General features: G+C 70.9%; 46 protein-coding genes and 1 pseudogene (2 of these 47 running past the window's edge). 29 read left to right on the plus strand and 18 right to left on the minus strand.

What is annotated here, in order from left to right; all coding sequences use genetic code 11:
• On the plus strand, positions 1-559 hold the 3' end of the coding sequence (locus AAH991_RS04985; RefSeq protein ID WP_346224552.1) for a cysteine desulfurase family protein. It extends 596 nt beyond the left edge of the window; only the last 559 of its 1,155 coding nucleotides appear in the window; its start codon lies beyond the left edge, outside the window; the stop codon is at positions 557-559.
• Between the two features lie 8 nt (positions 560-567).
• Here the strand turns inward: AAH991_RS04985 and AAH991_RS04990 are convergent, their stop codons facing one another.
• The 3 genes from AAH991_RS04990 to AAH991_RS05000 form a co-directional block, all read right to left on the minus strand.
• Positions 568-1,122: a hemerythrin domain-containing protein gene (locus tag AAH991_RS04990; protein ID WP_346224553.1), complete on the minus strand. Its 555-nt coding sequence runs from the start codon at positions 1,120-1,122 to the stop codon at positions 568-570.
• A 14-nt stretch (positions 1,123-1,136) separates the two neighbouring features.
• Positions 1,137-2,057 carry a Rieske (2Fe-2S) protein gene (locus tag AAH991_RS04995; protein WP_346224554.1) on the minus strand — a complete coding sequence of 307 codons (921 nt, stop codon included), beginning with the start codon at positions 2,055-2,057 and terminating at the stop codon, positions 1,137-1,139.
• 118 nt (positions 2,058-2,175) lie between these two features.
• Positions 2,176-3,219, minus strand: a complete 1,044-nt coding sequence (locus AAH991_RS05000) for a DUF695 domain-containing protein (protein WP_346224555.1) — start codon at positions 3,217-3,219, stop codon at positions 2,176-2,178.
• Positions 3,220-3,295: 76 nt separating this feature from the next.
• On the opposite strand from AAH991_RS05000, the gene mnmA reads away from it, so the two are divergent.
• Positions 3,296-4,381, plus strand: coding sequence for a tRNA 2-thiouridine(34) synthase MnmA (mnmA, locus tag AAH991_RS05005; RefSeq protein WP_346224556.1), 1,086 nt, complete (start codon positions 3,296-3,298; stop codon positions 4,379-4,381).
• A gap of 2 nt (positions 4,382-4,383) precedes the next feature.
• On the opposite strand, the gene AAH991_RS05010 is transcribed toward mnmA, so the two are convergent.
• Positions 4,384-5,016: an MBL fold metallo-hydrolase gene (locus AAH991_RS05010; protein WP_346224557.1), complete on the minus strand. Its 633-nt coding sequence runs from the start codon at positions 5,014-5,016 to the stop codon at positions 4,384-4,386.
• A gap of 19 nt (positions 5,017-5,035) precedes the next feature.
• Here AAH991_RS05010 and AAH991_RS05015 point away from each other — a divergent pair, with 19 nt between their 5' ends.
• The 4 genes from AAH991_RS05015 (at position 5,036) to AAH991_RS05030 (ending at position 10,244) form a co-directional block, all read left to right on the plus strand.
• Positions 5,036-6,040 (plus strand): methionine synthase, encoded by a 1,005-nt coding sequence (locus AAH991_RS05015; protein WP_346224558.1) that lies wholly within the window; start codon positions 5,036-5,038, stop codon positions 6,038-6,040.
• 178 nt (positions 6,041-6,218) lie between these two features.
• Entirely contained in the window at positions 6,219-6,650 is a 432-nt protein-coding gene (locus tag AAH991_RS05020) for a hypothetical protein (protein WP_346224559.1), read from the plus strand.
• A gap of 362 nt (positions 6,651-7,012) precedes the next feature.
• The gene (gene ligA, locus AAH991_RS05025; protein ID WP_346224782.1) at positions 7,013-9,214 is read left to right on the plus strand and encodes an NAD-dependent DNA ligase LigA; all 2,202 of its coding nucleotides are present in this window, start codon (positions 7,013-7,015) and stop codon (positions 9,212-9,214) included.
• A gap of 139 nt (positions 9,215-9,353) precedes the next feature.
• Positions 9,354-10,244 carry a PhzF family phenazine biosynthesis protein gene (locus AAH991_RS05030; RefSeq protein WP_346224560.1) on the plus strand — a complete coding sequence of 297 codons (891 nt, stop codon included), beginning with the start codon at positions 9,354-9,356 and terminating at the stop codon, positions 10,242-10,244.
• 9 nt (positions 10,245-10,253) lie between these two features.
• Here AAH991_RS05030 and AAH991_RS05035 read toward each other — a convergent pair whose 3' ends face one another.
• The 3 genes and pseudogenes from AAH991_RS05035 to AAH991_RS05045 form a co-directional block, all read right to left on the minus strand.
• Positions 10,254-11,363: a hypothetical protein gene (locus AAH991_RS05035; protein WP_346224561.1), complete on the minus strand. Its 1,110-nt coding sequence runs from the start codon at positions 11,361-11,363 to the stop codon at positions 10,254-10,256.
• Positions 11,360-11,608, minus strand: a pseudogene (locus AAH991_RS05040) (DUF397 domain-containing protein); the annotation flags it as partial. The pseudogene AAH991_RS05040 and the gene AAH991_RS05035, both read right to left, overlap by 4 nt.
• 255 nt (positions 11,609-11,863) lie before the next feature.
• Positions 11,864-12,208 carry a hypothetical protein gene (locus AAH991_RS05045; RefSeq protein ID WP_346224562.1) on the minus strand — a complete coding sequence of 115 codons (345 nt, stop codon included), beginning with the start codon at positions 12,206-12,208 and terminating at the stop codon, positions 11,864-11,866.
• Positions 12,209-12,762: 554 nt separating this feature from the next.
• On the opposite strand from AAH991_RS05045, the gene AAH991_RS05050 reads away from it, so the two are divergent.
• From AAH991_RS05050 to AAH991_RS05060, 3 genes are read left to right on the plus strand one after another with little or no spacing between them, the layout of a single operon-like run.
• Positions 12,763-13,530 carry an NUDIX hydrolase gene (locus AAH991_RS05050; protein ID WP_346224563.1) on the plus strand — a complete coding sequence of 256 codons (768 nt, stop codon included), beginning with the start codon at positions 12,763-12,765 and terminating at the stop codon, positions 13,528-13,530.
• Positions 13,527-14,684 (plus strand): 5'-methylthioadenosine/S-adenosylhomocysteine nucleosidase family protein, encoded by a 1,158-nt coding sequence (locus AAH991_RS05055; protein WP_346224564.1) that lies wholly within the window; start codon positions 13,527-13,529, stop codon positions 14,682-14,684. The genes AAH991_RS05050 and AAH991_RS05055 overlap by 4 nt, the downstream gene beginning before the upstream one ends.
• Positions 14,681-16,681, plus strand: coding sequence for a hypothetical protein (locus tag AAH991_RS05060; RefSeq protein ID WP_346224565.1), 2,001 nt, complete (start codon positions 14,681-14,683; stop codon positions 16,679-16,681). Before AAH991_RS05055 ends, AAH991_RS05060 begins: the two co-directional genes overlap by 4 nt.
• 182 nt (positions 16,682-16,863) lie before the next feature.
• Here AAH991_RS05060 and AAH991_RS05065 read toward each other — a convergent pair whose 3' ends face one another.
• Positions 16,864-18,255, minus strand: coding sequence for a glycoside hydrolase family 6 protein (locus AAH991_RS05065; protein WP_346224566.1), 1,392 nt, complete (start codon positions 18,253-18,255; stop codon positions 16,864-16,866).
• A gap of 287 nt (positions 18,256-18,542) precedes the next feature.
• Between AAH991_RS05065 and AAH991_RS05070 the strand changes: the two genes are divergently transcribed.
• The 7 genes from AAH991_RS05070 to AAH991_RS05100 all read left to right on the plus strand — a co-directional run bounded on the left by AAH991_RS05070 (position 18,543) and on the right by AAH991_RS05100 (position 28,234).
• Complete coding sequence (locus AAH991_RS05070) at positions 18,543-20,699, plus strand: putative bifunctional diguanylate cyclase/phosphodiesterase (protein ID WP_346224567.1); 2,157 nt, start codon at positions 18,543-18,545, stop codon at positions 20,697-20,699.
• 113 nt (positions 20,700-20,812) lie between these two features.
• A complete protein-coding gene (gatC, locus tag AAH991_RS05075) occupies positions 20,813-21,112 on the plus strand; it encodes an Asp-tRNA(Asn)/Glu-tRNA(Gln) amidotransferase subunit GatC (protein ID WP_030506108.1) in 300 nt (99 codons plus the stop codon).
• Positions 21,109-22,599, plus strand: a complete 1,491-nt coding sequence (gatA, locus tag AAH991_RS05080; protein ID WP_346224568.1) for an Asp-tRNA(Asn)/Glu-tRNA(Gln) amidotransferase subunit GatA — start codon at positions 21,109-21,111, stop codon at positions 22,597-22,599. Before gatC ends, gatA begins: the two co-directional genes overlap by 4 nt.
• A gap of 24 nt (positions 22,600-22,623) precedes the next feature.
• Complete coding sequence (locus AAH991_RS05085) at positions 22,624-23,835, plus strand: AAA family ATPase (protein WP_346224569.1); 1,212 nt, start codon at positions 22,624-22,626, stop codon at positions 23,833-23,835.
• A complete protein-coding gene (locus AAH991_RS05090) occupies positions 23,835-24,473 on the plus strand; it encodes a DUF4276 family protein (RefSeq protein WP_346224570.1) in 639 nt (212 codons plus the stop codon). The genes AAH991_RS05085 and AAH991_RS05090 overlap by 1 nt, the downstream gene beginning before the upstream one ends.
• A complete protein-coding gene (gene gatB / locus AAH991_RS05095) occupies positions 24,466-25,974 on the plus strand; it encodes an Asp-tRNA(Asn)/Glu-tRNA(Gln) amidotransferase subunit GatB (RefSeq protein ID WP_346224571.1) in 1,509 nt (502 codons plus the stop codon). The genes AAH991_RS05090 and gatB overlap by 8 nt, the downstream gene beginning before the upstream one ends.
• A gap of 286 nt (positions 25,975-26,260) precedes the next feature.
• A complete protein-coding gene (locus tag AAH991_RS05100; protein ID WP_346224572.1) occupies positions 26,261-28,234 on the plus strand; it encodes a VanW family protein in 1,974 nt (657 codons plus the stop codon).
• Here the strand turns inward: AAH991_RS05100 and AAH991_RS05105 are convergent, their stop codons facing one another.
• Positions 28,235-29,404 carry a PQQ-dependent sugar dehydrogenase gene (locus AAH991_RS05105; RefSeq protein ID WP_346224573.1) on the minus strand — a complete coding sequence of 390 codons (1,170 nt, stop codon included), beginning with the start codon at positions 29,402-29,404 and terminating at the stop codon, positions 28,235-28,237.
• Positions 29,405-29,469: 65 nt separating this feature from the next.
• Between AAH991_RS05105 and AAH991_RS05110 the strand changes: the two genes are divergently transcribed.
• From AAH991_RS05110 to ilvC, 5 genes are all read left to right on the plus strand, one after another.
• Positions 29,470-30,390: a 2-hydroxyacid dehydrogenase gene (locus tag AAH991_RS05110; RefSeq protein WP_346224574.1), complete on the plus strand. Its 921-nt coding sequence runs from the start codon at positions 29,470-29,472 to the stop codon at positions 30,388-30,390.
• 300 nt (positions 30,391-30,690) lie between these two features.
• Complete coding sequence (locus tag AAH991_RS05115) at positions 30,691-33,327, plus strand: putative bifunctional diguanylate cyclase/phosphodiesterase (protein ID WP_346224575.1); 2,637 nt, start codon at positions 30,691-30,693, stop codon at positions 33,325-33,327.
• Positions 33,328-33,836: 509 nt separating this feature from the next.
• Entirely contained in the window at positions 33,837-35,642 is a 1,806-nt protein-coding gene (locus AAH991_RS05120; protein ID WP_346224576.1) for an acetolactate synthase large subunit, read from the plus strand.
• A gap of 43 nt (positions 35,643-35,685) precedes the next feature.
• The gene (gene ilvN / locus AAH991_RS05125; protein WP_030506098.1) at positions 35,686-36,210 is read left to right on the plus strand and encodes an acetolactate synthase small subunit; all 525 of its coding nucleotides are present in this window, start codon (positions 35,686-35,688) and stop codon (positions 36,208-36,210) included.
• 116 nt (positions 36,211-36,326) lie between these two features.
• Positions 36,327-37,319 (plus strand): ketol-acid reductoisomerase, encoded by a 993-nt coding sequence (gene ilvC, locus AAH991_RS05130; protein WP_346224783.1) that lies wholly within the window; start codon positions 36,327-36,329, stop codon positions 37,317-37,319.
• Positions 37,320-37,415: 96 nt separating this feature from the next.
• On the opposite strand, the gene dacB is transcribed toward ilvC, so the two are convergent.
• The 5 genes from dacB to AAH991_RS05155 form a co-directional block, all read right to left on the minus strand.
• Positions 37,416-39,017 (minus strand): D-alanyl-D-alanine carboxypeptidase/D-alanyl-D-alanine endopeptidase, encoded by a 1,602-nt coding sequence (gene dacB, locus AAH991_RS05135; RefSeq protein ID WP_346224577.1) that lies wholly within the window; start codon positions 39,015-39,017, stop codon positions 37,416-37,418.
• Between the two features lie 112 nt (positions 39,018-39,129).
• Positions 39,130-39,666: an FHA domain-containing protein gene (locus AAH991_RS05140; RefSeq protein ID WP_169984222.1), complete on the minus strand. Its 537-nt coding sequence runs from the start codon at positions 39,664-39,666 to the stop codon at positions 39,130-39,132.
• A 125-nt stretch (positions 39,667-39,791) separates the two neighbouring features.
• Positions 39,792-40,700, minus strand: a complete 909-nt coding sequence (locus AAH991_RS05145) for a CAP domain-containing protein (RefSeq protein ID WP_346224578.1) — start codon at positions 40,698-40,700, stop codon at positions 39,792-39,794.
• 245 nt (positions 40,701-40,945) lie between these two features.
• The gene (locus AAH991_RS05150) at positions 40,946-42,370 is read right to left on the minus strand and encodes an MFS transporter (protein ID WP_346224579.1); all 1,425 of its coding nucleotides are present in this window, start codon (positions 42,368-42,370) and stop codon (positions 40,946-40,948) included.
• A gap of 124 nt (positions 42,371-42,494) precedes the next feature.
• Positions 42,495-43,385 carry a hypothetical protein gene (locus tag AAH991_RS05155; protein WP_346224580.1) on the minus strand — a complete coding sequence of 297 codons (891 nt, stop codon included), beginning with the start codon at positions 43,383-43,385 and terminating at the stop codon, positions 42,495-42,497.
• Positions 43,386-43,759: 374 nt separating this feature from the next.
• On the opposite strand from AAH991_RS05155, the gene serA reads away from it, so the two are divergent.
• The 4 genes from serA to AAH991_RS05175 all read left to right on the plus strand — a co-directional run bounded on the left by serA (position 43,760) and on the right by AAH991_RS05175 (position 49,393).
• Entirely contained in the window at positions 43,760-45,349 is a 1,590-nt protein-coding gene (gene serA / locus AAH991_RS05160) for a phosphoglycerate dehydrogenase (protein WP_346224581.1), read from the plus strand.
• A gap of 488 nt (positions 45,350-45,837) precedes the next feature.
• A complete protein-coding gene (locus tag AAH991_RS05165) occupies positions 45,838-47,034 on the plus strand; it encodes an ROK family transcriptional regulator (protein ID WP_346224582.1) in 1,197 nt (398 codons plus the stop codon).
• A gap of 76 nt (positions 47,035-47,110) precedes the next feature.
• On the plus strand, positions 47,111-48,157 hold the full coding sequence (locus AAH991_RS05170; protein ID WP_346224583.1) for a 3-isopropylmalate dehydrogenase: 1,047 nt from the start codon (positions 47,111-47,113) through the stop codon (positions 48,155-48,157).
• A 144-nt stretch (positions 48,158-48,301) separates the two neighbouring features.
• Positions 48,302-49,393: a branched-chain amino acid aminotransferase gene (locus tag AAH991_RS05175; protein WP_346224584.1), complete on the plus strand. Its 1,092-nt coding sequence runs from the start codon at positions 48,302-48,304 to the stop codon at positions 49,391-49,393.
• A 124-nt stretch (positions 49,394-49,517) separates the two neighbouring features.
• Here AAH991_RS05175 and AAH991_RS05180 read toward each other — a convergent pair whose 3' ends face one another.
• Positions 49,518-50,108 carry a hypothetical protein gene (locus AAH991_RS05180; RefSeq protein ID WP_346224585.1) on the minus strand — a complete coding sequence of 197 codons (591 nt, stop codon included), beginning with the start codon at positions 50,106-50,108 and terminating at the stop codon, positions 49,518-49,520.
• 536 nt (positions 50,109-50,644) lie between these two features.
• Here AAH991_RS05180 and cimA point away from each other — a divergent pair.
• The 4 genes from cimA (at position 50,645) to AAH991_RS05200 (ending at position 54,764) form a co-directional block, all read left to right on the plus strand.
• On the plus strand, positions 50,645-52,219 hold the full coding sequence (gene cimA, locus AAH991_RS05185) for a citramalate synthase (protein ID WP_346224586.1): 1,575 nt from the start codon (positions 50,645-50,647) through the stop codon (positions 52,217-52,219).
• A 392-nt stretch (positions 52,220-52,611) separates the two neighbouring features.
• Positions 52,612-52,992 carry a group I truncated hemoglobin gene (locus tag AAH991_RS05190; protein ID WP_346224587.1) on the plus strand — a complete coding sequence of 127 codons (381 nt, stop codon included), beginning with the start codon at positions 52,612-52,614 and terminating at the stop codon, positions 52,990-52,992.
• On the plus strand, positions 52,993-54,114 hold the full coding sequence (locus AAH991_RS05195) for a globin domain-containing protein (protein ID WP_346224588.1): 1,122 nt from the start codon (positions 52,993-52,995) through the stop codon (positions 54,112-54,114).
• Complete coding sequence (locus AAH991_RS05200) at positions 54,111-54,764, plus strand: DivIVA domain-containing protein (RefSeq protein ID WP_346224589.1); 654 nt, start codon at positions 54,111-54,113, stop codon at positions 54,762-54,764. Before AAH991_RS05195 ends, AAH991_RS05200 begins: the two co-directional genes overlap by 4 nt.
• A gap of 43 nt (positions 54,765-54,807) precedes the next feature.
• On the opposite strand, the gene AAH991_RS05205 is transcribed toward AAH991_RS05200, so the two are convergent.
• From AAH991_RS05205 to AAH991_RS05215, 3 genes are all read right to left on the minus strand, one after another.
• Positions 54,808-56,487: a heparinase II/III family protein gene (locus AAH991_RS05205; RefSeq protein WP_346224590.1), complete on the minus strand. Its 1,680-nt coding sequence runs from the start codon at positions 56,485-56,487 to the stop codon at positions 54,808-54,810.
• Positions 56,488-56,603: 116 nt separating this feature from the next.
• On the minus strand, positions 56,604-57,206 hold the full coding sequence (locus AAH991_RS05210; protein ID WP_346224591.1) for a cysteine hydrolase family protein: 603 nt from the start codon (positions 57,204-57,206) through the stop codon (positions 56,604-56,606).
• Positions 57,207-57,251: 45 nt separating this feature from the next.
• On the minus strand, positions 57,252-57,671 hold the end of the coding sequence (locus AAH991_RS05215) for a GlxA family transcriptional regulator (RefSeq protein ID WP_346224592.1). Its footprint extends 552 nt past the window's final position; only the last 420 of its 972 coding nucleotides appear in the window; its start codon lies off the right edge, out of view; the stop codon is at positions 57,252-57,254.

Consider the following 57,671-nt stretch of genomic DNA (forward strand, 5'->3'; position numbering starts at 1 on the left):
CTCCGGCCACAAGGTCGGCGGTCCGGTGGGCGTGGGGGCGCTGCTGCTGGCCCGCGGCGTCGATCCGGTTCCGGTCCTGCACGGAGGCGGGCAGGAACGTGACATCCGCTCCGGCACTCTCGACGCGCCGGCCATCGCCGGGTTCGCGGCGGCGGTCGAGACGGCCGTCGCGCGGCAGCCCGCCACGGCCGAGCGGCTGTCGGCGCTCCGCGACGACCTGATCGAGCGCGTACGGCGGGCCGTGCCCGACGTGGTGCTGAACGGCGACCCGGTGAACCGGCTGCCGGGCAACGCCCACTTCTCGTTCCCCGGCTGTGAGGGGGACGCCCTGCTCATGCTCCTCGACGCCAAGGGCGTGGAGTGCTCCACCGGATCGGCCTGCTCCGCCGGGGTGGCCCAGCCGTCCCACGTGCTGCTGGCCATGGGCCAGGACGGCGTGCGGGCTCGTGGCTCGCTGCGCTTCTCCCTCGGGCACACGTCCGTGGAGGAGGACGTCGACCGGGTCGCGGACGTCATCGGGCACGTCGTCGAGCGCGCCCGGCGTGCCGGCCTGTCCTGACCCGCCCACTACGCCGCAGGCCTACCGGGCCGGGCCGTACGGCGCAGCAGCGCCCGCTGCAGGCGCAGGACCGCCCGGACACGCCGCGACGAGCGCAGCCGCCCCAGGCGGGCTTGGAGCCGGTCGCCCAGCTCGGCGAGCAGTTCCTCGTCGGCGAAGCGCTCGATCTCCGGGAACATCTGCCGCTCCTCGTCCAGATGGGCGTGCGACTCCAGCACGTCGTGCAGCACGTCCAGTTCCCGGTCGAACCGCCCGGTCCGCGGGTCGGCGCGCACCAGCGCCGCGAGCTGGTCGCTGAGCTGGCGGTGCTCGGACCAGGCCGCGGCGAGGGCCGGGGTGACGTCGCGCAGGGCGGGATAGAAGATTCCCTCCTCGATCCGTTCGTGCATCCACAGCTCGTCGAACAGTTCGCCGGTGAGCGCGCGCCGCCGTCCCGGCTGGGAACGCGGCGTCTCCCGCAGGTGCCGTATGAGCGCCCGCAACACCTCGTGGTGCTCCACGAGCACCCGCGTCGCCGTCTTCCGTCCCTGTCCGGCCGGCGCTCTCGGGGCTTCCGTGAGCACCTGCGACCTCCTCCTCACGGCTGCACCTCCTGCTGGTGGACCAGTGCGCTCCCGGGAGGCGCGGTGGCGACGGCAGGCGCCCTGCGCACCTCGATCCACCCGTCGCGCACGCGGGTCTGGAAGCACGGCGCGGGCGCGGTGGCGGGGCCGTTCAGGCTCTGCCCGCCGGAGAGGTCGAACCGGGAGCCGTGCCAGGGGCAGGTGAGGGAGCCGTCCCTGAGCCAGCCCTGGGACAGCGGGCCGCCCAGATGCGGGCAGGCGTTCTCCAGTGCGTGGATGCGGCCCTCCGCGCGGACCAGGACGACCTCCACGGCCCCGGCCCGCGCCCGGTGCGGGCTCCTGTCGGGCAGGTCGCGCTCGGCCATCACCCGGGTGAAGTGGCGGGGTTCGAGCCTCTCGTCCGTATGGTCGACCCCGATCCGATGGCGGTAGACCAGCGTGCCGCCCAGGAAGGCGCTCGTCATGATCACGGGGTAGCCGAGCAGGGCGGCGAGCAGCCCGCGCAGATGGTGTCCCCGGCCCCGCTGCCACCACGACACCCCGTACAGGCCGAGGGCGAGCGTGTTGAGCGTGCCGTGGACCAGACCGACGCGCCGCGCGTCGTCATGCGTGTGCTGCCAGTCGTGCAGGCCGGTCACCGCGGCGGCCAGCGCTCCGGCGATGCCGACTCCCACGGCCGTGCGCGCCGCCCGCTTCTGCCCGGTGAGGTCGAGGACCAGCGCCGTCGTCCAGCAGCCGATGGGGAGGTCGGTGAACACCGGATGGAGGGGGTGCCCCAGCCAGACGCCGTGCAGGACGCCGCGGGCGCGCCCCCCGGTGACCCCGAGGAGGTTCTCCGTGAACGCGAGGCCCTGTTCGAGCCGGTGACCCGGCCGGTCGAGGCGGCCGTCACCCTCGATCGCGTTCGGCAGCCGGTCCAGTGCGCGCTGAGCCATGTCCGAACCCCAATCCGGCCCGCGGCCTGCGGGAACGGGTGGAACGCGGGCGCACGCCCGCACGGTGCTCTTGCGACGTGCCCGCTCCGTATGCGGTGAAACGCGCCGAATATCCGGTTCAGGTCAGGAAGGGGGCCACCGCGCTCCAGGAGGGGTCCTCGGCCACGTCGACGCGGGCGGGCCCCTCCTTCCACTCGGCGGCGATCTCCTCGACCATGGGCGCGACGGCCGCCGCGGGATCGGCGTACACGTGCAGCACCCGGCTCCGGTCGGCGCTCATGTGGGCGGCCAGCACGGCCGAGCCGCCGGCCTCGGCCAGCCTGAGGGTCAGCCGGTCCTCGAACTCACGCAGCGCGTCCAGGGAGGCCCCCACGGGCAGTCCGTCGCCCTCGGCCTCCCGGTATGGCAGCGTGACCGCGATGTGCTGGTCGAACAGGGGGAAGTCCACGGGCCTGAGGGGGTACCGGGCGGTGGCGGTCAGCCGGCCGCCGGTCGCGGTGTGGCCTTCGAGGATCGCCCACCGCTCCTCCTTGAAACCCTCCGCCACGTCGGCGACGACGGCGGGCAGGTGGATCGCGGGAAGGGCGTCGATCGGCTCGAACTCCGCGGCCACGATCTCGCCGACCCACCGGGCCACCTCGTCCTCGCCCAGCAGCCAGTCGAGCGCGAGGAAGGTCGCCTCCATGCGGGTGTCGTCGTCGACGTCCGGGAAGATCGGGTGGAAGGCGGTGACGTCGACACGGGGGGTGCCGGGCGGCACGCGCAGCGCCACCACCAGCCGGTCGAGCCCGAACTCCCGCCCGCCGACGTCGACCGTCAGGTCCGCGGCCTGCGGATTCGCCTGCCGCGACGGATAGAACTCCCACATCGCGTCCGACGGCGGCGCGGCCAGGGCCCACCGGTGGGCGAGCGGCCGCAGCTCGGGGTCGTTCGACGCGCTGACCACCAGGGCGTGCACGGCCATGCGGCCGGGAGCGATCTCCCAGACGAGGGACGGATGGAGTGCGGTGACGGCGGGGCCGATCAGCTCGGCCAGGGCCTGCGGGTCCTCCGCCTCGACGTGCGCGTCGATCTGGGGACGGGCCTGGTCCCACCAGGTCCAGAACGCCGCGATGGCCTCGGCGGGGTCGGTGGACTCGCTCTTGCGCCCGAACAGTCGCATGACCCCGCATCCTCCCAGCCCGCCCGCCCCGATGCCAACGCGGGCGCGCTCCCGCGGGGGGTAACCTCGATGTGTTATGGGTCCCACAGGAAAGCTCCGCGTCCTCGCCGCCATGTCGGGCGGGGTCGACTCCGCGGTGGCCGCCGCCCGGATCGCCGAGGCGGGGCACGACGTGACCGGCGTCCATCTGGCGCTGTCGTCCAACCCGCAGTCCTACCGCACCGGCGCGCGCGGGTGCTGCACGCTGGAGGACGCCCGCGACGCCCGCCGGGCCGCCGACGTCATCGGCATCCCCTTCTACGTGTGGGACATGGCCGAACGGTTCCACCGCGACGTGGTCGAGGACTTCGTCAGCGAGTACGCCGCCGGGCGCACGCCCAACCCCTGCCTGCGGTGCAACGAGAAGATCAAGTTCGAGGCGGTGCTCGACAAGGCGCTCGCGCTCGGCTTCGACGCCGTCGCCACCGGCCATCACGCGCGGCTGGTTGACGGTGTGCTCCGGCGCAGCGTCGACGAGGCCAAGGACCAGTCGTACGTGCTGGGGGTGCTCACCCGCGAGCAGCTCGCGCACGCGATCTTCCCGCTCGGCGACTCGACCAAGGCGCAGGTGCGCGAGGAGGCCGCGCGGCGCGGGCTGACCGTCGCCGACAAGCCCGACAGCCACGACATCTGCTTCATCGCCGACGGCGACACCCGGGCGTTCCTCGCCGAGCGCCTCGGCGCGTCGGAGGGGCCGATCGTCGACGCGCTCACCGGCCGGGTGGTCGGCAGCCACCAGGGGGCGTACGGCTTCACGGTCGGGCAGCGCAAGGGCCTGCACATCGACCGGCCGGCCGCCGACGGCAGGCCGCGCTACGTGCTGTCGATCGAGCCGGTGTCCAACACGGTCACGGTCGGGCCGCGCTCCTCCCTGGAGGTGACCTCCATCGCGGCGGAGCGGCCGGTGTGGAACGGGCCGCTGCCGGAGCCGTACGAGCCGATCACCTGCACCGTGCAGCTGCGGGCGCACGGCGAGGTGTACGGCTGCCGCGCCCAGGTGTCCGGCGGTGAGCTGCACATCCAGCTCGACCGCCCGGCGACCGGCGTCGCGGCGGGCCAGGGCGCCGTCCTGTACGACGGTGACGTCGTCATCGGCTCCGCCACGATCGCCTCGGCCGTCTGAGCTCAGGAGATCTCGACGGACTCCCCGACCGGGACGCGGCGGAAGTCGGCCTTCTGCTTGTCCGCCTCCATGCCGAGCCAGTTGTCGATCAGCTTCGAGCCGATCTCGTTCACGAGCCCGTCGTGGGTGGAGTACGCCCGCGCGGGCCGGACGTAGCGCAGGTAGAGGATGGTGTCGGCCGCCCTCAGCCACGGCGCGTTGGTCGGCACGAGCAGCGTGGGGACCTCGGCGCCCGGCGGCGTGAGGGCGTCACCGGGATAGAACACCTCGTCGTCCACGAAGAAGCCGACGTTCTGCACCGGCAGGACGTCGGGGAGGTTGTGCGCGTGCCACTCGCCGACCGCGCGCACGTGGAACCCCGCCGTGTCGAAGGCGTCCCCCTGGGTGACGACCCGCACCTTCGCCGGGACCTGGCCGAGCTGGTCGGCGACGGCCTGGCAGGTGTACACCTCCAGGTCCGGGCTCGCGTCCTTGAACAGATTCACGTCCACGTGGTCGAAGTGCTCATGCGTGATCAGCACGGCGTCCGCGCCGTCGAGAAGCCCCTCGCCGCTGAACGCGCCGGGATCGATGACGAGGGTCCGCCCGTCCTTCTCCAGCCGCCAGCAGGCGTGACCGAGTTTGGTGAGTTTCATAATCCCTAAGCTAGTGACCGTGAGCGAGTATCCGTGGATCCAGGCCACGGCCACCGGTGTGGGGTCCTATCCGGGCGAGGACCATCTGGAGGCGGTCAGGACGGCCTTCGGCGAGCTTCCCATGCCTTACCTGCCCGAGCTGCCCGCCCGGGGCGTCGGCGCCGACATGATCGGCCGTACGGCGTCACTGCTGGTCGAGCTGCCCGTGGAGGTGCAGCCGTCCGGCTGGCGGCTCAGCGATCGGCCGGGACGGGATTTCAAGCGGGCCAGGGACCACCTCACCCGCGACCTCGACGGCCTGGAGGAGGTCTCCCAGGGCTACGAGGGGCCGTTCAAGATCCAGGCGTGCGGGCCGTGGACGCTGGCCGGGGCGATCGAGCTCCGGCACGGCGACAAGGTGCTCGCCGACGCGGGAGCCGTACGCGACCTGACCGAGTCGCTGGCCGAGGGACTGGCGCAGCACGTGGCGGAGGTCCGGCGCCGCATTCCGGGAGTCGAGCTCGTCGTCCAGATCGACGAGCCGGGACTGCCCGGGGTGCTCGCGGGCACGGTGCCGACCGCGTCCGGCTTCGGGCGGCTGGCCGCCGTCGAGCCGCCGATCGCGTCCGAACGGCTGAAGACCGTGCTCTCCGCGCTCGCGCCCGCCTTCCCGGTCGTCCACTGCTGCGCGCCGGGCGTGCCGTACGACGTCATCCGTACGGCGGGGGCGCGGGGCGTGTCCGTGGACGCCGCGCTGCTGCGCCGCCGCGACGAGGACGCCATCGGGGAGACGATCGAGAAGGGGCTCGCGCTGTTCCTCGGCGTCGTGCCCGGGACCGACTCCCGGCTCGCCGACGTCGGTGTGGTGGCCAAGCCGGCGGTGGAGCTGTGGCGGCGGCTCGGCTTCGCACCGGCGAGGCTCGCCGAGCAGGTCGTGCTCACTCCCGCGTGCGGCCTGGCCGGGGCCTCTCCGGCGTACGCCAGGGCGGCGCTGGCCCGGTGCCGGGAGGCGGCCCTGGTGCTGCGCGAGGACCCCGGCGAGTGAGGCCGGTGCGGGCGCGCGGCGAGTGAGGGCGCGGGGAGTGCGAGCGTGGGGAGTGGGGGCGGGAGCGGGGCCGCGGCGAGTGATCCAAGCGGCCTCCCAGCTCATCCCCAAGTGATTCACAAGCCCTGTCACGTATCTCTTGACGTGCTGGAAGTTCAGACGTTCAGGAGAAGACCCCATGCGAAGCGCCGCGCGCCTTCTGCTCCCTCTCGCCACCGCCGCTCTGGCCGCCGGTCTCGTCGCGGCGCCCGCGTGGGCCTCGGCCTCGTCCGCGGCGGAGACCTGGAAGTGGGGACCGACGGCGTCCTCGGACACCAAGGGCTGGGCGAACGGGTCCGTCCGGTCGGGCTCGTCGGGCCTGCGCATCGTCGGCGACCTTTACGACGCGGGCGGGGCGAAGACCTGCTCGTGGGTGAAGATCAAGTGGCTGACCGACCGCGGGAAGTACCGCACGGCGACCTACCGGAACTGCTCCCAGTCCACCCCGCGGAGGTTCACGGTGAACGCCGGGTACATGCTGCTCGCCAAGGCCATGGTCTGCCGGGGCAGTGCGACCCGCGTCACCGGCAAGTGCTCTCGCTGGGAGCGGGTCTGGACCCAGGGAGGATGACCCTCGGGCCGGTCCCCTTCCCATCCACGGTGACCGGCCCGAGTACACCCGGACAAAAAGGAATGAAAGTGGGCTGCAAGCGGTCTACCGTAATTCTCGATCGCTCCATGGGGCGAGGGGCCGCGCGGTCTGGAGCGGCCCTCTCGCCGAGCGGTCCGGCGGGAGTCGCCCACGTCCTCGGCGCGGCTCCCGCCCCCGTCCTTCGCGAACTGTCGGTCGCCGGAGATACGGTTGCCCTGGGTGTCTGACGAGGGGAGACGGGCGACGTGACCGACAGGGCTGACGAGGCTGACGGGCTCGGCGGCGCCACGCCCGGGGACGCGGCGGACGGGCACGCGGAGGCCACGAGCGAGGTCGAAGGCGTGACGGGCGCCGCCGGGATCACGGGGAGTGCCGAAGGCGCGCCGGCCGAGGCACGGGAGCGGCACGCCGAGCTCACGGAGCTGCTCCAGGACGCCAACTGGCGCTACTACGTGCTCGACTCGCCCACGGTGAGCGACGCCGAGTACGACGGCTGGATGCGGGAGATCCTGGCGCTGGAGGAGGCGCATCCCGATCTGCGCACGCCCGACTCGCCCACCCAGAAGGTGGGGGCGCCGATCTCCACCGAGTTCGCCCCCGTCACCCATCTCCAGCGTATGGAGAGCCTCGACAACGCCTTCAACGACGCCGACCTCGCCGGCTGGCAGGCCAGGGCGGAGCGGCTGATCGAGGCCGACCCGGGCCCCTACCTGTGCGAGCTGAAGATCGACGGCCTGGCCGTCGCGCTCGTGTACGAGAAGGGCCGCCTGGTGCGCGGCGCGACCCGGGGCGACGGGCGCACCGGCGACGACATCACGCCCAACATCCGCACGCTCGGCGACGTGCCGCACCGGCTCACCGGGGACGGCGTCCCCGACCTGCTGGAGGTGCGCGGCGAGGTCTTCCTGCCGGTCGAGGGCTTCAAGAAGCTCAACGAGCAGCTCATGGACGCGGGCAAGCCGCCGTTCGCGAATCCGCGCAACTCCGCCGCCGGCTCGCTGCGGCAGAAGGATCCGCGGATCACCGCGCAGCGCCCGCTGCGGATGATCGTGCACGGCGTCGGCAAGTGGGAGGGCGGCGGTCCGCCGCCCGCCACCCAGTCGGCCGTCTACGAGCGGCTGCGCGACTTCGGGCTGCCGGTCAGCGACCGCTACCGGGTGGTCGAGGGCCTCGACGAGATCCGCGAGTTCGTCGCCTTCTACAACGAGCACCGCCACGACCCGGAGTACGAGATCGACGGCGTGGTGGTGAAGATCGACCGCATCCCGGTGCAGCGGCAGCTCGGCTCGACCAGCCGGGCTCCGCGCTGGGCGATCGCGTTCAAGTACCCGCCTGAGGAGGTCACCACCAAGCTCCTCGACATCCAGGTCGGCGTGGGCAGGACGGGCCGGGTCACGCCGTTCGGCGTGATGAAGCCGGTGGTGGTGGCCGGGTCCACAGTCGAGCGCGCGACGCTGCACAACGGCTCGGAGGTGGCGCGCAAGGGGGTGCTGATCGGCGACACCGTGGTGCTGCGCAAGGCGGGCGACGTCATCCCCGAGATCGTCGGGCCGGTCGTGGACCTGCGGCAGGGCGGCGAGCGGGAGTTCGTGATGCCCACGCACTGCCCCGAGTGCGGCACCCAACTGGCCTACGAGCGTGAGGGCGACGCCGACCTGCGCTGCCCGAACGCCCGATCCTGCCCCGCGCAACTGCGTGAGCGGATCTACTTCGCGGCCGGGCGCAACGCGTTCGACATCGACGGTCTGGGCTACGTCGCGGCGACCGCGCTGACCCAGCCGCTGCCGCCGCAGGAGCCGCCGGTCCGCACGGAGGCCGACCTGTTCGACCTGACCATCGAGAAGCTGCTGCCGATCAGGTCGGTGGTCCGCGACCCCGACTCCGGGCTGCCGAAGACCGATCCGGAGACCGGCGAGCCGAAGGTGGTCTCCTTCTTCGCCAACATCTCCGGGGAGCCGAGCAAGAACGCCGAGCTGATCCTCGAGCAGCTGGAGAAGAAGAAGGACCAGCCGCTGTGGCGGGTGCTCGTGGCGCTGACGATCCGGCACATCGGGCCGCCCACGGCCCGCGCGCTCGCCGCGGAGTTCCGCTCGATCGACGCCATCGCCAAGGCGTCGGAAGAGGAGCTCGCGGCCGTGGAGGGCATCGGCCCGCGGGTCGCCGCGACCATCAAGGAGTGGTTCGCGGTCGACTGGCACCGGGAGATCGTCGAGAAGTGGCGGGCCGCCGGTGTCCGGATGGCCGACGAGTCGTCCGAGGACGAGGGGCCGCGTCCGCTGGAGGGGCTGACGTTCGTCGTCACCGGGACACTGTCGGACTTCAGCCGTGACGAGGCGAGCGAGGCCATCACCGTCAGGGGCGGCAAGGTCACCGGCTCGGTCTCCAAGAAGACCAGCTTCCTGGTCGTGGGGGACAACCCCGGCTCGAAGTACGACAAGGCGGTCAAGGCCGGCGTCCCTATCCTCAACGAGGAGGGCTTCCACACCCTGTTGGGCGAGGGCCCCGACGCCGCCCGCGCCGTCGCCGTCACCCCCGAGGAGTGAGCACGCACCCGGGGAGCAAGTCGCCTCGCGCAACAGTAGAACCGATCTGACGTAGATTCGATCTCACATTGGCAGGGCGTGAGTCGGCGTCACGTGCCGGGCTCGGAACAGGGCCATCTCCTGATCCGTTTCACCGAGCATGCCGACTTCTGCCGCTGCGACCCCCGAAGTTCTGGAGTACGCCGCTTTCACCACCGATCCCGCCGGCGGCAACCTGGCTGGAGTGGTGCTCGACGCCTCCGGGCTCGGTGAGGCGGCCATGCTCGCCATCGCCGCCGAGGTGGGCCACCCGGAGACGGCCTTCCTGAACAAGACCCCGTCACGGGCCGACCGGACTTTCACCGTCCGGTACTTCAGTCCGAAGACGGAGGTGCCGTTCTGCGGGCACGCCACCGTGGCATCGGCGGTCGCGCTCGCCGAACGGATCGGCCCGGGGCGCCTGGTCTTCGAGACGCAGGCCGGAACGGTGCCGGTCGAGGTGGTGGCGGACGAAGGCGGTGTGCTGTGGGCGACCCTCACCAGCGTGGAGCCGTACGTCGAGCCGATCGGCGATCTCGACGTGGCGCAAGCGCTCGACGCCTTGAGGTGGCGGATCGACGAGCTCGACCCGGCGCTACCCCCGCGGATCGCCTACGCGGGATCGCGCCACCTGGTGCTGGCCGCCGCCACCCGCGATCGCCTCGCCGATCTCGACTACGACTTCTCGCGGCTGGCGCGGTACATGACCGATCGGGACCTCGTCACTGTGCACCTGGTGTGGCGGGAGTCGGCGGACACCTTCCAAGTGCGTGACCCGTTCCCCGTCGGCGGGATCGTGGAGGACGCGGCCACCGGGGCCGCCGCGGCCGCTTTCGGGGCGTATCTACGGGACCTCGGCGAGGTCGGTCCCGCGGCCGTGCTGCACCTGCACCAGGGCGTCGACATGGGGTGGCCAGGTCTGCTGCGGGTGGAACTGAGAGACGGGGATGCCAGGATCCGGGTCTCCGGCGCAGCGGTACCTGTTCCGGTGAGGGCCGGTCAGGTGCCATGAGCGGAGGCGTCAGCTGCTCAGCCAGGAATCGAGCCGGGTCAGCAGAGCGGGTCCGGGCCTCAGCCCGGCGGCGGTGCCACTGAACACGGCCTGGCAGGGGGCACGCCAGATCCGCATTTCGGCGACGGCCCCGGTCATGTCGGCCGCCCAGACGACGTCGAGACGGCTGACCGGCACCGCGGCCCGGGTCGGCTGTGGCATACCGCAGTCGACGCCGTTGACGACGTCGGTGGTGCCCTGGCTGTCGGTCACGCTCTCTATGGTGGCCGCGGTGTTGAGGAGTCCCCGGACGAATTCGAGATCCTCTCGCAGGACCCGGTGAGCGCGCAGCCGAAGATCGGCACCGTCGGCCCGGTAGCGGCAGACGGTGACCGCGGCGAGCGGGCCGGGCAGGAACACGTCCCCGCCGCCCCGGTTGCGAGCCATGCCGTCCTGGGGGAACTCCAGGTCCGGCCGGTTGTCCACTTCCGTCACCGCGACCTTGGCCGGGCAGGTTGGCGCCGGGATCGCGTCCGGGTCCCTCGCGATCTGATCTCGATAGAACGAGAGGAAGCGGTCGACCGGCTGCCCGTCCAGAAATCGGGTCCGGCCCGCGTGGTGCACGACTCCGCAGTTGCGGTCGAGCAGGAGCAGCGCGGGTGGCCGGTCGCGGTAGCGCACCGCGAACGACAACTGCTCGCCGTACCCGATGGCGGTGCAGACCTGGCCCATGTGCAGGTCATCGGGCGGCGTCTGGCCCCGAGCGGTCAGGAGAGCCCGTGCCGCCGCTTCCGCCTCATCTCGCGTGGGCAACGCGTTGAGCACGGCGATCATCTCGGCGACGTGGGTGCTGAGGACGCGGTCCCGTCCGGGTCGTGACGACGGCATCGGCCCGGGACCGCCCCTCGGCGGTGTGACCAGCTCGCACAGTGTCACCGAGACGGCGTCCTCGGCGGGCACCAGCGGCCCCGGCCTGTCGGCGGTTCCCCGCACGTCCATCACCGCGACGGGGCAGCCGTTCGCGTTCATGAACCGCGCGTCCAGCGTGTCGACGGGATACGAGGCGGACGCGGCGAGAAGCAACGCGGCCACGACCCCACCGGCCAGGCCGCGTCCGATCCGACCCCGCAACGAGATCACGAAACGAATCTACGCCGGTTCTGCCCGGCGGGCACCGCATCCGAGCGCCATATGCCGGTACCCGCGTGGCCTTCGAGAATCGGATCCCGCACTCGCCCGCTACTCACCCCGGCGATGAAAACCGTCCACTCGCTCGGCGCGAAGGCCAGCACCGGACCCGAGCGGTCCTTGCTGTCCCTCACGGCCACAAGTCCCGGCAGGTTCGTCGCCACTCCGAGGCGGTTGTCGTTGCGGGCAGCAGAACGCGGTGATCGGCGCCTACGTCCGCTGGCGCAACGCCCGGGCCCAGCCCAAGACGAACTTCGCCGCCAGTTCGCCCATCAGAAGCTGGACCAGTTATCAGGCCAAAGTTGCGTGACGGGCCACCAGCTCCGAGGCTGACGGTGCGTACCTGGGGGTTACGGCCCTCTCTCGCAGGGATGGCTTCGGCTGCAGGGGTTTGCGCATCGGACTCGCGGGCGTCACGGTATCCGCAGTCGATGCCACCGGATTCAATCCGATCAGGCGGAGCGCGGGAGGGGTTGCGCGAGTGCGCCAGGAGTGCCCAGCGAAGCTGCGCTGTCCTCCTCTGAGAGGCCGGTTTCCCGCAACTGCCTGCTCAGATGGCTGATCGTCTCCCGGTAAGTGGTCAGCTCCTTGGCGGAGACTCCGGGGAGTTCGAAGACGCATTCCACGGCCACGGGTACGTCAGTGGGTAGATCGAGGATGAAGTGCTTGATCGCCTCGACTTCTTCTCGGAGCTCCGCCAGAGTCTCTCCAGAGACACCCCCGGCAACGGGCGCGTCGATCGGATCCGCGCCCCAGACGATGGCTCCCGTGTCCAGGGCCCTCTCACGGATGACCATGAACCGCAGGCGATGCGTGGTCACTGAAGCCAGTCCTTCCCGAACACGTGCTCAAGGGCGTGTTCCAAGTCGTTGAGCTGCGTAGGTCGGATGGTCCGGACGGGACGACCGCACGGGCAACGACGATCTGAGTTTGGTCGTACAGCAAGACTAGACGAACGGTTCGCGTTGTCTCGGTCCAGTCGACTCGCAGTCCACAGTCCCGGGCGAGTTCATAGATCCTGTCCCGGATCTCAAGGTAGCTGCTCAACACACGGAAACCGTAACGACGATGTTGGCTCCGAGCTGGCCATATGCAAACGGATCTTTTTGCGGCCAGCGGCTCAGGCCGTACACGCCCTGACGTTTCACCGGCCTGGAGGGTGCGGGCCGCCTTCCGCGCACAGGTTTCCGCATCGCGCGGACGCAGGGGAAGTCTGCCCCGTCAATGACATCTCGCCTGCCGTACGACCCCAGCGGCAACGGCGGGGCCGCGCCGTGAGCCGCCTGACCAAGCGGGTAGTGAATGCTTCCCTGCACTTTCTGTCAGGTTGACAATAATCTAGCGTGTGCTCATGGACGACGACCGATGGGTGCCGCCGTGCGTTCTGCTCGCGGTCGACCTTGTGATCCTGACTCTGCGCGGCTCCCGCCTGCATGTGCTGCTCATCGAACGTGGTGTCGAGCCCTTTCGCGGTGCCCTGGCCCTGCCGGGAGGTTTTCTCCGTGATCAGGAGGAGGACATCGTCGCGGCGGCGCGCAGAGAGTTGTTCGAGGAGGCGGGACTCGCCGATGTGCCGCATTTGGAGGCGCTGGGGGTGTACGGCGAACCGGGCCGCGATCCTCGGGGGCGCGTGGTGTCGGTTGCTTATCTGGCGATCGCGCCGCGTCTGCCGCAACCCGTCGCTGGCACCGACGCGGCGGGCGCCTGCTGGAGGCCAGTGGAATATGCGCTGACCGCGAGTGCGGAGTTGGCGTTCGACCATAGCCGGATTCTCAAGGACGGTGTCGAACGGGCCCGCGTGAAGCTGGAGCATTCGGCACTCGCGACGGCCTTCTGCGGCGAGACGTTCACCATCTCGGAACTCCAGCAGGTCTACGAGGCGGTGTGGGGGGTCCAACTGGACCCCCGGAACTTCTACCGCAAGGTCCAGAGCGCACGAGGTTTCATCGTCGCGGCCGGTCCCATGCGGCGGACGGAGGGTGGCCGGCCCGCCCGGCTGTTCAAGGCAGGCCCGGTTCAGGCGCTCTACCCCCCGATGGTCCGTTCGGCACAAGCCGTCACTGAGGGACCGGACGGCCATAAGGCCCAAGTCACGCCCGAAGGAGGCACAGCCCCATGAACAAGAGGCGTCCCATCGTGTTCCTCACGGCGCTGGACCTTGAATACCAGGCCATCAGGGAGCACCTGACCGATGTGCGGCCGCATCGTCACCGTGCCGGTACACGTTTCGAGGTCGGCCGGCTCGCCAACGGCTGTCCGGCTGTCCTTGGGCTTGTGGGCAAGGGAAACCACCCGGCGGCGGTGCTCGCCGAGCGGGCCATCGCGGAGTTCGACCCGTTCGCCCTGCTATTCGTGGGGGTCGCCGGCGCCCTGTGGCCCCAGGTCGCTCTGGGCGACGTGGTGGTGGCGACTCACGTCTACGCCTATCACGGAGGCACCAGCGAGGATGACGGATTCAAGGCGCGTCCCCGTGTCTGGGAGATCTCGCACGAGTCGGATCAGATAGCTCGTCATCTCTACCGCGACGGCACCTGGATACGCCGCCTTCCCGACGACGTACCCGCTCCGAATGTGCGCTTCGGGCCGATCGCGGCCGGCGAGGTCGTGCAGGATTCCGCGATCTCCGCACACGCGCGGTGGGTTCGGCGCACCTACAACGATGCGCTCGCGATCGAAATGGAGGCGGCCGGGGCAGCGCAGGCCGCTCACCTGAACAGGTCGCTGCCGGTGGTCATCGTACGCGGCGTGAGCGACCGGGCGGACGGCACCAAGGCGACCACTGATGGCGCGGACTGGCAGCAGAAGGCGGTGGTGAACGCGGCGGCGTTCGCCACGGTACTGGCGGAGGAACTCGCTCGGGGATCACAGCATGGTCAGCCTGCCGGCATCGGAAACGCGGAGGATAAGCCGATGAGTGGAGAGATCAGGAATGTCGCCGGTGGCAACGCCTGGGTGGGCGTACAGGCCGGACACATCTACGGCGACGTTTCGCTCGGACGATCTCCGGAGTCCGGCCTCGATCCGGTGGCGCAACTCGCGGACCTTCACGCCCGGCTCAGAAGGGCCCGGACGGCGGGAGAAGTGGACGAGGACACCTTCGCCGCGGCGCAGGAGGAGCTCACGGTCGTCTCCGAAGCCCTGGAGGCGAGCACCGAGCAGGGCAAGAGCCGGGCGATGATCGCCCTCAAGAAGGTACGCGGTCTTCTGATGGACGTGGCGGACCTGGCGGCGAAGGTCACGGCCGTCATCGCCGCAATCAGGGGCGTCTTATGAACACTCCGGGTGGAACCACGACGAACATCGCGGACGGCGCGGCCACCGTCGGCGTCCAGGCGCAGACGGTGCACGCTGTCAACTTCTACGAAATCTTCTCCGGCGACTCGCCGCAGCGGAAGTTCGAGGTGGGCCTCCGTTATCTGCGCGGAGGGGTGCCCCCCAAGGCGAGGGAGCTCATCGGCGAAGCGGTCGCCGACGGCTATGTGACGAGCCAATCCTGTTTCTATCTGCTGCTCGCCCTGTTGAGCGGCCGGACGTTACAGCAGGTGCCGAAGGAAGACCTGGCCACGTTGTGTCTCGCCCAGGGGTGGAAGGTCGGGGGCGCCGACGAGTGGACCAGGGCGATCAGAGTGATCAGCCGTCTCCTGACGTCTCTGCAGAAAGGCGACCTCGATCCCCAGGCCGTCGAAGAAGAGCTCAACCGCCTGGGCCAGGTCCAAAGGGACGAGATCCAGCAGAATCTCGAGATGTTCCTGAACGGTTCCATTCAGGACGGTCTGTGGACGCGAGCGTTCGAGTCGGCGAGAAAAGACCGATGTGACCGGCGACGCCTCGACCGAATCTGGATGTTCTTCCAACCGGCTCCGGCTCATGCGCGGGTACGGATGCCGAGTCCAGTCGCGACCACGATCGGCGATTGGGGCCGCTCGATCGGGACCACGGCCCTGTCGCTGGCGGCCGTCTGCTTCGTCGGGGTCCTGGCGTGGCAGCGCGCCTGGCTGTCGACGCTCCCCGCCCTGGTGCTCTTCGGTGCCGGCTGCCATATGTGCTACCGGTACGGCGTTGCATGGCGATTCCTGATCGAACGTCGCCGAGCCAAGGACCGGGATCAAACGGCCACGAGGCCGGAGCCCGTCGTCTCGCCAGGTGGCTTCGCCGCCGGGATCGACCGACAGTTCGACGATTACTTCGCGAGGTACGTCCCGCGGAACACCGACAGGGCACAGTGGCTAACTCACACGGCCGGGATTCGGCAGACGCTGCGCGATGAGGTGGTCGAGATCTACCGCGAGGAAAGAGTCGATGCCAAACAGGTTGCCTGGCTCATCAGGCACCTCGTCGGTGACGTGAAACAGCGGTGGGAGAAAGGCACGCTGTGGGACTATCGCGACAGGCTCAGGGCCTCCCCGTCCACGAAAGGCCTGTTCATGCTCGGGGCCGCCGCTACGGCTACGGGCGGGGCGATGATGATCTGGGCCGGTCTGCACGTCCGGCCTCTGCACGCCGCGGCGGCCACGGTCGTCGCCGTGGCGGCCGGCCGGGTCTCCGTCCTGGGGTGGTTGCGCATCGTTCTGGAGCGCAGGAGACACGCCGCGGAGTCGGAAGATGCCCGGCGATCCCTGGCCCGTCGCACGGCCGCATACGAACGGTGGACCGCGAAGCTCGCGGACAAGCCGTCCGATCTGGAGATGGCTCACTGGCTGGACTGCGACCGCAAGGCGCTGATGGAGGAGGCGATGAGGCACTACAACCTCAAGCCGAGCGATGTCGTCGCCCATGCCTTCATCGAGGCGCCCGGCAGATACTACAAGCGGGCTCGGGTCAGAAAAGGACCCTGGCGGTATTCGAGATACCGGCTCCTGATCTTCCTGCTCACCGCGGACGGCGTACGGCAGATGACCGCCGACCTCGATCTCCTGAAGGTGAGCTTTCATGACAAAGGAAGGATTAACTACCGTTATGACGCCGTCGCCTCGGTCCACGTCACCGAAGCCGACAACGGTGGCAGGACGTTCGAGCTCACCCTCGTCAACGGCGATCCGATCAAGGTCGAGATGATCGATGCTCTCCAGGCCGTCATCGAACCGGGGGAGGACCCGCGATCCGTGTCGCAGGTGACGCTCGACGCCGCCGGGCTCGGAAACACCCTGCACGTTCTCGAGGGCGTCGCCGCCGAGGGAAAGGAATGGATCGGTCACGAGCGTAAGCGAGAGGAGGACGGCCTGGCCGCTCTCGCCGACGCCGTTCAAGGGGTACTCCCGCGGTACGAGTAGGACATACCGGCTCGCGTCCAGCGCCGCCCTGAAGAGCCGGGGCATGGGGAAAGTGCACGCCCTACTTTCAGGATGACGGGCCGCGACAGGCGGATCCTCCCGGGTCTTCAGGGCCGCTGCCTGGCCATAAGGACGTGCCGTACGGCTGGGGAGCCGTACGGCACGCCTGGACTACGCGGGGGTCAGGAGGTGGTGCAGACCAGGGGGGACGGAGTGGAGGGGGTCCCGCTGGAGCTGCCGAGGAAGCCGAACGTGGTGCTCGCGCCGGGGGCGAGGTTGCCGTTCCAGTTCAGGTTCGTGGCCGTGACGCTGCTGCTGCCGGTGAGGTTGGCGTTCCACGCCTGGGTGATGGACTGCCCGCCGGGCATCGTCCACTTCACGGTCCAGTTGTTGATCGCCGAGGAGCCCGCGCTGGTCACGGTGACCTCACCCTGGAAGCCGCCGCCCCACGAGTTGACGACCTTGTAGACCGCCGTACAGCCGCGGTTCCCCGTGAACGTCGGCGAGACCGACGGGGACGGCGAGGGCGACTGGGGCGCCGACGGCGAAGCCGAGGGGGACGGCGACGGCGAGGGCGACGGGGACTGGGGCGCCGACGGGGACACCGGCGGGGGGGTGTACGGGGCGGCGATCGCCAGGTCGTAGGCCCGCTGTGGCACGAACTGGCCCGCGGGCGCGATGCAGCCGTCGGACTCGCCCGGAGGCTTGACCCACAGGTACGCGGCGATCGCCGAGTCTCCGGTGTTCGTCGTGCTCCAGGCGCCGGTGGCGCGGCCGGCCGGGTCGCACCACTCGGTGCCGACCGGGCCGTTGCCGTTGCGGCTGGTGTCGATCACGGCCTTCAGCCAGGACAGTCCGGTGGCCGCGATCACGTTCTTGGCGTAGGAGACCGCGCCGGAGGTGAACCGGTAGTTGGAGACGTTGAGCGCGATGCCGTCCGCGCTGTTGGCGATGTCGGCGCCCCGCAGCCGGTTGGCCATGTCGGAGGCGCCCACCCACGCGTCGTTGCCCGCGTCGAAGAAGACCTTGACGTTCGGGGAGGTGGCCTTGAACTTCTTCCCGGCGTACGCCATCGAGGCCTGGACCTCGGCCTGCTGGGAGGAGTTCATGCAGTTCGGCATGATCGCCAGGGCGTCGGGCTCCAGGACGATGTAGGCCGGCCGCCCGCCCAGACCCGCGGCGACCTGGTCGATCCAGGCGCGGTACGACGCGTGGTCGGGCGCCCCGCCCGCGCTCGCGCCGCCGCAGTCGCGGTTCGGCATCTCGTACACGACCATGATCGGAATCTTGCCGGCCGCCGCTGCGGCGCCCACGTACGCGTCGACCTGGCTGCGCACTGCGGAGGGGTTGTAGCTGGCGAACCACCGGCCCTGCGGGACGGCCGCGATGCGGTCCCTGATCACGGCGGCTTTGCTGTCGTTGGGGTTGGCGGCCACCCATTTGGCCGCGCTGGTGTTCGGGTCCACGTAGAAGGCGGAGTCGGCGGCCTGCGCGGCGGAGGAGGCGAGCACGGACGCTCCCACCGCGGCCGTGGCGACCGCTGTGAGCACAGCCGCCGTCAATCTGCGAGACATGGAAATACTCCGTCCGGTAATGTGGGAGCGCTCCCACAGTTCTCTCGGATGGTAGGGAGCCGACAGCGGGTCCAAGAAGGGCCGCTCGTAATTCGTACGGACGGCCAACCAAATAGGCGCAGGCGGGCGGGGGAGTGGACCTGTGGAGCACTTGAAACTTTCACCACAAGTCCGGTCAGGCCGTGATATCTCCAGAAATCATGGTGACGCAGTGTGCCCAAGCGGTTTCGCGAAGTGGCCCAGAGGCCGTACCCTCCCATAGTGACCTCTTGGGGGGTTTCTTACCGATGACGCTTTCACGCGGTCTCATGCCGCTCGCCGGGGTGCCACGCGTCCTCCTGCCCGCCGTCGACCTGGGCGACCTGTCCACGCCCGTCGACACCCGGGACACCGGACCGCGCCCGGGCTCGCCCCTGTGGGCCTATCTCACCGCGGTCACCGCCGTCGGCGTCACCGCACTGGTGATCGCGCAGGTGCGGCTCGGCTTCGGCGAGCTGGGCGAGGTGGCCCGCGCTCCGCTGTTCTGGATGCTGACCGTCCTGGTGGTGCTGGGCGAGCTGCGCCCGGTCATGTTCAGCTCCTCGACGCTCGTCGGGGGCACGCCGGCCTCCACGATGTTCACCTTCGCCGTGCTGATGCACCAGGGCCTGCCGACGGCGGCGCTGATGCAGGCGATCGCCGTCGTGGTCAGCGGCCTGGTGCACCGCAGGGCCTGGCACCGGGTGTCGTTCAACCTCGCCCAGGTGACCCTGGCCTGCGTGGCCGCGGCCGCGGCCTTCGCCGCGTTCGGCGCGCATCCCGCTCCCGGCACGCCCTGGACGCCCGACGGCGGCGACATCCCCGCCATCGCCGTGGCCGCCGGGGCGTACTTCGCGGTCCGCGCGATCCTGGTCTGCCAGGCGGTGGCCCTGCACGAGCGCCGGCCGCTGGCCCGGGTGATGAAGGCGTCCATCGGCCCGCAGGCCCTCGTCTACGGCGCGCTGCTCGGCCTCGCGCCGCTGGTGGTCGTCGTGATGGCGCACTCCACGGCCCTGGTCCCCCTGTTCGTCGCGCCGCTGGCCGCCGTTTACTTCACCGCGACGCTCTCGCTGCGCCGCGACCACCAGGCGACCCACGACGGGCTCACCGGCCTGCCGAACCGCAAGATGCTCATCCTGCGTACCGAGGAGGCCCTGGCCGAGGCGCGCGAGCACGAGCGGGTGGGACTGCTGCTGCTCGACCTCGACCGCTTCAAGGAGGTCAACGACACGCTCGGCCACCCGGTCGGCGACCGGCTGCTGCAGATCGTGGCCCACCGGCTCACCCACAGCGTGCGGCCCGGAGACGTGGTGGCCCGCCTCGGCGGGGACGAGTTCGCGGTGCTGCTCCCGTCGATCAGGGACGCGCACGCGGCCAAGGAGGTCGCCTCGCGGCTGCGGGTCGCGCTGACCGAGCCGGTACGTCTCGAGGGCATGACCTTCGATCTCGACGCGTCGATCGGCATCGCGCTATACCCCGACCACGCGCCCGACTTCGAGCTGCTGATGCAGCGTTCCGACGTGGCGATGTACCTGGCCAAGGAGGGCCGCACCGGCGTCGAGTTCTACCTGCCGGGCAAGGACCGCAACTCGCCGGAACGGCTGAGCCTGCTCGGCGATCTGCGGCGCGCGATCGACGCCGACGAGCTGGAACTCCACTATCAGCCCAAGGTGAGCCTCGAGGACGGCAGGGTCGAGAGCGTCGAGGCGCTGCTGCGCTGGTGGCATCCGGTGCGCGGGCCGATCTCACCCGCCGAGTTCATCCCGCTGGCCGAGCAGTCGTACCTGATGCGCGAGCTCACCCAGCACGTCATCGGCCACGCGCTGCGGCAGGCGGCCCGGTGGTGGCACGCGGGCGTCGACGTGCCGGTCTCGGTCAACGTGTCGGCCCGCGACCTGCTGGACTCGAGCCTGCCCGAGCAGCTGGAGTCCGGGCTGGAGAAGCTGGAACTGCCGCCCCAGGCCATCCGGCTGGAGGTCACCGAGCGCATCCTCATGACCGACCAGGCCTACAGCGCCGACACGATCCGCACCCTGGCCGGCCTCGGCATCCAGCTGGCCCTGGACGACTTCGGCACCGGCTACTCCTCGCTCGTCCGTCTCCAGCGGCTCCCGGTCTCCGAAGTGAAGATCGACGCGTCGTTCGTCCGGCGGCTCGGGGAGTCCCCGGACGACGAGCGCATCGTCCGCTCGATCATCGACCTCGTACGGTCCCTCGGGCTGAGGTCGGTCGCCGAGGGGGTCGAGTCGCCGGAGATCGCGACGCTGCTGCGGGACATGGGCTGCCAGGCGGGCCAGGGGTGGTGGCTGGCCAAGCCCATGCCGGCCAGTGAGGCGACCACCTGGCTGCGCGGCCGGCTCAGCGCGGCCTTCCGGGACCGTGGGAGCGACGGCGCCCCGTCCCGCGCCGCACTGACCCCTCCGTGATCCGGTCGCCGCATTAAGACCATGTGACGCGGCGTCGTCGGGTCGGCCGCGCTCGGCGACGAGCCCTAGGATGGGTAGGTCCAATCTCCATCATGAAACGGGTTCGACGACTCATGTCCGCCATAACCCGCGATGAGGTCGCTCACCTCGCCCGGCTGTCCCGGCTGGCACTGGCCGACGACGAGCTCGACCACTTCGCCGCCCAGCTCGACCAGATCGTCGGCGCCGTCGCCCGCGTCGCTGAGGTGGCGGCCGACGACATCCCGCCGTCCTCGCACGCGCTTCCGCTGACCAACGTGTTCCGGCCCGACGACGTACGGCCCGGCCTCACGCCCGAGGGCGCCCTGTCCGGCGCGCCCGCGGTGGAGGACGACCGCTTCCGCGTGCCGCGGATCCTCGGGGAGGAAGAATGAGCCTGATTCGCAAGACCGCCGCCGAGCTCGGCGCGCTGGTCGCCTCCCGGGAGGTCACCGCCGTCGAGGTCGCCCAGGCCCACCTCGACCGGATCGCCGAGGTCGACGGCCGGGTCAACGCCTTCCTGCACGTCGACGCCGAGTCCGCGCTGGCACAGGCCCGCACGGTCGACGAGCGCATCGCCGCGGGCGAGACGCTCGGCCCGCTCGCCGGGGTCCCGGTCGCGCACAAGGACGTGTTCACCACGACCGGCATGCCGACGACCGCCGGCTCGAAGATCCTCGAAGGCTGGCGCCCGCCGTACGACGCGACCGTGACCCGCCGCCTGCGCGAGGCGGGCCTGGTGATCCTCGGCAAGACCAACCTGGACGAGTTCGCCATGGGGTCTTCCACGGAGAACTCGGCGTACGGCCCGACCCGCAACCCCTGGGACCTGGACAGGATCCCGGGCGGCTCGTCGGGCGGCTCGTCGGCCGCGGTGTCCGCCTACGAGGCGCCGTTGTCCACCGGCACCGACACCGGCGGCTCGATCCGCCAGCCCGCCGCGGTCACCGGCATCGTCGGCATGAAGCCGACGTACGGCGGCTCGTCCCGCTACGGGCTGATCGCGTTCGCGTCCTCGCTGGACACGCCCGGTCCGTTCGCCCGCAACGTGCTCGACGCGGCGCTGCTGCACGAGGCGTTCTCCGGCCACGACCCGCTCGACTCGACCTCGATCGACGCGCCGGTCCCGCCGGTCGTCGAGGCCGCGCGCCAGGCCGACGTGGCGGGCATGCGGGTCGGCGTGGTCAAGGAGTTCGGCGGGGAGGGCTACCAGCCCGGCGTCCTCGCCCGGTTCCAGGAGGCCGTCGACCTGCTGGAGTCGCTCGGCGCCAAGGTCGTCGAGGTCTCCTGCCCGACCTTCTCCTACGCGCTGCCCGCGTACTACCTGATCGCGCCGTCGGAGTGCTCGTCCAACCTGGCCCGCTTCGACGCCATGCGGTACGGCCTGCGCGTCGGCGACGACGGCACCCGCAGCGCCGAGGAGGTCATGGCGCTCACCCGGGCGGCCGGTTTCGGGCCCGAGGTCAAGCGGCGCATCATGCTCGGCACGTACGCCCTCTCGTCGGGCTACTACGACGCCTACTACGGGCAGGCCCAGAAGGTCCGCACGCTGATCATGCGGGACTTCGAGGCGGCCTTCCAGCAGGTGGACGTGCTGGTCTCGCCGACCACGCCGACCACGGCGTTCCCGATCGGGGAGCGGGCCGACGACCCGATGGCGATGTACCTCGCCGACCTGTGCACGATCCCGACCAACCTGGCCGGCAACGCGGCGATCTCGGTGCCCTGCGGCCTCGCCGACGAGGACGGCCTTCCGGTCGGACTGCAGGTCATGGCCCCGGTCCTGGCCGACGACCGCTGCTACCGGGTCGGCGCGGCCGTGGAGAAGGCCTACGAGAGCCGGTGGGGCGGCTCGCTGCTGTCCCGCGCGCCCGCGCTCTAGTCGCGAGGGGAGGGGAACGGCGGCATGATCACCCGCATCGAGATCGACGGCTTCAAGTCGTTCGAGAACTTCGCGCTGGATCTGCCTCCGTTCCTCGTGCTCATCGGCGCCGACGCCAGCGGCAAGTCGAACCTCCTCGATGCGCTGACGTTCGTCGCGACCGCGGGGACCCGCGGAGTGGACGCGGCGGTGTCGGAGGTGCGCGGCGACGCGCGAGGACTCTTCCGCAAGCGTGGCGACGGCACCCGCGTCGACCGGATGCGTTTCGCTCTGGAACTCCTTCTCCCGGCGCGGCGCTCTTCGCCGAGCAGTCGCTGGCGTTGGGAGGTGCGATTCGCATGGGCGGTGCCCGAAGGCGAGCTCGAAGGGATCACGATCGAGACGCAGCGGCTCGTCTCGTTGTCGCCGCCGGACCGTGTCATTCCCCTCATGGAGGGCGAGTGGGTCGTGCCGGAGGGAAGGTCCGCGCTGGAGTACTTCTCCGGTTCTCACAAGCCGGACGGGGAGATCGTACGGCGGATCGAGCACGAACTCGCCGAGGTCAGGTCCCTGCATCTGGAAGCGGGCTCCCTGAGTGGGGCGAGTGAGCTCGGCGGACCCCGTCGTCTGGACTCCACCGGTCGAAATCTTCCGAACTACCTGAGATTTCTGGCGCGTGAGACGGCGTCGGAGAACAGGCCGCTCGGCGTGGTCGGCGAAATCAAGATGCACCTCGTCGGACCGGTCAGGGAGATCAGCGACTTCGAGATCGTCGAGGACGAGCGCCGCAGGGACGTCAGGCTCGAGTTCGCCTCGCCCTACGATCGGGGGCTGGACGCTGAGTTCGCCTCTGACGGCACGCTGCGCATGCTGGCCATCCTGGCCGCGTTGCACGACGGTGGAACCGCCGTCATCGAGGAGCCGGAGAACGGCGTCTTCCCGGAGAGACTCCGTCAGCTGCTCGGTCTGGCCCGGGAGTTGGTGACGGACGAAGGCGAAGCAGTGACGTCCCGCCTGGACCGGCCTCTGCAGCGGCAGGCCCTGTTCACCGGTCACTCCCCGGTGGTGCTCGACGCGGTACCGCGGGAGAACATCGCGTTCCTCGACATGACCACCGTCCTGGAGGGCGGGGTCGCCAGCCGGGTGCGGCGGCTGAGGGAGAATGCCGGGCCGGTACGCGTGGACGGCGAGCGATGGCCGCGCGTCACGGACTCGGAGCTCGACAGATTCCGTGCCGGGGTGGAGGAACCGGTCTGATGCGGAGCCTGAGCTGCGTTCTCGTCAGGGAGGGACCGTCGGATGACTGGTTTCTGCCGATCCTGCTGCGCCGAGCCCTGGAGGAACTCGTCATCGAGAACTTCCCGGCCTGCCGGGAGGTGCAGGAGGTGCGCCCCCTTCCTGAGGCGGGCAACCAGCACCCGGAGACCGTGATCAAGACGTCGGAGCTGGAGCGGGGCACGTTCGACGTGCTTCTTCACCACCACGACGGCGCTTCGCCGGCGCAGTCGGAACTCGTCGTCGGGCGGATGCGGCAGGCGTGGAACGCGAGCGTGTTCCGGGAGCCTCTGGTGGCCGTCGTGCCGATGCGGGAGACGGAGACCTGGCTGCTCGCCGGCCGGACGGCCCTGGTCAGGGCGCTCAACCTGCGTAGGCTCGACCGGGAGCCCGTCTCGGGCTCGGGGGTCGAGGCCTGCCCCGATCCCAAGGCGACGATCGCGACGTTGCCGAGGGACGAGGCCGGGATGAACCCGAAGAAGAAAGGCGTTCTCCGGAACTTCTATCTGTCGGTGGCGGAGACCGCCGGCATCGCTGAACTGCGGAAGGTGCCCGCCTTCCAGCAATGGTGGAATGACATGATCGAAGCATTGGAAGGACTGGGTTACCAGCATGGCTGATACCGCGACGCTCATGCCGTACGACGAGGCGCTGGAGCGCTTCGAGCCGGTGCTGGGGCTGGAGACGCACGTCGAACTGGGCACCGACTCGAAGATGTTCTGCGGCTGCCCGACGACCTTCGGCGCGCCGCCGAACACGCACGTCTGCCCGGTGTGCCTGGCGCTGCCCGGCTCGCTGCCGACGGCCAACGAGAAGGCGATCGAGTCGACGATCCGGATCGGCCTCGCGCTGAACTGCACCATCGCGAAGTGGTGCCGATTCGCCCGGAAGAACTACTTCTATCCGGACATGCCGAAGAACTACCAGATCAGCCAGTACGACGAGCCGCTGTGCACGGACGGCTATCTGGACGTCGAGGTGAACGGCCAGATCGTCCGCGTGGAGATCGAGCGGGTGCACCTGGAGGAGGACACCGGCAAGTCCACCCACGTCGGCGGTGCGACCGGGCGGATCCACGGCGCCGACTACTCGATCGTCGACTACAACCGGGCCGGCATCCCGCTCGTCGAGATCGTGACCAAGCCGATCGCGGGCACCGACCGGCTCGCCCCCGAGGTCGCCCGCGCGTACGTCACCGAGCTGCGCGAGGTGATGCGCTCGCTCGGCGTGTCCGACGTGCGGATGGAGCAGGGGTCGCTGCGCTGCGACGTGAACGTCTCGCTCATGCCGCGAGGCTCGGCCGAGTGGGGCACCCGTACGGAGACCAAGAACGTCAACTCGCTGCGCAGCGTCGAGCGGGCGGTGCGGGGCGAGATCGAGCGCCAGGCGGCCATCCTCGCCGGGGGCGGCCGGATCGTGCAGGAGACCCGCCACTTCCACGAGGACACCGGGCAGACGACCTCCGGGCGGTCGAAGGAGGAGGCGCAGGACTACCGCTACTTCCCCGAGCCCGACCTGCTGCCGATCGCGCCCGACCCGGCCTGGGTCGAGTCGCTGAAGGCCGCGCTGCCCGAGCTGCCGTCGGCGCGGCGCAAGCGGCTCCAGCAGGAGTGGGGCGTGTCCGACCTCGACATGGCCGCCATGCACAACGCCGACGCGATCGACCTGGTCGAGGCGACGGTGGCCGCGGGCGCTCCCGCCGCCGACGCGCGCAAGTGGTGGATGGGCGAGCTGGCCCGGCGGGCCAACGAGTCGGCCACGGCGCTCGCCGACCTGCCGATCACCCCGGCACAGGTCGCCCGGGTGACCGAGCTGGTCGCCTCCGGCGCCCTGAACGACAAGCTGGCCCGCCAGGTGCTGGAGGGCGTGCTCGCCGGCGAGGGCGGCCCGGACGAGGTCGTGGACAAGCGCGGGCTCCAGGTCGTCAGCGACGAGGGTGAGCTGTCGGCGATCATCGACCAGGTGCTGGCGGACAACGCCGACGCCGCCGAGAAGGTGCGCGGCGGGAAGATCGCCGCCGTGGGCGCGCTGGTCGGCGGCGTGATGAAGGCCAGCCGGGGCAAGGCGGACGCGGGCCGGGCCCGTGAGCTGATCCTGGAGAAGCTCGGCGTCCAGGGCTAGGGACACGACCTGGGAGATCGCCCGGCGAGCGCAGGCCCTTCCGCGAGGCGCCGCCGGGGTCACCCGCGGGAGAACGGCCGGCCACGGTTCCGCGTGGCCGGCCGCCGGGCTGAGCCGGCCCTGCCTGCGCCGGCTGGTCTGGGCTCCGGCCGGTCTGGCCGGTCTGGCCGGTCTGGCCGGATGCAGCCAGGCAAGGCCCGGAAGGTGTCGCTTCGGGACATATCCAGCGGAGGGTGTTTTAGGGTTAACTGATCGAAGTTGACCTTGAGCTGGAGGAGACCGAGGCGTGCGCAACGCCGGAGCGTCCGTCGACCCGCCCACGGATCCATCCGGGGCGGCGTCCGCTCCTCCGCACAAACATCCGGTGCGCCGCGTCACCTCGCTGCCCCGCGGGGTCTCGGCCCTTCCCCGGGGTGTGTCGGCCGACATCTTCGCGGAACCCTCCGCCCCCGCCGTCCCGGTCGCGGCCAAGCCGTCCGGTGGCGGGAGCATCCCGCCGCCGGCTCCGCCGGTCGAGCCGTGGCGGGTGCCGGAGCGCCCGGTGCGCGAGGAGCCCGTCGTCGTCCCCCCGGCGGACCTCGGAGACCTGCTCGACCCCGTTCCGCGCAGTCGTACGCTCCGCCGTGCGCTGATCGGCCTGGCGGCGCTGCTCCTGGCGCTCTATCTCGTGCCGGCCGTCTCCATGGCGGGGAAGGTCCTGCCCGGCACCACGGTGCTCGGCGTCGACATCGGCGGGCAGAGCGCGACCGAGGCCGTCGCCACGCTGCGCGAACGCTTGTACGCCCAGACGAGGACTCCGCTGATCGTGCGGCAGGGCACCCGCCGCCTGACCGTCGACCCGGTGCAGGCCGGTCTCACGCTCGACGCCGAGGCCACGGTCCGCGCCGCGCGGGCGGGCTTCCCCAGCCCGCCGCAGGTGTGGAGCGCGCTGACCGGCAGCCGTGAGGTGCGGCCCGTGGTGTCGGTGGACCAGCGCAAACTCGACGAGACGGTGGCCAGGACCATCGTCGCGCCGCTGGAGAACCCAAGGCGTGAGGGCGACGTCTCGTTCGACGGGGTCACCCCGGTCCCGACCTATCCGCGACCCGGCAGGGTCGTCGACAGGAGGGCGACGGCCGACCAGATCGTCAGGGGCTACCTCGACCCGGACGTCGTGGTCGTGGTGCCCACGATGCGGGATCTGCCGCACATCACCCGTGCCGAGGTGCGGCGCGCCCTGCGCTGGGCGGGCCGGGCGGTGGCCGCGCCCCTGACCCTGACCAACGGGACCGCCTCCGTCAGCCTGTCGCCGGCCACACTGGCGCGGCACCTGACGTTCGAGCCCGAAGGCGTGCTCCTGCGGCCGCGCTTCGACGCCGAGGCGGCGATCGCCGGTGTCGAGCCCGCGCTGGTCGGTCCCACGCGGGTCGCCCGCGACGCCACCTTCACGATCAAGGGCGGTCGCCCGGCCCTGGTCCCCGGCAGGCCGGGCGACCGGGTGGACACCGGCCGCCTCGCCGCCGACGTGCTCACCGCCCTCGACCGCGGCGGCCGTACGGTGGCCGTGCAGGTCGTGCACGGGCCGCCGCGGGTCACCGACGAGGACGCGCGGCGGATGGGGATCCAGGAGAAGGTCGGCGGCTTCACCACCTCCTACGCCTGCTGCGCCCGGAGCGCGGGCAACATCCGCGCCGCCGCGGCGCTCCTCGACGGCCGCGTGGTGGAACCGGGGGAGACGTTCTCGTTCAACGAGGTCGTCGGCCCGCGCACCGCGGAGGCGGGATTCGACGGCATCGGCCCCACGATGATCCGCGGCAGGGCCGGCACCGACGCGACGGGGATGACACAGGTCGCGACCACCATGATGAACGCGGTGGTCCGCGCCGGGCTGCGGGTCGTCGAGCACACCCCGCCCGAGGTCCACGCCTCTCACCTGCCGGTCGGCACCGAGGCCGCGGTGTCCTTCCCCGGCCCCGACCTGCGGTGGAAGAACGACTCGCCGTACGGCGTGCTCGTCCGGGCGTCCGCCGACGGCACGTCGCTGACCGTGACGCTGTGGAGCACCAGGCGATACGAGGTGGACCTGCAGGAGCCGGTCGTCGCCCAGCGGGTGGCGCTGCCTCCGCTGATCCGTCAGGGGCCCGGATGCGTGGCGGCGCAGGGGCAGCCCGGCTTCACCGCCACGGTGACGCGGGTGCTGCGGCAGGACGGCGAGGTGGTCTCCCGGCAGACCTTCCGCACCTCCTACCGCGCCCAGGCCGGGGTCGTCTGCTCCGGCTGATCAGGACGAGGGCCGCACCACCAGGATGCGGTCGTCGCCGTCCTTCGGAGAACCCCGCCCGTCCCGGTTGCTGGTGCTCACCCACAGAGTGCCGTCGGGCGCGGCGGCCACCGCGCGCAGCCTGCCGTACTCGCCGGAGTACAGCGCGGCCGGGCGGCCGGCGCGGCCCGACGCGTCCACCGGGACCCGCCACAGCCGCTCGCCGCGCAGCGCGGCGGCCCACAGGGCCCCCCGGGCGTACGCGAGGCCGGACGGCGACGCCTCGGAGGTCGGCCAGGTGAGCAGGGGATCGGTGTACCCGGACCGGCCGCCCACCCCCTCGACCTCCGGCCACCCGTAGTTGCGGCCCTTCTCGATGAGGTTGATCTCGTCGTAGGTGTTCTGGCCGAACTCGGTGGCGTACATGTGCCCCCGGTCGTCCCACGCGAGGCCTTGCACGTTGCGGTGGCCGTAGGACCACACCAGCGTGCCGAAGGGGTTGCCCGGGGCGGGCCGGCCGTCCGTCGTCATCCGCAGGATCTTGCCGCCCAGTGAGTTCCTGTCCTGTGCCATCCCGCGCTCGCCGGTCTCCCCGGTCGAGGCGTACAGGTAGCCGTCGGGGCCGAAGGCGAGGCGGCCCCCGTTGTGGATGCCCCCCTTGGGGATCCCGCTGACGATCACCTCGCGGTCGGCGAGCCGCCCGTCGTAGCGGTAGCGGACGATCCGGTTGTCGTCCCCCGCCGTGAAGTAGACGAAGACGGAGCGGTCGGTGGCGTAACGGGGCGAGACGGCCACGCCCAGCAGGCCGCCCTCGCCGCTCGCCGACACGCCCTCGATCACGCCGATCTCGCGGACCTCGCCGCGCGGCGTGACCCGCAGCAGCCGCGCCGAGTCGCGCTCGGTCACCAGCGCGTCGCCTCCGGGCAGGAACGCGATCGCCCAGGGCACCGCCAGGCCGGTGACCAGCGTGCGCGGCCGGGCCGGGGTGACGTCCGTCTCATCGCCACCGGTGGTAGCGCCCGTTGTGATGCTCGCGGTGGTGCTCGTTGTGGTGCTCGTGGCGGGGAGCGGCGGGGGAGTCCTGCCCCCGCCCGCGCCGCCCGGCGCGCACGCCGTGGCCGTGGTCAGAAGCGCCGCCGACGAAAGGGCCGCCGCCAGGAGCGTGCTCGCCGTGCCATGCCTGTCCGCCATCCCCGTTGACCTCCTCATGGACCCATACTCGCGGGCGGGGGCGCAGGTTCCCTAGGTTGTTGCTCGTGAAGATCTGGGTCGCATCACAGGACATCGCCGACGCCCTCTCCGACCTCCCCGAGGGGCTCCCTGCCCTCGACTGCGCCGTGTACGACGGAAGGACGCCGCCGCCCGGCCCGCCGGAGGAGGTGGAGATCTGGGTGCCTCCGCTGGTCCCGGTGCCGGACACCGCCGGTCTGCTGGGCCGTATGACCGGCCTCCGCCTGCTGCAGACCGTGACGGCGGGGGTCGAGCCCTACCTGCCGCACGTGCCGCCGAAGGCGGTCCTGTGCAACGCCCGCGGCGTCCACGACGCGGGCACGGCCGAGTGGGCGGTGGGCGCGATGATCGCGGTGCTGCGGGAGTTCCCCGGCTTCGCGGCCGCGCAGGCCAGACGCGAGTGGGACTACCGCCACACCGGCGTCCTCGCCGACTCCACCGTGCTGATCGTCGGCTACGGTTCGATCGGCGAGGCGCTCGAACGGCGTCTGGCCGGGTTCGAGGTGGAGATCGTGCGGGTGGCGCGCACGGCCCGGGAGGGCGTCCACGGCCAGGACGAACTGCCGGCGCTGCTGCCCGCCGCCGACGTGGTCGTGCTGCTGGTGCCCGCCACGGCCGGGACGGCCGGCCTGGTCGACGCCCGGTTCCTCGCCCGGATGAAGGACGGCGCGCTGCTGGTGAACGCCGCCCGCGGATCGGTCGTGGACACCGGCGCGCTGCTGGCCGAGCTGCGGTCGGGCAGGCTGCTGGCGGCGCTCGACGTCGCCCCCGTCGAGCCGCTGCCCCCCGATCACCCGCTCTGGACCGCACCGGGGGTCTTCATCACCCCGCACATCGCCGGCAGCACGCCCGCGTCCGTACGGCGTACGCGGAGGCTGGTGCGGGAACAGGTCGTGCGTCATCTGACGGGCCGGCCACTCGCTAACATGATCACTGGGCATTACTGACCGCTCCATTAAGGATTCCGGAACGTGGCTGCCTCGTGACCTGGGGTGCGTACGCTGAAGCTCAGCGTGCGCGGCTGGTTATCAGATCGGTGACGACTCGCCCGTTGTCCCCCTCTCGATCAGCGGCTGTGCGCACACTGGCAATGTGACAGGGAGAGTAAAGCCGAGTCGAGAACGGGAGGGGCAGTGACGGCACACCCCACCGGATCCGGCGACGCTGAGACGACTCCGGCCTCCGCCGAAACCCCGGAGGACACGACGGCCGATGGTGAAGCGGCGACAGGTGTAGAGGCGACGCACGTGAACGTCAGGCGTGACCCCCGGGTCCCAGTCACCACCGCTGCCGGGCTCGGCGCGGTGGCGGTCGTCGTGGCCCTGCTCACCGGAGGCTCGGCGCCGGTCGTGACCGCGGTCGCGGGGGTCGTCACCGGCCTGCTCGCGGCGACCTCGCTGATCATGGCCGCCACCCGCGTCGTCCCCGCCCACCGGCGCCAGCCAGGCGCCTGGCGCTGGATGGCCGCCGGGTCGCTGACCTGGCTCCTCGGCGTCGGCCTGCGGCCCGTGGCGGACGGCACGCCGTTCGTGCTCACGTTCGCCGACCTGCTCATGCTCGTCGGCTCCGTGCTGCTCGCGATCGGCTGCGGGCTGTCGGTGAAACCACCCGCGTTCACGCGCGGGGTGATACGCCAGGCGGCCGACGCCTACCTCGGCGCGGCGTCGGTCTTCGCCGTGGCCTGGGTCGCCGTGCTCGGCCCGGCCTTCAGGAAGGCGGAGGACACCGGCGCGTTCTTCGTCGCGCTCGCGCTGCCCGTGGTCTGCCTGCTCGCGACCTGTGCGGTGACACCGGCCGTGGTGGCGTCACGGTCGGGCAACCGGGTGGTCGGGCTCACCGGCGTCGGCGTGCTCACCGCGATAACGGTCGCGGAGATGGCGACGGCCCTGTCCCGTCTCGGCGGCGACGCCCCGCCGCTCGCGGCCGGGCTCGTCGTCCCGGCGATGCTGCTCGTCCTCGCGGTCACCCCATGGGTGCAGGAGGTCCGGCCGGCCAGGCCGCTGCCCGCCGCGCTGACGGCCGCCACCCCGCTGGTGCTCGTCGCCGCCGCCACGGTGATCGCCACCCTGTACGTGATCGGCGGCAGCCGCGACGCCGCCCTGGCGGTCGTGGCCGCCTCGGTCGTCCTCGTCCTGCTCGGCCGGCTGTTCGTGCTCCTGGTCGAGACCGCGGGCATGCGCCGCCTCGTCGACGTCGGCGAGCAGCAACTGCGCAGGCTCGCCGAGAACACCGGAGACGTCGTGCTCGTGTGCGACCCCGGCGGAGTCGTCCAGGAGGTCGGTCCCGGCCTCGAGACGACGTACGGCTACTGCCCCGAGGACCTCGTCTTCCGGCCGATCTTCGACTACATCCACCCCGAGGACCTGCCGGCCGTACAGGCCCTGCTCGACCGCATGACGGACGAGGACGACGGTCCCGAGCAGGAGGGCGGCACCCGGATCTCCTGCCGGTTCCGGGCCTCCGACGGCACCTGGCGGCCCACGGAGACCGTCGCCGCCCGCCACGTACGCGACGACGACCTCGTCCTGGTCACGATCCGAGACCTCAGCGACCAGGTGGCCCTGCGCAACCAGGTCACCCACCTGACCTTCCACGACGGGGTCACCGGGCTGCCCAACCGGGCCTACTTCGAGGAGCGCGCCCGCGACGTGCTCACCCGCCGCGGCGCCGGCGGGACCGCGGTCATCTTCCTGGACCTCGACGGCTTCACCTCCGTCAACGACTCCGTCGGCCACGCCAGCGGCGATCACCTGCTCGGCCAGGCCGCCCGCCGCCTGCGCTCGGCCGTACGGGCCGACGACACCCTCGCCCGGTGGGGCGGGGACGAGTTCGCGGTCCTGCTGGAGGGCGGCGCGTCCGGCGGCACCGACGCGCAGACCGCCATCGACCTGGCCGAACGGCTGGTCCGCGCGGTCTCCAACGAGCCGTTCCGGGTGGCGGACCGGGACGTCGCGCTGACGGCCAGCGTCGGCGTGGCGTTCGCCGAGGAGGATCTGCCCCCCGGAGACCTGCTGCGCAACGCCGACGTGGCGATGTCGCGGGCCAAGGAGCTGGGCGGGCGCCGGGTGGAGGTGTTCGCCACCCACATGCACGCGGACGTCCTGCGCCGCCTGGAGATCGCCTCCGACCTGCAGCGGGCGCTGCTGGAGAACCAGTTCGCGATCGAGTACCAGCCCGTGGTCGACCTGGCCACGTCACAGGTGACCGCCGTCGAGGCACTGGTGCGCTGGTGGCGGGGCGGCACGTTCGTGCCGCCGGAGCAGTTCCTCGGGGCCGCCGAGGACACCGGGATCATCGTGCCGCTCGGCGAGTGGATCCTGCGCGAGGCGTGTCGCGAGGTCGCCGCCTGGCGCGCGTCGTCCTGGGACATCGGGCTGGCGCTCAACCTGTCCGCGCGGCAGATCATGGCCCCGCGCTTCGTGGAGACCGTGGCCGAGGCGCTGAGCGAGAGCGGGCTGCCCGCTAGCGTGCTGACGCTCGAGGTCATCGAGGAGATGCTGGTCGACGACGCCGGGGACATGATCAGCAGGCTGTCGGAGCTGAGGGCCCTCGGCGTACGGCTGGCCATCGACGACTTCGGCACCGGTTACGCGTCGCTCGCGTTCCTGCGCCAGCTGCCGGTCGACATGATCAAGATCGACCCGTCGTTCGTCTCCGGGCTCGGCCGCGACGACACGCTGACCCTGCTGACGAAGACGATCGTGCAACTCGGCAACGACCTCGGCCTGATCGTCGTCGCCGAGGGCATCGAGCGTCCCGAGCAGCTCGACCTGCTGCGCAAGATGGGCTGCACGCGCGGCCAGGGTTACCTGGTGGCCCGTCCCATGGCCGCACGCGGCGTCGACTCCCTGATGCCCACCACCACCCTCCAGAACACCGCCTAGCCCCCACCCATATCGTGATCTTGTAGTTTGTCGCACGTGGGGTTGCTCGCCAGGGTGTTCGCCTTTGGTGATCATGCAGTTCTCCCGCGTACACTCATTCTGACCTGCGGGTTCTCTGTTTGCGATCTTGCACTTCGGTAGACGTCTTTCGTGTGCAAGATCACGAACGGTGAGCGCCCTGGTCATCCCACGCTCTGGGGAATCTGTGCATGATCACGGGGTGAAGATGTGCAGGTCGGCTCCGGTTCCTGCGACAAACCGCATGATCACGAGGGGAGCTTGCCCGGCTCGCCGACCCTCTCTGCGACAAACTACAAGATCGCGGTCGTGGGGGGTGTCTTGGATGGCGAGACGGGCGTCCCAGATGATTTGACGCGGAGGCGGTCCATCGGACATCGTGTAGCCATGCATAGCGGTGGGATTCTCGTAGTACTTCGCAGGCGCGCAGCCTGACGAAGCACTCGGTCCTGCGCGCGCCCCAGCTCCGCACAGCGGATGGGGCATTTTTTATGCCAGAAGCCACGCCAAGCAGCCCAGCCACAGCAAGCTCAGCCACAAGGAACGAGCCGATGACCGAGAAAATGACAGGTGCCCAGGCCCTCGTGCGGGCGCTGGAGCAGGTCGGGGTCGACACGGTGTTCGGGATCCCGGGCGGCGCCATCCTCCCCGCCTACGATCCCCTCTACGACTCGACCAAGGTTCGGCACGTGCTTGTACGGCACGAGCAGGGCGCCGGCCACGCGGCCGAGGGCTACGCGCAGGCGACCGGCAGGGTCGGCGTGTGCATGGCCACCAGCGGCCCGGGGGCGACCAACCTGGTCACCCCGATCGCGGACGCCTACATGGACTCGGTGCCGATCGTCGCGATCACCGGCCAGGTCGCCACGCCGCTGATCGGGACCGACGCGTTCCAGGAAGCCGACATCTCCGGCATCACGATGCCGATCACCAAGCACAACTTCCTGGTCACCAAGGCCGAGGACATCCCGCGGACCATCGCCGAGGCGTTCCACGTCGCCTCCACCGGCCGCCCCGGGCCGGTCCTCGTGGACATCGCCAAGGACGCCCTGCAGGCCACGACCACCTTCTCCTGGCCGCCGGTCATGCAGCTGCCCGGCTACCGCCCGGTGACCCGGCCGCACTCCAAGCAGATCCGCGAGGCCGCCCGGCTGATGAGCGAGGCGAAGCGGCCGGTGTTCTACGTCGGCGGCGGCGTGCACAAGGCCCGGGCCGCGGCCGAGCTGCTGGAGCTGGCCGAGCTGACCGGCATCCCGGTCGTCACCACGCTCATGGCACGGGGCACCTTCCCCGACAGCCACCCCCAGCACATGGGCATGCCCGGCATGCACGGCAGCGTGTCCGCGGTCGGCGCCCTGCAGCGCTCGGACCTGCTGATCGCGCTCGGCACCCGCTTCGACGACCGGGTGACCGGGCAACTGTCCAGCTTCGCGCCGCACGCCAAGGTGATCCACGCCGACATCGACCCGGCGGAGATCTCCAAGAACCGGCACGCGGACGTGCCGATCGTGGGCGACTGCCGCGAGGTGATCGGCGACCTGATCACGGCGGTGCGGGCCGAGCAGGCCGAGGGCCGCAAGGGCGACTACGCCGACTGGTGGCGGATCCTGAACGGCTACAAGGAGACCTACCCGCTGGGCTACGAGGAGTTCGCCGACGGGTCGCTGGCCCCGCAGTACGTGATCGAGCGGCTCAGCGCGCTGGTGGGCCCCGACGCGATCTACACCGCGGGCGTGGGCCAGCACCAGATGTGGGCCGCGCAGTTCATCCGGTACGAGAACCCCGGGACGTTCATCAACTCCGGCGGGGCCGGCACGATGGGCTTCTCGGTTCCGGCCGCGATGGGCGCCAAGATGGGCTGCCCGGACAAGGTCGTGTGGGCGATCGACGGCGACGGCTGTTTCCAGATGACCAACCAGGAGCTGGCCACCTGCGCCATCGAGGGTGTGCCGATCAAGGTGGCCGTCATCAACAACGGTAACCTCGGCATGGTCCGCCAGTGGCAGACGCTGTTCTACGACGAGCGTTACTCCAACACCGACCTGCAGCGCGTCAAGCGGATTCCGGACTTCGTGAAGCTCGCCGAGGCGTACGGTTGTGTCGGCCTGCGGTGCGAGCGTCCGGAGGACGTGGACGAGACCATCCGCAAGGCCATGGAGATCAACGACGTGCCGGTCGTGGTGGACTTCGTCGTGCACCAGGACGCCATGGTCTGGCCGATGGTCGCCGCCGGCACCAGCAACGACGACATCAAGTACGCCCGCGACATGGCGCCGAACTGGGAGGGCGGAGAATGAGCCCCGCCCGGAGCGACAACGACCAGCAGTGCGAGGAGAAGGCATGAGTCGCCACACGCTGTCCGTTCTGGTGGAGAACAAGCCGGGCGTGCTGGCCCGGGTCGCCGCCCTCTTCAGCCGGCGCGGCTTCAACATCGACTCGCTGGCCGTCGGCCCCACCGAGCACGACGACATCTCGCGGATGACCATCGTCGTGAACGTGGAGGACCTCCCGCTGGAGCAGGTCACCAAGCAGCTCAACAAGCTGGTCAACGTCATCAAGATCGTCGAGCTCGACAACAGCCAGTCGGTGCAGCGCGAGCTGATGTTGATCAAGGTGCGGACCGACTCCGAGAGCCGGTCCCACGTCCTCGAACTCGTGAACCTCTTCCGGGCGCGCTGCGTGGACGTTGCCCCGGACGCGGTCACGATCGAGGTCACCGGGACGACCGACAAGCTGGAGGCGTTCGTCCGGGTCCTTGAGCCGTACGGCATCAAGGAGCTCGTGCAGTCGGGCATGGTGGCCATCGGCCGCGGTGCCCGTTCCATCACCGACCGCTCGCTTCGCGCCCTCGACCGCAGCGCATAGGAGTGCGGACGAATGCCGCCCGGCGCGCAGCTGGGCGGCATTCGACCGACACGACCTAGCTCCTACGGCAGGCACGTCGCGACGGACAACCCGTGAAAGGCAAGCAAGTGACTGAGATCTTCTACGACGACGACGCCGACCTGTCGATCATCCAGGGTCGCCATGTCGCGGTGCTGGGGTACGGCAGCCAGGGCCACGCGCACGCGCTGAGCCTGCGCGACTCGGGCGTGGACGTCCGGGTCGGCCTGCCCGAGGGCTCCAAGAGCCGGGAGAAGGCCGAGGCGGACGGGCTGCGCGTGCTGTCGCCGGGCGAGGCCGTCGAAGAGGCCGACCTCACGATGATCCTCGCGCCGGACCACATCCAGCGGCACCTGTACGCCGAGCACGTCGCGCCGAACCTCGTCGAGGGCGACGCGCTGTTCTTCGGCCACGGTCTCAACATCCGTTACGGCCTCATCGAGGCTCCGGCGGGCGTCGACGTCGCGATGGTGGCGCCGAAGGGCCCGGGTCACCTGGTCCGCCGTCAGTACGCCGCCGGCCGTGGCGTGCCCTGTCTGGTCGCCGTCGAGCGTGACGCCACCGGCAACGCCTGGCCGCTCGTGCTGTCGTACGCCAAGGGCATCGGCGGCACCCGCGCCGGCGCGCTGAAGACCACCTTCACCGAGGAGACCGAGACCGACCTGTTCGGCGAGCAGGCCGTGCTGTGCGGCGGCGTCTCCGAGCTGATCAAGGCCGGGTTCGAGACCCTGATCGAGGCCGGCTACCAGCCGGAGGTCGCCTACTTCGAGTGCCTCCACGAGATGAAGCTGATCGTGGACCTGATGTACGAGGGCGGCGTCTCCAAGATGTACTGGTCGGTGTCCGACACCGCGGAGTACGGCGGCTACACCCGCGGCCCGCGCGTGGTCAACGAGGAGACCAAGAAGGAGATGCGCCGCATCCTGGACGAGATCCAGGACGGCCGCTTCGCGCGCGAGCTGGTCGAGGAGTTCGACTCCGGCCAGACCAACTTCAAGCGCCACCGCGAGGAGCTGGCGGTCCACCCGATCGAGCAGACCGGTGCCAAGCTCCGCCCGATGATGAGCTGGCTCAAGGGCGAGCAGGCCTGACGGTCGCGAACGCGTCCGTGACCGCGGCGCCGCGCCCCGCCCACGAGGCGGGGAGCGGCGCCGCGTCGCGTTCGCCGGCTACCGGGGCCGGACGCGTCAGCACCGCGCGGGCTTGAGCCAGGAGCATTCGAGGTCACCGGCGCGCGCCCGTGGGGACGACGGAGCGGCCTCCCGCGGCGAGGACCCGGAGGTCGTGCCGCGCGCGTCCGCCGTCTCGTCCACCGTTTCGTCGACAGGGGCCTTCCTGGTGAACTGGGCCAGCCTGACGGCGATCCGGTCCTCCAGATCCCTCGGCGGACCGGACAGGTAGCCGTTGCTGATGACCGAGAAGACCAGCTGCTCCCCGTCCGCGCTGGTCACGTAGCCCGACAGTGCGGTCACGCCGGTCAGCGAGCCGGTCTTGGCGTGGACGTTCCCCGCCGCCGCCGTGCCGCGCATCCTGCTGCGCAGCGTCCCGCCGACCATGCGGTCGGCCTCTCCGGCGATCGGCAGGGCGGCGTACCAGGTGGGGAACCAGGGCTTGCCGCGCACCGCCGCGAGCAGGGCCGTGATGCCGCCGGGCGTCAGGGCGTCGACCCGGGACAGGCCGGAGCCGTCCCGCAGCCGCAGCGTCCGCACGCCGTTCGCCTGCGCGAACGCGCTCGTCACGGCGAGGCCCGCCGCCCACGTCCCCGCGCCGGACACCTTGCGGCCCATCGCCTTGGTGAGGATCTCCGCGTGCATGTTGTTGCTCAGCTTCATGAACGGCACGAACAGCTCGCCGAGGGTCATCGACCGGCGTGAGGCGATCGTGGCCGCCTTCGCCGGGGCCGTCCCGCGCACGGTCGGCCCGAGCACCTTCACGCCGTGCCGGGCCAGCCCCTCCCGGAACAGCGTCGCCGCGTAGAACGTGGGGTCCCACACCGCGACCCACTCGTCGTACGGCTCGGAGACCGTGCCGCTGACCACGACGGTGTTGGTGCCGTGCCGCCGCTCGACGAGCACGTCCGTCTCGTCGCCGGTGACGGCCCTGTTCACGATCTTCACGTAGCCGGTCGCCGGTGTGGTCGACACCGTGGCGGCCTTGCCGGGGCCGGCTCCGGGCGCGACCGAGACGATCACCGAGCCCGCGTCGTAGTCGGTGTCGGGCGCCGCGGTCAGCGCGGAGATCTGCCCCGCGTAGTAGTACGGCTCGTCGTCCCAGGCCCAGTCGGTGCCGAGCCGCACGTCGTCGAACCAGGTGTCGTCGGCGACCAGCCGTCCCGTGACGAGCTTCACGCCCGCCGCCGCGACCTCGGCGGCGAGCGCGTCGTAGTCGGCGGCGAGCAGGGTGGGGTCGCCCGTGCCCCGCAGCGTGAGATCCCCGGCGACCGTACGGCCCACGCGGGACGCGGCGAGCACGTCGGTCGTGAAGCGGAAGTCCGTGCCGAGCGTGTCGAGGGCGGCGGCCGAGGTGAGCAGCTTGGTGTTGGAGGCGGGGGCGAACAGCTTGTCCGCGTCGAGCGAGTAGAGGTCCTCGCCGGTGGCGGCGGCGCGTACGGCGACGCCCGCCCGCGCGGGGGCCAGCCGGGAGTCGGCGAGGATCCGGTCGAGGTCGCGGGTCAGGTCCGCGACGCCGGGGGCCGGATCCCGGGCGCCGGCGGAGGCGCCGGAGCCGGCGATCCCGATGGCCAGGACCGCTCCGGCCAGCATGGTCGTGATTCGTCGTGACAACCGCACAGTCCGCTCCCGGGTGAGTGGCTTTCCGCGATCGTCGGTGAGCCGCGCCGGGGCATCAATACGGAAATGTACGTATTAGGTCGTGTCCCGAGGCGGCGTCCCGGGCCGGTGGTCAGGCCGGGAGCGAGACCAGGAACACGCAGTCGCCGAAGGCCACCTCGTCGCCGGCCCGTACGTGTGCGGGGCCGACCAGGCGCCAGCCGTTCAGCCGGGTGCCGTTCATCGAGCCGAGGTCGACCAGCAGCCACGAGTCGTCGTGCTCCCGCCGCAGCTCGGCGTGGACCCGCGAGACGGTCAGGTCGGCGAGGACGAGGTCGCAGGAGGAGCCGCGGCCGACCAGGTAGCGGGCCCGGCCGTCGGCGGGCAGGGCGAGCCGGGGCAGCCGGGGACGCCGCCAGGCGGACTCGATCCGGTTGCTCAGCTCCGACACGGAGGCGACGGCGTCGGTGATCCTTCTACGCCAGCGCCCGCGGTGCGGGAGGTCTGCGACCAGCTCGTCCAGCTCGTTGCGGTTGCGAGCACGAAGCGCCAGGTCCACCCGGCCGACGAAGGTCTCCATGGACAGGCGTCCTTCGGCGGCCCGGTCGCGGAGCTCGCTGAGCGCGCGCTCGCGGTCCCCGTCCGAGGCGCGAACCGGGGGAGAGCTCATGATTGGAAGTATCCGCCGCAGTGGTCCGAGGTGTCCAGAAGACCGCCGTAATCCCCTTCGATCCCGGCCCGGGAGCGGGGTCGCCGGGCGTGGCGTCCCCGCTCCCGGCCGAGCCGGTGGCGTCTCTACTGCCGGCCGAAGTCCTGGGTCCAGTACGCGCCGGAGGCCACGTACCCGACCCCGATGTCGGTGTAGGTGCAGTTGAGGATGTTCTGCCGGTGCCCGGGGCTGTTCATCCAGCCCTGCACCACCGCCTGGGCCGTGCCGTAGCCCTTGGCGATGTTCTCGGCCGCGGCCCGCCAGGTGTAACCGGCGGCCGTGATGCGGTCGGCGAAGGAGCGGCCGTCCTTGGAGGTGTGGTCGAAGTAGTTCTTCGCGGACATGTCAGCCGAGTGGGCGTACGCGGCGGCGCGGAGCCGCGCGTCGTGCTTCAGCGGGCCGCAGCCCGCCTTGGCCCGCTCGGCGTTGGTGAGGCGCACGACCTCGTTCTCGACGGCGGTGCCCACGCCCGAGCCGCTCGTGGGAGAGGCGCTGGGAGCGGTGGAGGCGGGGGCGCTCGCGGTGGGGACGGTGGAGGGACTCGCGGTGGGGGCCGCGGAGGGGCTCGCCGTGGGGACGGCGGAGGGTGCCGGGGAGGCGGTGGCCGAGGGAACGGGAGCGGGGACGTCACAGTCGAGACGCACCGGCCTCGACCGCGACACGTGGCCGCGGTAGTCCGTGACCACGCTGTAGTACGCACCGTCCACACAGGTCAGGGCGACGACGACACGCGCGTTCCTGACCACCTTGGAGCCGCTCTTGACGACGCGGTCGGGGCCGGGCCTGCTGCTCACGATCCGGACCCGGAAACGGGCGTCGTCGAAGCAACCGGCACGTGAGCCGGCCGCGCGAATCTTGCCGTCCAGGGCGACGTAGGGCTTCGCGGCGGCGACCCGGCAGCCCCTGTGCTGGGCCTCGGCCTGAGCGGGCGCGGCCGCCATGCCGACGGCCGCGACGCTTCCGAGGCACAGGACCGCTCCGAGCGCTCTGTTCACGATCATTCCTCCAGTGGGGGTTAGACGCTGGGGAGGTCGTCATTATGGTGCGCAACAGACCGACATGTGGGGATAAATCGGTCCAAAGGTGAAAGAATCTACCTTCTCTTAAAGATGGCTTATGCCAGATTCGACCTTCGATAACGCATAATTCGCAGGTCAGCGGCGTGATCGGCGGAGGGCGCGCCTTGAGGGCCGCTTAAGGTCGTCCTGGAACCGCCCCCGGGGCTCGGAGCGGGCTCGGCTCAGTCCTCGGTCCCGACCGCTTCGGTGTCCGCGGGCTGCCCGTCGTGCCGCCCGGCGGCCGCCGGGTCCGGGGTCCCGCCCGCACCGACGGCGGCGGCGAGGCGCTCGGCGGTCAGGTTGTATCTGAGGGTCATCAGCACGCCCGCGAACGTGATCAGAGCGGGCACCGCGGTCACGCCGATCACCACCGCGACGAGGGCGGTGTCCGGCTGGGTCACCGGGTGCTCGGGATCGGAGGAGATGAAGCCTCCCGCGGTCAGCACCCAGCCGTACGTGGTCGCCCCGAGCGCCGACACCGCGTTCTCCACCGCGGTCCACAGGCCCGTGAAGACCCCGCCCCTGCGCTCGCCGCTCACCACGCCGTCGTGGGCGATGACGTCGGCGAGCATGGAGAACTGCAGCAGTTGCAGGCCCGCGTAGCCGATGCCCACGATCATCACGCACAGGTGGGCGTACAGCGAGCCGAGCGCGGGCGTCGCGAGGATCAGCAGCGCGCCCGCGGTGAACAGCGACCCGGACAGGAGCATCGCGCCGCGCTTGTCGAGCTTGCGGGCCAGCCACACCCACAGCGGCATCGTGACCAGCATCGGCCCCACGAGAGCCGCGAAGAGCGTGGTGGTGGCGGAGGTGTCGTCCAGCGCGTAGGCGGCGAAGTAGGGCGCCCCGGCCAGCATCACGCCCGCCCCCAGCGTCTGCGCGGAGCTGAGCCCGAGCAGCCACATGAACGGCTTGCTCGTGCGGGCGGCGGCGAGCTGCTCGCGCAGCGTGCCCTCGGACCTCTGCTGGCCGGTGAAGGGGGCGCGGGCGGTGCCGAAGAACGACCCCAGCATCGAGACGAGCAGGATCACGCCGAAGACGACGCCCATGGTGCGGTACCCGTCGGACGTCTCGCCGGCGATCGTCGGCGCGAGGATGCCGCTCATCGCGATCGCGATGGCGATGAGCACCATGCGCCACTGCAGCAGCGACGTCCGCTCGTGGTAGTCGGTGGTCATCTCCGCGGGCATCGCCTTGTACGGCACCTCGTACAGGGCGTAGCCGGTCGCGGCGGCGAGGAAGGTGACGCCCACGTACAGGCCGGCGGTCGTGCCGGTGAGCGGCGGTCCCGCGAACATCAGGGCGAACGACACCGGCAGCACCAGTGCGCCCGCGAGCAGCCAGGGCCGGCGCGGTCCCCAGCGCGAGACCGTGCGGTCCGACCACCGGCCGACCAGGGTGTTGGCGACCAGGTCCCAGGCCTTGGGCAGGAAGAGCACGACGCCCGCGAACGCCGCCGGCACCGCGAGCACGTTCGTCATGTAGAAGAGCAGCAGCAGCCCGGGGATCGTGGAGAAGTTGGCCGTGCAGAACGAGCCGACGGCGTACCCGAGGCGAACCCCGAGGGAGACCTTCGACGGGGAGGGCGTCGCCGCCGTGGAGACCATGGCGCCATTCAAGCCGAGCAAGCGCCCGTTCGGAAGGACCGTCCCGCAACGGTTCGGCCGCTGCGTGATCTCCCCTCGGTCTCCGCCGGAACGCGCCGGCGGAGACCGCGGAGGAGCCGGGCGATCAGTCGCGCGCGTCGGGACAGACGACGTGGGCGCCGATCTCGATCAGCCGGCGTTCCGTGTGGGCGTCGGCGACGCGGGCCATGAGCACCGGCGCCTCGCTCGCCGCCAGTTGCGGCAGCCGGGCGCGCACCCGCCGGTGCAGGTCCTTGACGATGTCGTCGGCTCCGAGGGTGTGCACCTTGACGTGCAGCATGATCCCCCACAACCCCGCCGCCGTCCGCGACTCGGAGATCCAGACGTGGTGGATGTAGGGGTATTCGTGCAGCAGCTCGGCGACCGCCACCCGAAGCGCGGGCAGGATCGGATGGCGCGTCCTGCGGTAGCCGGGGTCCACCACCTGCATCGCCCCCGACAGGTGCTGGCGGGGGGCGGGGACCCACTGCGCGGGCAGCGCCGCGGGCGCGGCCGGGACCGGGGCGGGCGCGGGTGGCGGGGGAGGGGCCTGCCTGCCGACCTGCGCGCGGGTCACCGTCGCCATCGCCCCGGTGGCGTACGCCGTGGGGGCGGCCGTGCGCATGACCGACAGCGCGGGAGCGGGACCGGTGCGGGTCTCCTCCAGATAGCGCCGCAGGTCGTCGATCGGCACGGCGGCGGCCGCGGGACCGGCCGCGTCGATCACGATCTCGCGCACGCCGGTGACGCGCTGGATGTCGAGGATGGTGTCGGCGTCGCACGCCGACAACGAGTGGCTGCCACGGTGCCGGGCGTAGGTCGCCGGTCCCGTGTAGCCCAGCAGAACACGCTCGCCGTTCTGCGTCGTGCCGAGCACCACGGAGCGGTCGGGACGGACCGCCACCAGGATGCCCCACTCCGCGAGGGCCGCCAGGAGTTGCCGGGGGCTGCCATGCCGCGCGAGAACGTCGCCCAGGGAGGGGTTCCCGATGCTCATAGCCTGAACGATAGGGACTGGACCATGGCGAATCAGGCTAATCCCGAAGATTAGGTGCGATCAATACCAAGTTGGCGACAGTCCGTATGGATCACGGGTTGCCGGGGTACACCGACCGACTGTGCCCGGGCACGAGCCGGTCCCACGCACCCCCCACGTCCCGGCAATCTCCCGGTGCGCCGGCCGCGCGGGCCGTACACACCGAGGAGAAGGCCGCCGAGGAGCCGCGCGCGATCTGAGACCGGGTCGTCGCGTCGCCGCGACGCCGCCGTGACCTTGGCTATCTCGTATGCCGGGCGCTCGTGAGGGCTTTCACAAGGCCCGGATAGACTCACGTCGTCCGCGCTGTCGCACTTCACGAAGGACTCAACCCAGTGAACAAGCCCGTCGTACTTGTCGCAGAAGAGCTCTCAGAAGCGGGTCTCGCCGTGCTCGGCGCGGACTTCGAGGTCCGGCACACCGACGGCGCCGACCGGTCCCAGCTGCTGCCCGCCCTCGCCGACGTGGACGCTCTGATCGTGCGCAGCGCCACCCAGGTCGACGCCGAGGCCATCGCCGCGGCGCCCAAGCTGCGCGTCGTCGCCCGCGCGGGCGTGGGTCTGGACAACGTCGACGTCGAGGCCGCCACCAAGGCCGGCGTCATGGTCGTCAACGCCCCGACGTCGAACATCACCAGCGCCGCCGAGCACACGGTCGCGCTGATCCTCGCCAGCGCCCGCAACGTCGCCCAGGCGCACTCCGCGCTGAAGGGCGGCGAGTGGAAGCGCTCGAAGTACACCGGCGTCGAGCTCGACGAGAAGGTCGTCGGCATCCTCGGCCTCGGCAAGATCGGCCAGCTCGTCGCCCAGCGCCTGCAGCCGTTCGGCGTCGAGCTCATCGCGTACGACCCCTACCTGCAGCCGGCCCGCGCGGCGGCCATGGGCGTGCGCCTGGCGTCGCTGGAGGAGGTGCTCCAGCAGGCCGACTTCATCACGGTCCACCTGCCGAAGTCGAAGGAGACCATCGGTCTCATCGGCGACCGCGAGCTGCACATGGTCAAGCCGACCGTGCGGCTGATCAACGTCGCCCGCGGCGGGATCATCGACGAGAACGCCCTCTACTCCGCGCTCAAGGAGGGCCGCGTCGCCGGCGCCGGCATCGACGTCTTCGCCAAGGAGCCCTGCACCGACAGCCCGCTGTTCGAGTTCGACCAGGTCGTGGCGACGCCGCACCTCGGCGCCTCCACCCACGAGGCGCAGGAGAAGGCCGGCACCCAGGTCGCCCGCAGCGTCAAGCTGGCGCTCGCCGGCGAGTTCGTGCCCGACGCGGTGAACGTCCAGGGCGGCGCGGTCGCCGAGGACGTCAAGCCGGGCCTGCCGCTCACCGAGAAGCTGGGCCGCATCTTCACCGCGCTCGCGGGCGAGGTGGCCACCCGCCTGGTCGTCGAGGTCCGCGGCGAGATCTCGGCGCAGGACGTGCGGGTCCTGGAGCTGGCCGCGCTCAAGGGCGTCTTCACCGACGTCGTGGAGGACGCGGTGACCTACGTCAACGCGCCGCTGCTGGCCAAGGACCGCGGCGTCGTGGTCGAGCTGGTCACCAGCGCGGAGAGCCCCGACTGGCGCAACGTCGTCACGGTGCGCGGCGTGCTCGCCGACGGCCGTACGGTGTCGGTCTCCGGCACCCTGTCCGGTCCGCGGCAGATCACCAAGATCGTCGAGGTCAACGACTTCGCGATGGAGATCGAGCCGACCGAGCACCTGGCGTTCTTCACCTACGCCGACCGCCCCGGCATCGTCGGCATCGTGGGCCGCCTGCTCGGCGAGCACAGCGTGAACATCGCCTCCATGCAGGTCTCCCGGGACGTGAAGGGCGGCAAGGCGCTCATCGCGCTGACCGTCGACACGGCGATCCCGTCCGACGTCGTCGAGCAGATCGCGGGGGAGATCGGCGCCGACAGCGGCCGCACGGTCGACCTGGAGGACTGAGACCAGGCACCCGCTCACCGGACGGCCCGGCGCCCCGCGCGCCGGGCCGTTCGTGCTGTCCGGACGACGGACGGCGTCTCACGAAGTGAGATACTAGGTCGTCCTACGAGATTGTGGGGTACTCTGGCGATGACGAGGCGCCCCGCACTTTCACCTGCCGCGACGGGGCCTGATCAGGGCAGGCCGGCCCGTCGCGGAGCGCCGCGCCGCCGGCCTTCGGCTCGCCCGTGACGCGTGACCCGCGTTCCACCGGCGGCTGACGTTCCCGGATCCGCGCCAGCGGGTCCGCTCTCAGCATTCCTCCGCCAAGAGAGAGAATCGCCATGTACGACATGTATCCCTGGGGTCGTTCCGAAGACGCTGAGAACGAGGCGGCGGAGGCCCTGCAAATCGCGCTCGACCGCCGTGACAACGGGGGCGCTCCGCAGCGCTGACCCCGCCGGGACCGGCCGGACCGGCCGATCGCCGCGTGTGCCAATCTTGATGGCGTGGTGAGCATCGGCGGTGGGGCCGCGAACACGACCAGCCTGCTCCGGCTGATCAACCAGCGGGCGGTGTTCACCGAGATCTTCCGCCTCGGCAAGGCCTCGCGCCCCGAGCTCGCCCAGGTGACGGGACTGTCCAAGCCGACGATCTCGATGGCGCTGGCCGACCTGGAGCGTGCCAGGCTCGTCCGTCCGGTCGGGCTGCGCACCGGTGGCGCGGGACGCGCCGCGCTGCTCTACGAGATCAGGCCGGAGGCGGGCTGGGTGCTCGCCGCAGACCTCGGCCGCACCACCGTGCGGCTCGCGCTCGCCGACCTGGTGGGCGACGTCGTGGCGCGCAGGCACGAGCCGTCGCGGGCGCACTCCTACGACAGCGCGCGGGAGCAACTGGCGCGGATGGCGGCCGAACTGGTCGCGGAGGCCGGCCTGGAGCCCGGCGACGTCACCGTCACCGTGTTCGGCACCCCCGGGATCCACGACAAGGAGAGCGGGGCGCTGCGGCTCGCGCCGAACCTGCCGGGATGGGAACGCCCCGGCGCGGTGGACGCGCTGGCCGGCGTGACGGGCTCGCCGTACACGGTGGAGAACGACGTCGACCTCGCGGCCGTCGGAGAGGGCGCCTACGGCCTGGGCAAAGGGGTCTCCCACTTCGTCCTCGTGTCCATCGGGACGGGCGTCGGCATGGGCGTGGTCATCGACGGCGGCCTCTACCGGGGCGCCCGGGGAGCGGCCGGTGAGATCTCGTACCTGCCGGTGGGCGAGGACGTCCCCGGCGTCGACCGCCGGCGTGGTGTGTTCGAGTCGGTGGCCTCCGCCGACGGCGTCGTCGCGGCGGCGGCACGTCTCGGCATGACGGCGGGCACGGCCAAGGAGGTCTTCGACGCCGCGCGCCGCGGCGACGCGGTCGCGAGCGCGGTCGTGGCCGCGGAGGCCGACCACGTCGCCCGCGCACTCGCCGGGGTGATCGCCGTGCTCGACCCCGAGCTGGTCGTGCTCGGCGGCGGCATCGGCGCGCAGGCCGGCGACCTGCTCGCCGGCCCGGTGGCGGAGCGGCTGGAGACGCTGGTGGCCCTCACGCCGCCGCGGATCGAGGTGTCCACCCTCGGGGCGGACGCCGTGATCCTCGGGGCGCTGGCGGTCGGGCTGTCCACGGCGCGCGACCTCGTCTTCGAGCGTGCCGTCGCGGCGGGACCCGCCTGACGGGCGCATATGTCCGAGCATGGACCGAATGGTGAGATCGTGTTTCGATCTCCGAGACAACCGGTAAGGTACACGCATGGAGTCGAGCAACATCCGCCTGGCAGTGATCCCCGGTGACGGTATCGGCACCGAGGTCGTCGCCGAAGGCCTCAAGGTCCTCAACGCCGCGGGCGTCAAGTCCGAGACCACCGAGTACGACCTCGGGGCCAGGCGCTACCACGCGACAGGGCAGACGCTTCCCGACGAGGTCCTCGACGAGCTGCGCGGCTACGACGCGATCCTGCTGGGCGCCGTCGGCGACCCGAGCGTGCCGCCCGGCATCCTGGAGCGCGAGCTGCTGCTGCGCCTGCGCTTCGAGCTCGACCACTACGTGAACCTCCGTCCGGTCAAGCTGTTCCCCGGCGTGACGACTCCGCTCGGGGAGGCCCGCCCCGAGGACATCGACATGATCGTCGTCCGCGAGGGCACCGAGGGCCCGTACGCCGGCGCCGGCGGCGTGATGCGCCGCGGCACGCCGCAGGAGATCGCCACCCAGGAGTCGTTCAACACGGCGTACGGCGTCGAGCGCGTCGCGCGCTACGCCTTCGAGAAGGCCCTGAGCCGGCCGCGCCGCAAGCTGACGCTGGTCCACAAGACCAACGTGCTGACGTTCGCCGGCGACCTGTGGGCGCGCACCGTCGACCGGCTCAGCGTGGAGTACCCCGAGGTCGAGACCGACTACTGCCACGTCGACGCCGCCTCCATGTTCTTCATCACCCAGCCGCAGCGGTTCGACGTGATCGTCACCGACAACCTGTTCGGCGACATCCTGACCGACATCGGCGCGGCGGTCGCCGGCGGCATCGGCCTGGCGGCCAGCGGCAACGTCAACCCGGCCCGCACGGCGCCGTCCATGTTCGAGCCCGTCCACGGCAGCGCGCCGGACATCGCGGGCCAGGGCAAGGCCGACCCGACCGCCACGATCCTGTCGGTCGCCATGCTCCTCGACCACCTCGGTCACGCCGAGGCGTCGGCCCGCGTCGAGCAGGCCGTGGCCGACGACCTGATCGAGCGCCAGAGCGCGTGGACCGCGCGCTCCACCCGCGAGATCGGCGACGACATCGCCGCCCGAGTAGCCGGCTGATCCCGGCCGCTCATCACGACCTCACGCGCATGGCGGCCCGGTATGGGCCGCCATGCGCTTTTTCATACCTGCCGGATGCCCTAGTTTTCCCTTAGCCGTCTCGTCGCACAATTACTACGACGACGAAGAGAGAAGGACCTCGCCATGACCACCCACCTCAGGTTCGACGTGCAGCTCAATCCGCAGGCCCGCAGTGCGGCCGAGCGTGAGCAGGTGCTGGCGAGCCCCGGCTTCGGTCAGGTCTTCACCGACCACATGATCTCCATTGACTGGACCGAGGGGGAGGGCTGGCACGACGCGAAGCTCCAGCCGTACGGTCCGCTCGTCCTCGACCCCGCCACCTCGGTGTTCCACTACGCGCAGGAGCTGTTCGAGGGGCTCAAGGCGTACCGGCAGTCGAACGGCTCGATCGTCGCCTTCCGGCCGTACGCGAACGCGGCGCGGTTCAACCAGTCGGCGTTGCGGATGGCGATGCCGGAGATCCCCGAGGACGCGTTCGTCGAGTCGCTCGAACTCCTCGTGCAGACCGACCGTGACTGGGTGCCGACCACCGAGGGCCACAGCCTGTACCTGCGCCCCTTCATGATCGCCACACAGCCCGCCCTCGGGGTGAACCACCCCTCGCGGAGCTACAAGTACATGGTGATCGCCTCGCCCGCCGCGTCGTACTTCACCGGCGGCCTCAAGCCGGTCTCGGTCTGGCTGTCCACGGAGTACACCCGCGCCGCGCCCGGCGGCACCGGCTTCGCCAAGTGCGGCGGCAACTACGCGGCCGCGTTCGTGGCCCAGCGGCAGGCCGTCGAGGAGGGCTGCGACCAGGTGGTCTGGCTCGACGCGTTCGAGCACCGGTGGGTCGAGGAGATGGGCGGGATGAACCTGTTCTTCGTCTTCGGCGACCGCCTCGTCACCCCGGCGCTCACCGGGACGCTGCTGCCCGGCATCACCCGCGACTCGATCCTCAGCCTGGCCGGCGAGCTGGGATACACGGTCGAGGAGGGCAAGATCTCCATCGAGGACTGGCAGGCGGGCTGCGAGTCCGGCGAGCTCACCGAGGTCTTCGCCTGCGGCACCGCCGCCGTGGTCACCCCCGTCGGCTCGGTCAAGGGCGTCGACCGGAGCTGGACCGTCGGCGACGGCACCCCCGGACCGGTCACGATGAAGATCCGCGAGGAACTCGTGGGCATCCAGTACGGCAGCCGCCCCGACGCCCACCACTGGATCCACAAGATCTGCTGACGGCCGCGGCCCCGTACGGCGCTCATCCGTCCCGCCGCTCCTCGTCGCGGTGCGCCCCGCCGTCAGCCGGTGGGCGCACCGTGTGCCGGACCCGACCGGTGTGGTCTCGTATTCGCGGCCTGGCTCAGCCGTACACGACCGGGCAGGCCGCGCCCTTCCCGAGGGCGGACAGCGACACCAGCCCCCCGATCAGGCCGGTGCTCACGCTGACCCTGGCGCCCACCCGGATCAGGGAGCTGGCGGGGCACGTCGCCGCGGTCGCGGGGGTCATCGGTGCGGCGGACGCGACGGCCGTGGGCGTCGCCGTCACCGTGACGGTGACCGTGGGCACCGGAGTCGGCCTGGACGCGGGCTGCTCGGTCTCGCGCGGGCCGGTGACGGTCACGTGCTGGGTGATGTTGCAGACCCGGGAGTGCCGGCACAGCGCGTTCTGCACGTTCGAGGAACCGCCGGCGGTGTTGGCGCTCGTGTGCTGGTAGCCGCGGTTGTGCGTGGTGCCTTCCACGGACAGCCTGGTGCCGGGGCGGTTGCGCGGGTCCTTCCCGGTGGGGGCCACGACGTTCCGCTCCGCGCGGTCGCCGCGGCCGTGCCCGTTGTCGGCGGCGGCCCCGAGCGCGCCGACGGCGGTGACGAGGGCGGTCGCGGCCGAAGTGCCGACGAGAAGGAAACCGGCGAGTCTGCCGCTGAACGCCCCGCCGCCGCGCCGACAAGTCATGCGTCGCCCCCTGCTGTAGGAAACCTGCTCTAGGAAAACCAGCTGTACGAAAACGAGTCCTGGCGAAGAGCTTCATGAATACGAACCGCTCGCGAGCGTACTCGCCGAAGGGGCGGTGATCGTGTGTCCCGCAGGCGTATGGCAGGTTATTACGGCGTCCTTGCCCGGACTGACGAATAAATCCGGCGATCACCCTGCAAACGGCCGCGTGAACACCGGCCGTCCGCCGTCCGGGCGGCGCGGAGGCCGCGGCTGTCCCTTCTGCCTGCGTTTCCGGTCGTGGCCGCGCTGACCTGCGCGAACACTCCCGGACATCTCGTACTATGAGATCGATGTGCCAGAGGGTGACCGGCTGTGGCAAACTGCTCAGCACCATGTACTACGGTCTGCTCATTATCGGCAGGCGCGCCGGCTGAAGGACATCGCCGGCGCGCAGACCTCTCACGTCCGTGAGGGGTCTTTTTGTTTGGGCCTCAAGCCGACCCACAGGCCGATGAGCGCGCGGCGAGACACAACCCCGCGAAGGAGACACAGAGATGGCCGACGATCGTTTCCATGTGTACGACACGACGCTCCGCGACGGCGCCCAGCAGGAGGGGCTGAACCTCACCGTCGCCGACAAGCTGGCCATCGCACGTCACCTGGACGGCCTCGGCGTCGGCTTCATCGAGGGCGGCTGGCCGGGCGCCAACCCCAAGGACACCGAGTTCTTCCGGCGGGCTCGGACCGAGCTCGACCTGAAGCACGCGCAGCTCGCCGCGTTCGGCGCGACCCGCCGGGCGGGCGTGAAGGCCGCCGACGACCCGCTGGTGGCCGCGCTGCGCGAATCCGGCGCGCCGATCGTGACGCTCGTGGCCAAGAGCCACGACCGCCACGTGGAACTGGCCCTCCGCACGACGCTGGAGGAGAACCTCGCGATGATCCGCGACACGGTCTCCCACCTGACGGCGGAGGGCCAGCGCGTCTTCCTCGACGCCGAGCACTTCTTCGACGGCTACCGCTCCAATCCCGCGTACGCGCTGGAGGTGCTGCGGACGGCCGCGGAGGCCGGGGCGTCGGTGGTCGCGCTGTGCGACACCAACGGCGGCATGCTGCCCGACGAGCTGGCCGACGTGGTGCACGAGGCGGCCGGCACCGGAGCCCGCATCGGCATCCACTGCCACGACGACACCGGCTGCGCGGTCGCCAACACGCTGGCCGCGGTGAAGGCCGGCGCCACGCACGTGCAGGGCTGCGCCAACGGCTACGGCGAGCGCTCCGGCAACGCCAACCTGTTCACCGTCGTGGCGAACCTCCAGCTCAAGCGGGGATTCGACCTCGTGCCGCCGCAGTCGCTGCGCGACATGACCCGCATCGCCCACGCGATCACCGAGGTCACCAACGTCACGCCGAACTCGCACCAGCCGTACGTCGGCACGTCGGCCTTCGCCCACAAGGCGGGCCTGCACGCGTCGGCGATCAAGGTGGACCCGAACCTCTATCAGCACATCGACCCCGCCGAGGTCGGCAACGACATGCGGATGCTGGTCTCCGACATGGCGGGCCGCGCCTCGGTCGAGCTGAAGGGCCGCGAGCTGGGCTACGAGCTCAGCGGGGAGCAGTCCAGGCGGCTGGTCGAGCGGGTCAAGGATCTGGAGGCCAAGGGGCACACGTTCGAGGCGGCCGACGCGTCGTTCGAGCTGCTGCTGCGCGACACGGTCGACGGCGAGCTCCGGCGCTACTTCACGGTCGAGTCGTGGCGGGTCATCGTCGAGCGCCGGCCCGGCGGCGACGTGGTCAGCGAGGCGACCGTCAAGCTCCACGCGAAGGGTGAGCGGATCATCGCGACCGGCGAGGGGAACGGCCCGGTCAACGCGCTCGACCGGGCGGTGCGGCTGGCGCTGGAGAAGCTCTACCCCGAGCTCGCCGGGGTCGAGCTGATCGACTTCAAGGTCCGCATCCTGGAGGGCACCCACGGCACGGACGCGGTGACCCGGGTGCTGATCACCTCCAGCGACGCGACCGGGGAGTGGGCCACCGTCGGGGTGGGCGAGAACGTCATAGAGGCGTCCTGGCAGGCGCTGGAGCAGGCGGTCACGTACGGCCTGCTGCGGGCCGGCCACAGCGCCTGACCTGCGATCGGGCCTGCCCTCCCGAGTGGCATGAGTGGTGCTCACGTTCCGCAGGTGAATGCTGTGGTTTTAGTGACATTTTGTCTAGTTGGTGCTTAGATAGGCAAAGCTCTGAGGCGGTCATCGCCACGATCGGCGACCCCGGCCGCGGTTCCAGCCTCAGCGCCAATGCTCTGGCTCGACGGAGGGTGACGGCAAGAAGCATCTGTGCACGCAACCCCTGTAGGCCCGCGGCGTCCGCGCCCGTCCTCTGATCTGTCCATCGGAGGCGGCCGGGGTCGCGGGAGCCGAGCCACGTCTGTCACTATGACCAGCCGCGTGACTGCCCCGAGTATGGAAACTTTCGGGTGGCAGTCATCCCCCTCGCTGGTGCACCCGATATGGGAGGGTCTGTGAACACCTCGTCCTATTACGACCAAATCGGCGGCGCACCGGTCGTGCGCGACGTCGTCGACCGCTTCTACGTCCGCGTGCTCGGCGACGACGATCTCAAGCCGTACTTCGCCGGTGTCGACATGCCCAGGCTGAAGCGGCACATGGTCGTGCTGCTGTGCTCGGTCCTCGGCGGCCCGGAGCCGTACGAGGGTCGTGACCTGGGCGAGGCCCACGCCGGCATGGGCATCACGTCCGAGCACTACGACAAGGTGGGCGAGCACCTCTTCGCGGTGCTGCAGGAGAGCGGCGTCGGCGAGGACATCCTGCGCGACGTCGGCCTCGTCCTCGGCAAGGTGAAGTCGTCCATCGTCGCCGAGCCCGCGGAAACGGCCGACTGAGTGGATACGCAGGCTCTCAAGGACAGCTGGCACCTCGTCGCCCGTTCGGGTGACCAGGTGCCGCTGTACTTCTACTCGGTTCTCTTCCTGATGAACCCGGACGTGCGTGACATGTTCCCGGTGTCGATGGCGCGGCAGCGCGACAAGCTCGTGACCGCGCTCGGGCAGGTCGTCAGCAACGTCGACCGGGTGGAGGAAGTCGTCCCGTTCCTCCAGCAGCTCGGCCGCGACCACCGCAAGTTCGGGGTCACCGCCACGCACTACCCCGCCGTCGGACAGGCGCTGCTCTCCACGCTGGAGCACTTCCTGGGCGACCGGTGGACCCCTCAGCTCGCGCACGACTGGACGCAGGCGTACAACCTGGTCGCCCAGGTGATGGTGGACGCCGCCAACGACGCGTCGAAGGTCTCCCCGCCCTGGTGGGAAGCGGAGATCGTCAGCCACGAGATGCGCACCCTCGGCATCGCCGTCATCCGCGCCCGGCTGAACTACCAGTACCCCTTCCGGCCGGGCCAGTCGGCGTCGATCTCCTACGCCGTGCGCCCGCGTATCTGGCGGTTCTACTCGTTCGCCAACGCGCCGCGCCAGGACAACACCATCGACCTGCACGTACGCATGGTCGACGGCGGCGTGCTCAGCTCCGCGCTCGTGATGGGCGCGCGGCGGGGCGAGATGCTGCGCGTGGGCGCCGCGATCGGGGAACGGCTGACGCTCTCCCCGGACGTCCAGGGCGACCTGCTCATGATCGCGGGCGGCACCGGCCTCGCGCCGATGAAGGCGCTGGTGGAGCAGATCGCCTACGAGGGCCCGACGCGCAGGGTGGACCTCGTCATCGGCGCCCGGACCTCCAGGGAGTTGTACGACTACGAGTCGCTTGCCAAGATGGCCGCCGAGCACCCCTGGCTGAACGTCGTGCCGGTCGTCTCCCACGATCCCTTCTTCCGGGGCGCCCGCGGTTACGCCGTGGACGTCGCGCTGCAGGGATGGCGTGGCCAGCATGTCTTCGTCTGCGGATCCGAGGAGATGGTCCAGGCCACGGTCGGACGACTGCTTGACGCCGGTGTGCCTACCGAGCAGATCCACTTCGACGAGTTCACGAGCGACAGAGGTCGGGAGTCATGACGGCAGAGATGCCCTGGGGAAGCCCGGCGGCCGAGCGCCAGCCCCTCACCCCGGATCGGGTCCGCAAGCAGGAGTTCACGCGCACCTCGCTCGGGCGTCGCGGCTACAGCGAGGACGAGGTGCGCGCGTTCCTCTACCGCGTCGCCGAGGACATGGCGGCCAGCGACAAGGAGAAGGCGGACCTGCGGGCGTACATCGACCGCATGAAGCAGTGGTACAAGGAGCACGGCCTCAACCCGGAGCAGTCCGCCGCTCCGCAGACCCTCAGCGTCGACGCCATCAACATCCTGTCCCGCGCGCAGCAGACCGCCGACGCCCAGATCGCCGAGGCCGAGGACTACGCGCGGCGGATCGTGGGCCAGGCCCGCCAGCAGTACGAGGAGCTGCTGCTGGAGGCGCAGCGGCAGGCGGAGGAGGCCGCCAACCAGGCGGTCGGCGCCTACCGTGCCGCCGGGAACGGGCTGCAGAGCGCCGAGGCCGAGGAGCTGGAGCGCAGGATCGCCTACCTGCGCACGTTCGCGGACGTCACCCAGGTGCAGTTGCGCGCGGTGCTGGAGGGACTCGCGCACGAGGTCGACAAGCTCGGCCACGTGCCCGACCAGGCCAAGCAGCTGGCGGGCGGCTCCCCGTCGCCGTCGGTGTACGGGTAGCCGCCCGCCGGTCTCCTGTCGGGGGAGGAGGCCAGGTCGTGAGCTACGACAGCGTGCCGGAGGAGCTCGCGCGCAGCGTGACCGATCCGGCCGGGGTGTGGACGATCAGCGTGCGTCCTGAACAGCTGACCTCCGGCCGGTCGGTTCCCGGAACCACCACGGTCAGCAACGACTTCGCCACGGGTGAGACGATCGCCGGGGCCGGCTCCTTGCGCATGTAGCCCGGCGAGACCCAGCCCTGGTAGGGCGAGGTCTGCCCGCTCACCACCCGCTGGCCGCCGACGGCCTTGCAGGACGGCATCGCCAGCTGGACGATCGACGCCTTCCATCCGCCGTCGGCCACCACGATCCGCCCGCCCGAGTTGGAGACGACCTTCAGCCCGGGGGCGAGGTGCCACAGGTTGCGGAGCTTCCCGCCGCCGCTGTCGAGCACCGCCATCACGTCCTCGTGATGGTTGACCAGCACCGACCGCTTGCGCTGCACGCCGTACGCCCTGTCGGTGAAGGTGAACGACTGCCGGTCCCCGCGCACGGATTCGCCCACCAGCGCGGTGGGAGTGTGCCCGCGGAACTTCCTGCCCACGATCACCGGCACGTTGTGGGCCTCCGGGCTCAGCGTCCACCGCCGGTACGGCGTGTTCTCGTAGGAGTGGAAGCCCGCCTCGGTGAGGATCGAGCGGCCCTGGGCGTAGTAGGTGACGCCCATGTGGTCCTCGTGGCCGTGGAACTTCAGCGCGGGCCCGAAGCGGATCGAGTAGTAGGCCGACTTGGGGTCGTCCCAGGCCGTGCGGCCGAAGACGTACCCCGCGTCGAAGACCTGCACGGTCGACTTGGCGTGGTCGAAGGCGGCCGGCTGGACGTCGGCGGGCCCGTCGCCGATCGGCACCATGTAGCCGTTGGGCTGGGTGGCGGCGCTGATGTGGCGCGGCAGGCTCTCCCAGCGGGTGGCCAGCGCCGCCGGGACCTTCATCCCGCAGTCCTTGATCGTGTCGACCGCCACCCTGAGCCGGTCGTGCACGTAGATGGCGTAGCGCGGCGCCTGCTCGCGCAGCGCGCCCTGCCCGTCGATGTCGAGCTTCATCGACTTGACCATGCGGCTCACCGCGAGGTTCTTCCACTTCGGGTTCCCGTAGCGGCAGCCGATGCGCAGCAGGCCGATGTCCTGGTCGAGCCCGTGGTTGTGGCCGAGCTCGTAATTCTCGGGGTCCGACAGCAGTTTGGCGTGCAGGGCCAGGCTGTTCTTCAGCCAGCCGGCCTTCACGTACCTGCTCAGGCAGACCAGTGCCGGGGCGCGCAGCGCGATCGGGTGCTCGGCCCAGGCGTACCTGCTGGTCGTGCGCCCGCCGTACGGGTTGTCGGCGACCCAGTCCTTGGCGATCTCCTCGGCCCGGCTGAGGTAGTCCTTCTCGCCGGTCGACTCGTAGTCGGCCACGAGCCGGCCCATCCACCGCAGCGACTGGAACACCATCTGCCAGGACCTGTTCCTGTACGGGTCCATGCGCCAGTCGACGTTCTTGCCCACCGTGACCGCGGGGAGGCCGAGGAAGGACAGCTTGCCGCTCATGACGTCGCCGGAGGTGGGGGTCGCGGGCAGCCAGTCCCCCTGGCACTCCGGCGTGCGGTGCGGAGCCCGCGCCTGGGCGGGCGCGGCCACGGCGAGCGCGGTCAGCGCGGTCAGCGGGAGGGCCGCGGACAGGGAGAGGGCTGAGAGGCGGCGGAGCACGCCGATTCCTTCCGAGATCGAATTGGGGCGGCTCATGCTGTCCGAATTCTGACGATCTGGTCAAGTCGCTCTGGTCACAACTACACAACTGCTTACAAATGGTGTGCCGTGTCCGGTCAGGCGCGGGCGGGCGCGGTGCTCTCCCAGATGCTCGGACGGGGGAGCGGGACTCCGGCCGCCACCGCGTCGATCCACTCGCCGGTGGTGGTCACCGCGGCGAAGTTCGACTGCATGACGACCAGGACGTTCTCGTGCACCTGCCGCGCGGACAGTGCTCCGGCGGCGTTCGCCAGCGGCACGGTCCCGGTGGCGTCGGACAGGAACTCGACCGCGAAGCCGAGATGGAAGGCGTCCCTGGCGGTCGACTCGTCGCAGTTCTGGGTCATGTAGCCCGCGATCGCGACCGTGTCGATCCCGTCGAGCCTCCCGGCCAGGCCGGTCTCGTGGAAGGCCGACGCCTTGGTCTTGTCCACCAGGTGGGCGTACGGCCGGGCCGCGACCTCCTCGCGCAGTTCCCGGCCGTGCGAGCCCTCCGCGAACAGCGGTGAGGCGGCGGGGGCGGTGTGCCGCACCACGATGACCGGGATGCCGTGGCGCTCCGCGGCGTCCATCGCCCGCAGGATCGCCGCCAGGCTCTCCTCCCGGGGCGGATGGGCGATGGGCAGGTTGCCGGTGAAGTACTCGTTCTGGACGTCGATGACGATCAGTGCTCGGTTCATGGATCCGAGGGTGGCGTGGCCGGCCGTACGGGGGTGAGAGCGGCTTCAGCCATCCACCGAGGGATTCCGGCCGAACGACTGGCGGTAGGCGGCGGGGGAGAGGCCGACCAGCCGCCGGAAGTGCGGGCGCAGCGCGACCGCGGAGGCGAAGCCGCAGCGCCGGGCGACCTGCTCGACCGGCAGGTCGCTCGTCTCCAGCAGTCGCTGCGCCCGCAGCACCCGCTGGTGCAGCAGCCAGCGGGCCGGGGAGGTGCCCGTGGCCTCCCGGAACCGCCGGTCGAACGTGCGGCGGCTCATGAGCGCGCGGGCCGCCAGCGCGTCCGCGCCGAGCGGCCGGTCGAGGTGGCGCACCGCCCAGTCCAGTGTCGCGCCCAGCGGGTCGCCCGCGACGTGGTCCGGCACGGGATGCTCCACGAACTGGGCCTGGCCGCCCGCCCGGTGAGGCGCGACGACCATCCGGCGGGC

It is taken from the genome of Microbispora sp. ZYX-F-249, from assembly GCF_039649665.1.
Classification (GTDB): domain Bacteria; phylum Actinomycetota; class Actinomycetes; order Streptosporangiales; family Streptosporangiaceae; genus Microbispora; species Microbispora maris.

Coding starts and splice junctions, on each gene's coding strand:
- AAH991_RS04995 (WP_346224554.1), bottom strand. CDS start 2,057: ATGGCTCAGCGCGCACTGGACCGGCTGCCGAACGCGATCGAGGGTGAC.
- AAH991_RS05000 (WP_346224555.1), bottom strand. CDS start 3,219: ATGCGACTGTTCGGGCGCAAGAGCGAGTCCACCGACCCCGCCGAGGCC.
- mnmA (WP_346224556.1), top strand. CDS start 3,296: ATGGGTCCCACAGGAAAGCTCCGCGTCCTCGCCGCCATGTCGGGCGGG.
- AAH991_RS05010 (WP_346224557.1), bottom strand. CDS start 5,016: ATGAAACTCACCAAACTCGGTCACGCCTGCTGGCGGCTGGAGAAGGAC.
- AAH991_RS05020 (WP_346224559.1), top strand. CDS start 6,219: ATGCGAAGCGCCGCGCGCCTTCTGCTCCCTCTCGCCACCGCCGCTCTG.
- AAH991_RS05030 (WP_346224560.1), top strand. CDS start 9,354: ATGCCGACTTCTGCCGCTGCGACCCCCGAAGTTCTGGAGTACGCCGCT.
- AAH991_RS05045 (WP_346224562.1), bottom strand. CDS start 12,208: ATGGTCATCCGTGAGAGGGCCCTGGACACGGGAGCCATCGTCTGGGGC.
- AAH991_RS05050 (WP_346224563.1), top strand. CDS start 12,763: ATGGACGACGACCGATGGGTGCCGCCGTGCGTTCTGCTCGCGGTCGAC.
- AAH991_RS05055 (WP_346224564.1), top strand. CDS start 13,527: ATGAACAAGAGGCGTCCCATCGTGTTCCTCACGGCGCTGGACCTTGAA.
- AAH991_RS05060 (WP_346224565.1), top strand. CDS start 14,681: ATGAACACTCCGGGTGGAACCACGACGAACATCGCGGACGGCGCGGCC.
- AAH991_RS05065 (WP_346224566.1), bottom strand. CDS start 18,255: ATGTCTCGCAGATTGACGGCGGCTGTGCTCACAGCGGTCGCCACGGCC.
- AAH991_RS05070 (WP_346224567.1), top strand. CDS start 18,543: ATGACGCTTTCACGCGGTCTCATGCCGCTCGCCGGGGTGCCACGCGTC.
- gatC (WP_030506108.1), top strand. CDS start 20,813: ATGTCCGCCATAACCCGCGATGAGGTCGCTCACCTCGCCCGGCTGTCC.
- gatA (WP_346224568.1), top strand. CDS start 21,109: ATGAGCCTGATTCGCAAGACCGCCGCCGAGCTCGGCGCGCTGGTCGCC.
- AAH991_RS05085 (WP_346224569.1), top strand. CDS start 22,624: ATGATCACCCGCATCGAGATCGACGGCTTCAAGTCGTTCGAGAACTTC.
- AAH991_RS05090 (WP_346224570.1), top strand. CDS start 23,835: ATGCGGAGCCTGAGCTGCGTTCTCGTCAGGGAGGGACCGTCGGATGAC.
- gatB (WP_346224571.1), top strand. CDS start 24,466: ATGGCTGATACCGCGACGCTCATGCCGTACGACGAGGCGCTGGAGCGC.
- AAH991_RS05105 (WP_346224573.1), bottom strand. CDS start 29,404: ATGGCGGACAGGCATGGCACGGCGAGCACGCTCCTGGCGGCGGCCCTT.
- AAH991_RS05120 (WP_346224576.1), top strand. CDS start 33,837: ATGCCAGAAGCCACGCCAAGCAGCCCAGCCACAGCAAGCTCAGCCACA.
- ilvN (WP_030506098.1), top strand. CDS start 35,686: ATGAGTCGCCACACGCTGTCCGTTCTGGTGGAGAACAAGCCGGGCGTG.
- AAH991_RS05140 (WP_169984222.1), bottom strand. CDS start 39,666: ATGAGCTCTCCCCCGGTTCGCGCCTCGGACGGGGACCGCGAGCGCGCG.
- AAH991_RS05150 (WP_346224579.1), bottom strand. CDS start 42,370: ATGGTCTCCACGGCGGCGACGCCCTCCCCGTCGAAGGTCTCCCTCGGG.
- AAH991_RS05155 (WP_346224580.1), bottom strand. CDS start 43,385: ATGAGCATCGGGAACCCCTCCCTGGGCGACGTTCTCGCGCGGCATGGC.
- AAH991_RS05170 (WP_346224583.1), top strand. CDS start 47,111: ATGGAGTCGAGCAACATCCGCCTGGCAGTGATCCCCGGTGACGGTATC.
- AAH991_RS05175 (WP_346224584.1), top strand. CDS start 48,302: ATGACCACCCACCTCAGGTTCGACGTGCAGCTCAATCCGCAGGCCCGC.
- AAH991_RS05180 (WP_346224585.1), bottom strand. CDS start 50,108: ATGACTTGTCGGCGCGGCGGCGGGGCGTTCAGCGGCAGACTCGCCGGT.
- cimA (WP_346224586.1), top strand. CDS start 50,645: ATGGCCGACGATCGTTTCCATGTGTACGACACGACGCTCCGCGACGGC.
- AAH991_RS05200 (WP_346224589.1), top strand. CDS start 54,111: ATGACGGCAGAGATGCCCTGGGGAAGCCCGGCGGCCGAGCGCCAGCCC.
- AAH991_RS05210 (WP_346224591.1), bottom strand. CDS start 57,206: ATGAACCGAGCACTGATCGTCATCGACGTCCAGAACGAGTACTTCACC.